Here is a 57,671-nt window from a genome sequence, read left to right on the forward strand (position 1 = left end):
ATCAATTTATAAAAGAAATATCTATCGATCATATAGTTTTAGAAACCGATTCACCCTACCTAAGCCCCAAACCATTCCGCGGAAAGCGAAATGAAAGTAGTTATTTAATTTATATTGCTCAAAAATTGGCCGATATTTACAATATTAGCTTAGAGAAAGTGGCAGAAAAAACTACCCAGAACGCTTTGTCTGTTTTTAAAAAATATAAGTAATGTATCAGAATTCAGCTAAAATACTTCTAATTTATACCGGAGGTACCATCGGAATGATCAAGGATTTTGAAACCGGAGCCCTCAAAGCATTTAACTTCGATGACTTGCTGGCCAATATACCAGAACTAAAGCTTCTAGAACATAAAATAGAAACCTATAGTTTTGAAAATCCGATTGATTCGTCAGATATGAATGTTGGCTATTACCGTAAATTGGCTGAGGTGATAGAGGAAGCCTACACTAATTATGATGGATTTGTAGTGTTACATGGCAGTGATACAATGTCTTATACGGCATCGGCACTTAGCTTTATGTTAGAAAATCTAAATAAGCCTATAATCTTTACAGGTTCTCAGTTGCCCATAGGAGATTTGCGAACTGATGCCAAAGAAAATTTGATTACCTCAATACAATTAGCTGGGTTAAGGAAGGCTAATAAAAGTGTGATTACAGAAGTTGGGCTATATTTTGAATACAAACTTTATAGAGCGAATAGAACCACTAAAATAAATGCCGAGCATTTTCAAGCTTTTGCATCCTTAAACTACCCAGCTTTAGCTGAATCTGGTGTTAATCTTACCATTAATAAACCCAAATTAAAACAAGCTAACTATAAAAAAGATCTTATAGTGCATAAAGAGCTTGATGAAAATGTGCTAGTGATTAAAATTTTTCCAGGTTTGCATCCAAAGACGCTAGCTTATTTGTTGGCCGCTCCACATATAAAAGCCGTTATTTTAGAAACCTATGGAGCAGGAAATGCTTTTAGCGAAGATTGGTTTATAAAGTTACTTAGCGACCATATTGCTAGGGGGTTAAAAATTATCAATGTAACCCAATGTATTGGGGGAGCTGTAAATATGGGATTGTATGCGACAAGCACCCGATTAGAAAAGATAGGTGTTATTTCAGGAAAAGATATCACTACCGAGGCAGCAGTAGCCAAAACCATGTATTTGTTAGGTAAAAACTTATCGCCTACTGTATTTAAAACTATTTTTGAAACCGCTATTCGAGGCGAAATGATGTAAAATTTGTTAAGTTTCTTTTTTGGCTTAATTTTTTTTTGTTATTTGCTGACCTTTAATGAAGAGTGTGAAGAGAGGTGGCCGAGTGGTCGAAGGCGCACGCCTGGAAAGTGTGTATACGTCAAAAGCGTATCGAGGGTTCGAATCCCTTCCTCTCTGCTTTTTTTTAAAAAATAATTTATATCTTTAAACTTTAATAATAATTAATTAAGACAACAAGTAATGAAAAGATTATTCTCAATCCTTGTCATCGCAGCCATTATGGTATTTGGAGGTTTAACTGCAAACGCGACAAGCAATGTAAATGCTTTTACAGCAAACGTAACGATTGTTCAAGAAGATGATGGCGCAAATGCTGGTGCAGCCGAAGAAAAAGAGTCTTTAGGGTTTCATCAAGAGCTTAAAAAACGATTTATAGAAGGTGGTGCCGGATTTATGGGTATCGTTCTTTTATGTTTGATTTTAGGTTTAGCCATAGCTATTGAAAGAATTATTTACTTAAATCTTTCAACCACAAACTCAAAGAAATTAGCTCAAAATGTTGAAGATGCTTTAAATAGCGGCGGCATTGAAGCAGCTAAAGAGGTTTGTAGAAACACAAAAGGCCCTGTAGCCTCTATTTATTACCAAGGTTTAGATCGTGCAGATGAAAGTACAGATGCAGCAGAGAAAGCCGTTGTAGCTTATGGAGGAGTACAAATGGGACAATTAGAGAAAAACGTATCTTGGGTTTCTTTATTTATCGCATTGGCACCGATGTTAGGTTTTATGGGTACTGTAATTGGTATGATTCAAGCTTTTGATAAAATTGAGGCAGCTGGAGATATGCAACCGTCTTTAGTAGCAGGAGGTATTAAAGTGGCCTTATTGACTACTGTATTTGGACTTATTGTGGCTATTATTCTTCAGATTTTTTATAACTACATTATCGCAAAAATTGATAGCATTGTTAATGATATGGAAGATGCGTCAATCACATTAATCGATATCCTTGTAGATTACAAGAGAAGAAAGTAATAACCCTATAAATCAATTGTAATGATTATACATAAAATATTAAAAATTGTATCACTAATACTAGGTGCTATTGCATTGGTAATGGGGATATGGTTGTTCTCAATAGGCGACGAGTCTCTTGTGCAACCATTGATGACCATTGCCTATGCTGTTTTTGGTATCATTTTGTTATTGGTGCTGGTCTTTGTTCTTAAAGACCTATTTACTGGAAATGTTAAAAGTACATTGATTGCTATTGGCTCATTTGCTGTTGTGGTACTTATTGCTTACTTTTTATCTGAAGGAACCGCTACCGAAATGAAAAACGGTGAAATGTTAACGGCCAGTCAATCACAATGGATTGGTGCAGGATTGAGAACTTTTTACATTTTAGCAGCAATTGCTATTGGAGCAATGATCTATTCAGGAATCAAAAAATTAATCAAGTAATCTAAACCTTATGGCAAAAAGAAGTGCACCAGAAGTGAATGCAGGATCAATGGCAGATATTGCCTTCTTGCTGCTTATCTTTTTCTTGGTAACTACAACCATCGAAACAGATACTGGTATCAATAGTAAATTGCCACCGATTGAAGAACAGCCTGAAGATCCGCCACCACGTAAAGAAAAAAATATCTTTATCGTGTTAATAAATCAAAATGAGGAATTGCTTGTCGAAGATGAGCGTATGGAACTTAAAGATTTAAGACAGGCGGCAATAGACTTTTTAGATAATGGTGGAGGCGATTGTAATTATTGCCAAGGAGCAAAAGACCCAGCATCATCAGACAATCCGCTTAAAGCGGTGATCTCTTTGCAGAACGATAGAGAGACTGAATATGGCGCTTATATCGCCGTGCAAAATGAGCTCGTTGCAGCTTTTAACTATTTGAGAAACCGAGAAGCCAATCGTTTGTTTGGTAAGTCTTTTATCCAGATGGAAAAAGATTTTAATGATTCTCAATATAGGGGAAATAAAGAAAAGTTAGAAGAACAGATTAAGCAAATACGTGAAATGTTTCCTTTAAACTTATCTGAAGCAGAGCCTAAAGAAAGAGAATAAAAGACCTAAAAATTAAATTATGTCTAAATTTAAAAAGAAAAAGAGCGGAGATTTACCAGCGATATCTACAGCATCTTTGCCTGATATTGTTTTTATGTTGCTTTTCTTCTTTATGGTGGCAACAGTTATGCGTCAAAATACACTTATGGTAGAAAATAGACTGCCGTTTGCTGACCAAACTGAGAAACTAGAAAAGAAAGATCTGGTAATGTATATTTATGCTGGTAAACCTAGTGAACGTTACCAGAAACAATTTGGTAAAGAAGCGCGGATACAGTTGAATGATAAATTTGCTGATGTGAACGATATACAACAGTTTATTATCGAGGAGCGTGAGTCTAAACGTGAAGAGCTACAAGGTTTATTAACAACTTCTCTAAAAATAGATGCAGAAACAGGAATGGGGCTAGTATCTGATATTAAATATGAGTTGAGAAAAGCAGAGGCTTATCGCGTAAATTACACCACCAAAAATGGTGAAGCTATAAAAAACATGCAATAATTTTTGTTGTTATTTTAATCAGTTTAAAAGACCGCTTTATTTTAGAAAGCGGTCTTTTTTAATTAAATTAAGTCTATGAAGACATATCTTGTTTTATTATTAGTTTTTCTTGGTTCTATTTTATCTTCAACGGGCCAGGAAGTTGAGGCCGTTATCGATACTATTAGTATAGACAGTCTATACCGAGAAGATCAGTTTTATTCGGGTCTTGGTTTTAACCTTTTATTAAACAGACCTAAAGGGATTAGGCAGTCGGGCTTTTCGGGTGGGTTAAACTTTGGGTTTATTCGCGATATGCCTATTAATAAACGAAGAAATGTCGCTTTGGGTGTGGGCTTGGGCTGGTCAGCGAATTCTTACGGATTTAATTTGTTGATTGATGAAACCCAACCCAATCCAGTTTATACCAAATTAGAGCGTTATAAAAGCAATAGACTTAGTTTATACCTTATAGAAATGCCCTTAGAATTCAGATGGCGTACTTCGACGCCTACGAGCTACAAATTTTGGAGAATATATGGTGGTTTACGGGTCGGTTATATTCATTATTCTAAAATAAAGAGTGAGTATGAAGACATTCGTTTGGCACAATATAACCTAGATGAGCTCGAACGATTACGATATGGCCTAACGTTTACTTTTGGGTATAATACCTTTAATTTTACGGTGTATTATAGCCTGAATAGTCTTTTTGACGGCAGCTTGAAAGATTCAAATGTTCCCGTCAAATTGAATCCACTTAAAGTGGGGCTGACTTTTTATATCCTTTAATTAAAGATAAAAAAATAGAAACGAGTAGGGGGCTAATCCGGCTAGAGTACCCCAAAGTAACTCGTTTGAAGTATGTGCTTTGAGATATAGTCTAGCAGTAGCGACTAAACCCGTTAAGACAATACAAACGCCGATAAGCCAATAAAAAGAACTTTGGTATAACAGGGAGGCGCTTATCACGAATCCTGTGTGCAGGCTGCATCCCATAAGATGTAAGCTGGCTTTTATTTTAAAATAGCATAAGCATAAAGCGATTAAACAGGCGTAAATCCAATTGGAGAAGTAAAAATATAATTCTGTTTGTGAAATATCTTGAATAACAAAATTTTTGATGCTCATAAATATAAGTATGTATAGCATCAAAGGTATTTTTCGTTCTGTGTAGGTTTTTAAGTGAACGCTACTGATTATTTTAAGGTTTTTGAGCAGAAAAAAAATACAAATGGGAATAAAAATACTCAATACCGAAATACCTAGCAATTTGGCCTTTATAATAGCTTTAGGTAAAAACCTGGGAGTCACCAAAAAATAAATTACACTACCTAAAAAGGGTAACCATAAAGGATGAAAAAGAGCACTTATAAATTTAAAAAAGAACTTCAAGATTAAATTTCTTTGCGTAATCGTGCTACAGGAATATCTAATTGTTCTCTGTATTTTGCTACGGTTCTTCTAGCAATAGGATAGCCTTTATCTTTTAATATTTTGGCTAATTTCTCATCGGTTAAAGGCTTTTTTTTGTCTTCTTTTTCAATGGTAATTTGTAGAATCTTTTTTATCTCTAAAGTAGAAACTTCTTCACCCTCTGAATTTGTCATAGATTCAGAAAAGAACTCTTTAATCAATTTTGTGCCGTAAGGCGTGTCAACATATTTTGAATTTGCCACCCGACTAACAGTAGAAACATCCATGCCAATCTTATCGGCAATGTCTTTTAAAATCATTGGTTTTAAGTCTCTCTCGTCTCCAGTCATAAAATATTCGTATTGGTGATGCATAATAGCATTCATCGTTACAAATAGCGTTTCTTGACGTTGCCTAATGGCCTCAATAAACCATTTTGCGGCATCTAACTTTTGTTTAATAAACATGACCGCATCTTTCTGCTTTTTTGTTTTTTTGTCGGTTTCCTTATAGCCCTTAAGCATATTACTATACTCTCTAGACACGTGCATGGTGGGTGCGTTCCTGCCGTTTAAGCTAAGTTGTAACTCACCATCTTTGATTTTGATTGTAAAATCGGGTACAACGTGTTCTACAATTCGATTATTCCCAGCATAGGAGCCGCCCGGTTTAGGGTTCAAATGAGAAACTTCATCAATAACATCCCTTAACTCATCTTCACTAATTGAAAACTTAGACAGAAGTTTCTGGTAATGTCTTTTGCTAAATTGCTCAAAAGCCTCCTCAATTATTGCTATAGATAAAGCAGTACTTTGGGTTGGGGTTTTTCTTTTTAATTGTATTAATAAACTTTCTTGTAAGCTACGTGCTCCTACGCCAGCAGGATCTAGTTTATGTACTATCTGAAAGATTTTTTCAACTGTTTGTTCATCGGTATAAATATTTTGAGTAAAAGCTAAATCGTCTACAATCTCGATTGTCTCCCGTCTAATGTAGCCGCTTTCATCTACACTGCCTACCAAAAATTCTGCGATTTGCTTTTCTTCTTCACTCAATCTAAAGCTTTGCAATTGAGTTTTAAGATACTGCGAAAAAGATACCCCAGAGGCATAAGGGATGGTTTTCTCATCATCATCCTTACTATAGTTGTTGGCTTGAGTACGATAATCTGGAATTTCATCATCACTCAAATATTCATCTACATCAATTTCTGATTCTGTTTCTATAATTTCTGAATCGCTTTCTACTTCTTCATTTTTAAATTCATCATCGAAACTATCCTGGTCCTCTTTTCCACTATCTAAAGCAGGATTGTCTTCTAATTCCTGTTTTACCCTTTGCTCAAAAGCTTGAGTAGGAAGTTGAATCAATTTCATAAGCTGAATCTGCTGTGGAGATAGCTTTTGAGATAATTTTAAATTTAATTGCTGCTTTAGCATAGAGAAAAGTTAATATAGGTTAATACAAAAATAACGAATTATTTAACAGATCTAGCGCTAAAATTATGTTAAGCTTAGCTTTTGAGATTAATTTGGCACGTTACATCTATTTATGAATTGGCGAAATCGTTTAGGCAAAACCCCTTCAATATTTAATTTATTATCTGTAATAGGGTGCGTAAATCTTAATCCGAATGAACATAACATCAATCCGTTTTTATGATTATCTTGTTGACATCCATAAGTTTTATCGCCAAGTATAGGGAAGTTTTGTCTAGAAAGATGTATTCTTAATTGATGAGTTCTACCTGTAATAGGGTTTAATTGTAAAAGACTGTAGATCTGTTCATTTTTTTGGAGTATTTGTTTTCTTAAAATTTCCGTTCGAGCCCATTTAGATTCTATTGCATCAAAGGAGCAAAGGCCCTTATAGTATTGGCCAGTAACAATGGCTTGATAAGTTTTTGAAATTTGTTTTCGTTCAAATGCTACAGAAAGCACCTGCTGCGCTTTTTTGGTTTTTGCTACTAGTAGCAATCCGCTTGTAGGGTTGTCTAGACGATGAACGGGTTGCGGCCAAGGGAGTGCATCTTTTTGCTGCGATTTAACCAAGTTATGGGGCAAAGCATTCTCAATGGTTTTAAAATAATTGCCATTGGTAGGATAACCCGCAGGCTTTTGAATTACGGCAAGGTAATCATCTTCAAAAGGTACTTGAAAATCTAACTTAAATATTTTTTTTGATTCTTCAAATTCTTTATATAGCTCTAACATCATTCCCTCTTCGATAAAATCGGCGGTGCTCGCTACCTTACCATTGATATGAATTAAGCCTTTCTTTATTGCCTTTTTCGCGGCACTTCGGCTATAAAGATATTCAAATGCTTCTGCCGCGTATTCTTGAATTCTATACGAATTGGTCAAAGCTGGAACAATATGTTTTTCTAAACTAATTTTTTTACCCATTGATTATTGTATGCTTATGCTTTACGGATTTAATTTTCTTAATTTATTTTACTATTAAAAAAATAAATTTTAAAGAGATTGAATCCGTAAATTAATTCTAAAAATAAGCCCTTAGCTGTACGTTTCCTGTATGAATGGCTGCATTGTTAGGACTCTTTCTTCCTTGATAGTTTAAATTTAAATCAAGGTAATTGGTGATTTTTTTTTGCGCGAGTAGTTTCCAAGTATAATTGGTTTTAGGTTGTAAACCAGATAACATTTGATACCCAACGGGGCTAAAAGCATCGCCTTTAAAGGCATTATAGATATAATTGAATTCTGTCGAAAAACTATAAATCTGACCTTTTGCCCATTGCAAAGATAAGCCTAATCGCTGTTTTTGTAAAGTTTCAAGGTTATTAATGACGTTTTCTTGTATGTCTAGCTCATAAAACAGTTCAAATCGTTTATTTTGATCTAAAAGATAGGTCACTTTGGGGAAAATACGCAGGCTATTGATGTTGAAATTACGTGAAGGGAAGTTTTGATAGCTATTTTCATTTTTTGAAAGCTGCTGCTCAAAGCCCAACAACCAAACCGCGGCAATTCGGTGCAGATAATTTATTTGGTGACTTCTAATTTTGCTTTCTTGAACTCCCGTTATTAAGAAATTTTTGTTAGTAGCATCTAAGTACGTATATGTGGTAGAGTGCTTTTGCTTACCCCGATTATAAAAAAGACTGTTTCTAAAGTTGATATTGGCTCCTAATTCTTCATGATCTTGTTGAAACGGATTTAGGTTAAACTTGCCAGACGCTCGTCGAATTTTGCGCTCTAGTAAATAACTGGTTTGATTATAAAAGTGATGCCAAAAGGCCGTTTTCTTTTGCTGATTTAATCGGGCACCATTCAAAACTAATACTTGACTGATTTTATTTTGATTGGTTTTAATAAAGATTTGATTTGGTAATAAAACCCGAACGTATTTTCCTTCGTTAGGAAAAGGGCTTATTTCAAACTCATCTAATTCTTGGGTGCCGTTTTGATTGTAGTCAATCCAAATAAATTGGCCTTCTCCTGGGTTTACTTCTACATAAGTAAATTCCTGCTGCGCTAAGGTCCCGCTGTTGGTTTGGTAAAGCGTGTTGCTTTGTATAAAACGGTTAGCAAAATTTTGTCTGTACCTTATTTGGGCATTCAAAGAATTTTCAGCCGGAATGCTATTGGTATATTTTAATTTTCTGTAATTTGCAAAGAAGCTTAGTTGACTGTTTTCTTGTTTTAACACATTACCCTTTAAGTAATAATTATAAGCGGTATTTACATGGCTTAAACGGTTATTTCTAATGCTGTCATTAGTTCGTAGTTTAAAACCAATTTCAGTAAAAACACCTGTACTGTCTCCAACTCCAACATAAACCGTACTGCTTTGAAAAGCCTGAGAGTTTAAGGCTAATTCATCACTTAACTTATTTTGCTCTTTCAAGTGTTCTGTGGCTATTCGAGTACCAGTATACCATTTGTTAATTTGTAAATTTAAATCTAAATAAGCTTTTAAAAACTTGGTTTTCTCATATTGAGATTGACTGTTTAAATAGCTAGCATTTCCTGTTATTTTAAAGCGATTAAATCGATTTTGCGTAGAAAAAACATGGCGGTTACCCGAGTAGTTATTCTTGTAATTAAGATGTTCAAACCAATATTCTGTTTCGTGAGAAGTGGAGTCAATGTACTTAAATCCGCTGCGATTAAAAATTTGGTTTCCTTTTTGATTTTCTAAATTCCAATCTCTATCAAATTCAATGGCATAAATACGCTCAATAGGAGAGAAGCTGTTTTCAATATAAGTAAGGTCTTGTTGTATAAAAAACTGCGCTTTATTTGCAAATGTTTTAAGCAGTTGCTTGCCTTCTGCTTTTAAAGCCAGACCGGCGTTATCTTGATCGTCTTGTGCAGAAAATAAATTTAAGTCTTTCTTACTGGCCGCAATTTCAACATTCATGGCTGTTTTTTTATCGCTGTATTGTGCTTTTGTCATGGCTAATTGTAGCCTTTCGGGCGCGTATAGGCGTATTATGGGTGCATAGTTACCTTGTTTTATGCCGTTTATGGGAGCCACATAGTTGTAAATTTTGCTTATAGCCGAATTACTTGCGAGAATGTAATCACCTTGGTTAGGACCTACAAGGGTAAATTTGACTTGAAACAAATCTTCTTCTGGATTATTGGAATACACAAAAACTTCTTTACCATTAATTTGAGTTTTGGTGTACAGCACTTTATTTTCAGAAAAGTTACTTTCTTGGGCACTAGCGATAAACATATTTTCTTGATTATCGCCTGCTTGCGCTAATTGATCTACCTGCTCTCGATTAAGATTTTGTTGGAGTGGCTGGTTTTTTAAATCGGTTTCGTGGTACACAAATCCGCTTATTTGCCATTTTTCACTTTGATAATCACCGCCAGCAGTAGCTATAATACGGCTATAGTTTTGCTCGGTGTATTGAAATTCTACGCGAATTCTCATTTCTGAGGTGATAGGAAAGGTGGGATTAAAAATAATTTCCCCAGCGGTGTAATCAATTGTATAATCTTCATTTTCTCCACGTGAAAGCAGATTTCCATTTACAAACACGCGTTCGCTTCCAGAAATGATTAAAACAAATACTTCGTTATTGGGTCCGGTTAATTTGTAGGGACCTTGATTACCTTCTTGAGCTATAAATTCATTTTGGGTGTACACCCCTTGCACCAGTGCAGCCGAAGCCTGCGCTCTAATTTGGTGGTCATTTTGCGAACTCAAATTTGCTTGAAGGTTAATACCTTGTACTTTTTTACGATAAGCGGCAAAAAAGCTCTGGTTTTCTATCAAGTCTACATCACCGGCTCTAACCTTCCAATTTTTACTTTCTAGCTCAATAAAAACTTGGTCAAATTCGCTTAAGTTTTGAGCATAACCCTGCTGTTGTAAGGGAATGTTAGCATCTTGTAATGAAGCCCTAAGACTCACTCCGGGAGCAATTTCTCCAACTATTTGTAAATCAAGTTCAGAATTTAGTACCGCGCTTTGATTGGTGCCAACAGTTATACCCCTTGAAATGCTTCCGGTGGTTGATAAGCCTTCGAAAGGATTGTAATTTTTAGCCGCTGCAGGGCTTTCTAATGTATAGGAAATTGCTCTTGTTTGACTTGAGTTTACAATAATGCTAGGATCAAATTGCTGGTACTTTTTAGTTAAAAAATCGGGGTATTTTTTATAGCTGATATAGATGCTGTCATTGTTTTTTTGGTAATCAGGCGTGAAATAAATCCGCGCCAAGCGAAAATCAACGCGATAGAAAGAAGTATCAATAGGTTGTTGTTGCTTATTTAATACTTCAAATTTAAAAGGGTTTATACTTACGCTATCTATTTGTACACTATCTTGTAATTTGAGTTTTTTTAACTGTATACCATTCTCAACCTGACCTCTAGTCAAAAAAGAAAGAAAAAGAAAGAGAAAGGTAAGCCGTGATTTCATCTGTATATAAAACTCAGTTTAGCATTCAATTATTACAATAGCCATAAAAAAAATACTACGGCAAAATTAGTAAGATGAACCTAATAAATTTGATTAGCTGGCGGGTATTTCTATTTTTGTAAAAACTATAGGAATGGTACTACTTTCTTACAATGTAAATGGTATACGCGCCGCTTTGCGTAAAAATTTAACCGATTGGCTTGCCAATACACAAGCAGATGTGGTTTGTTTTCAAGAAATAAAAGCCACGGCAGATCAATTTGATGAAACTGTTTTTAAAGAATTGGGTTATGAATATTGTTATTGGTACCCGGCTCAAAAAAAAGGGTATAGTGGGGTAGGAATTATTAGTAAAAAGAAACCATTAAACGTAACCTACGGTACAGGTATTGATTACATGGATGCCGAAGGAAGAAACTTACGCGTAGATTTTGAAAATTTTTCTGTTATGAGTCTCTACCTACCCTCTGGTACCAATATAGCGCGACTAGAGCATAAATTAGGCTACATGGATGATTTTTACACTTACGTGGATCAATTAAAACAAGAAATACCCAATTTGATAATATCGGGAGATTACAATATTTGTCACGAGCCTATTGATATTCACGATCCGGTACGTTTAAAAAAGGTATCAGGATTTTTACCTGTAGAAAGGGAGTGGTTATCAAAGTTTTTGAATAACGGCATGATAGACTCTTTTAGGTACTTGAACCCAGAACGGGTGGAGTATTCTTGGTGGAGTTATAGAGCCAATGCAAGAGCTAATAATAAGGGGTGGCGTTTAGATTATCATCTAGTGAGTGAGCCACTGCAACAAAATATTAAGCGTGCCGTTATATTACCAGAAGCCAAACACAGCGATCATTGCCCGGTTTTGGTTGAAATAGATAAATAATTATGAAGAAATTTTTATTTGCATATTCCATTGCCGTTGGAGCTTTGGTGAGTTGTGTTCCCGCTAAAAAGTTAGCCGATTTAGAAGAGCAACACCAAGAGCTTAAATTACATGCGCAAGAGCTAGAAGCAGAACTAGCCGATTGTGATAAAGCACAGAATAAATTACAAGAGACACTTGAAGCAGAAAAATCTGCTTTTACAGCATTGAAACAAGAAAAAATGCATTTGAAAGATGAGTTGAAGGGTAAAACCAAGGCTTTAAGTGAACTGCAAGATTCTTATGATGCTTTAGAATCAAATAGCGCAGCCAATTTGGAAGCAAATTCAAAAAGGAACAGAGAATTACTTCAAGAACTAGAAGAAAAAAGAAAAAGATTAAATGCCGAGCAGCAAAGACTAAGCGTGTTAGAACAAAAACTTAGTGAGCGCTCTGGCCGTATTGATGAACTAGAGCAATTGATTGGCGCAAAAGATGCAAAACTTAATGCCTTAAAGACAAGTTTGTCAAAAGCACTTACCAATTTTGAAGGTAAAGGTTTAAGTGTAGAGCAAAAGAATGGTAAGGTGTATGTGCTTATGGAGAATAAGCTGCTATTTGCTTCGGGAAGTTGGACAGTGGGTCAGCAAGGGATTCAAGCCGTTAATCAATTGGCCGAAGTATTATCTAAAAATAACGACATCAATGTTCTTATAGAAGGCCATACAGACAACGTTCCTTATTCTGGAAATGGTGTATTAAAAGACAATTGGGATTTATCTACCAAACGTGCTACCGCCATTGTGCATTTATTGCAGCGCAACAAAAAGATTAAGCCCAATCGTTTAACAGCTGCGGGAAGAGGAGAGTTTGCTCCTGTAGCTAGCAATACATCGCCAGAAGGACGCGCTAAAAATAGAAGAATTGAAGTTATTCTAGCACCCAATTGGGATGAGTTGAATTCGCTTTTGAGTATTGAAAATTAAGCTAGCTATAAATTAATAATCAGCTAGGGGTAACCAATAAAAATGATTTAGGATTTTAAAAGCAATTCTAAATCATTTTTATTTTTAAGCAAAAAGATGCTCTATTACCTCCTCAACTTTATTCACAAATAAGATTTTAATACCGTATTTTCCTTTACTTATTTTGTTCTGTCCAGATAGCATTATGCTAGCAAAGCCTAGTTTTTCTGCCTCTAAAATACGTTGTTCGATTTTAGGAACTGGTCTAACTTCTCCTGCAAGTCCAACCTCGGCGGCAAAACAAATATCTTTAGCAATAGCTATATCTTCATTAGAAGATAAAATGGCTGCGATCACGGCTAGGTCAATTGCAGTGTCATCAACATTAATGCCACCAGTGATATTTAAAAACACATCTTTGGCCCCTAATTTAAATCCTGCACGTTTTTCTAGAACTGCAAGCAACATATTCAGGCGTTTGGCATTATATCCTGTAGTCGAGCGTTGGGGGGTACCATAGACGGCAGTGCTTACCAATGCTTGTATTTCAATCATAAGCGGGCGTAATCCTTCAAGGGTAGCCGCTATAGCGGCACCACTTAAATCTTCTTGATTTTTTGAAATAAGAATTTCAGAAGGATTGTTTACTTCCCTTAAGCCTTCTCCTTGCATTTCATAGATACCTATTTCGTGTGTAGAGCCGAATCTGTTTTTGTGTGCTCTCAATATGCGGTAGAGGTGATTTCTATCACCTTCAAACTGCAGAACAGTATCTACCATGTGCTCTAATATCTTGGGGCCAGCAATACTTCCTTCTTTATTAATATGCCCAATTAAAAGTACTGGAGTATGGGTTTCTTTAGCAAATTTTATAAGCTCTGCAGTACATTCTCTAATTTGAGAAATACTCCCAGCAGAACTATCAATATAATCGGTTTGTAAGGTTTGAATAGAGTCAATAATTAAAATCTCGGGATTCAATTGCTCTATTTGTCTAAAAATATGTTGTGTTTTGGTCTCTGTAAGTATGTAACAATTATGGGTGTCACCGCCTATTCGTTGGGCGCGCATTTTTATCTGTTGTAAGCTTTCTTCTCCAGAAACATATAAGGTTTTATAGGGTAATTGAAGCGATACTTGTAACAACAAAGTACTCTTCCCTATACCCGGTTCGCCGCCCAATAAGGTTAAAGAGCCGGGTACCAAACCACCACCAAGCACACGATCTAGTTCTGTATTGTTGGTTTTGAATCTTTTTTGCTTTTCGTATTCAATTTCTTCAATCAAATGGGGCTTTGATAAGCGTTTATGAGAGGCGGTTATATCTTTACTTTTCCAATCTTTAGTCTCATTTTTTTCAATGATCTCTTCAACTAGGGTATTCCATTGTTTGCAAGATGAGCACTGCCCTTGCCATTTTGCATGCTGTGTGCCGCAATTCTGGCAGTAAAAAGTAGTTTTTATTTTAGCCATTATTTTTGGTAACGTTTACAACCCAAAATCTTTCTTCAAGGTATTTATTTTTTCTAAAATTAGGTCTTTATTAATGAAAGCGACCTCTTCTTTCCCAAAAGCGACTTGATATTTCCGTAAGGCTTTTTTTGGCTTTCCATTTGTTTCATAATAGCGAGCCTCAAAATAATCACCCAGCATGGTTTTTTCGTGTGCTTTTATAGCTAACTTGCTTAATTCTTTATATTCATCATATTTTTCATTTACTTCAATAGCTTTGGCAATCATTACAAAATCGCTTACGCGGATTTTTATCGCTAAACCATATTGATTTTCTATGGTCTTATATTTCTCGATTAAATGATCAACCAGTGCATTCGTTTCAAGAAGTATTTCATAATCTTTTGCAGAATAAGCTCTAAAGACCGAAAATATCTGTTCTAAAGCACTGGGGATAGCTTTTCCTACTAGGGTGTAATGTGTAGCGTTCTCGATGTTGTCAAAATAATAAAACAACTTTTGGTTTTCTAGTGTTCGTAAACGCTTGTCGGTGGCTAGAATTGTTTCGTGAAGGGCAGGGATGTCATTGCTACCCGTGGCTATGTAATACCATATTTTTTGGTCAATAGCTTTTAATTGATTAGCAAGATTGCTATGAACAGGTTTTAGGTAATCTGGACTCAAGTTGATGTAGGCATCAAATATCGATTTGTCTTTAAAAAGATAGTAATTCATGAAATTAGCCGTTCTATTTTGGCCAATAATCATTTTGAAGGGAGCAATTCTATAATTCTTTTCGAGTAACGGAAGTAATTCCATACCTAGAAATTCAAAAAACAGTGCCCCCTCATCGGCTGGTAAAAGGGTTTCAAAATCTACTTTTGTATCGCTTTCTCTACTGCCTATTTGATTTACGCCCACCACTATCGCCTCAGGGATATCCTCCCAATAGCTGTAATAATCTATGTTGCCTGCAACTGGTTCAAAAAGATAGTCGCCATCAAGTACCACCACAAGGGGGTATTTTTTGCCTGTATTCTTATTATAATTCCGGGGGAGTTGAATTTTGAGTTCTCGTTCTGCTTGTAGTTTTTCAGATTTTACAACCTTGTAAGTAACTTGTGCTGATATAAAAAATGGAGAAATAAGGATTGATAAGATAACGATAAAATGCATCCTTTTCATCTGGGCGGTTTCTAATTGATTTATTCTTGGAAGATAAGTAAATTAATCCTTTTTATGAAATATAGGAAGTAAAAATAAAGAAAGGCTTCCTAAAATGATATTTATTAGAGTTTGAGAGCCCCATAGCACCCAACCAAAGGCTTCGCCGGTTTCTCTAGGTATGCCATATAAAAACATCGCGCTACCAATAGCAATGGGATATATACCAATTCCGCCGTTCGAGAGCGTAATAGCAAAACTACCCACTACAAAGGCTAGCATAATTACATTGGTAGGAATATCTTCGGCACCATAAATGGCATATTTCATTACAAAAAACATGCTTATATACATAGCCCATATAAAAACAGTATGAAAAAGAAACCACCATCGTTTTTCCATTTTTAAGATGCTTTTCATTCCTAGCAAAATACCCTGACCGAAATCCCGTAATTTACTTAGCCACTTGTTTTTGGTTCGTTTAATAATCCGTAAAAACAAGATACCTCCACCTATTAAAATACCTAGAGCCAATAAACCTATAAAAGGGTTAATTTCAAATCGGTTAAAAAGGAATATAAGTTGCTCGCTCTGCAAAAAGAAGGTGAAACTTACCACTAAAAAAAGCATAATTAAATCGGCTACTCGCTCAGAAATAATGGTGCCTAGACTGGTTTCAAAAGGTATTCTTTTATAACTGGCAACGGTAGCGGCTCTTAATACTTCTCCCGAACGAGGAACGCCAAGATTTGCCAAGTAACCACTCATAACAGCAGGGAAGCTAAGTTTAAAAGGCAATTGGTAGCCAAGAGGTTCTATTAAAAATTTCCAACGATAGGCACGAGAAGCGTGTGAAAGCACACCAAAACTAACCGATAATAAAACATAGCCTATTTTCGCCTCAAGAATATTCTCATACAAAGCTTGGCGTTCTTGAGGGGTGGAGTGTAAATAAGATAAATAAACAAAAAATACTCCCAAAAATAATGGGAGTATTGTCTTAAGGTATTTTATATATTTCTTGCGAGGCATCTGTTTTATTCCAGTAAATTATTCTCCTCGTTAGGGAATAATATAGCGGGTTTAAAATTTTTAGCCTCATCGATATCCATTATGGCATAGGTGATTAAGATAAGTACATCTCCTTTGGCCACTTTTCTTGCGGCCGCGCCGTTAAGGCATATTTCACCTGAATTTCTTGGGCCTGGAATTGCATAGGTCTCAAGGCGTTCACCATTGTTATTATTGACTATTTGCACCTTCTCACCCTCTACAATATTTGCAGCGTCCATTAGGTCTTCATCTATAGTAATACTGCCTATATAATTTAAGTCGGCCCCCGTAACCTTTACGCGGTGAATTTTTGATTTTACAACGTGAATTTGCATCTTTATGTTGATTTAATTTAATGCCATATTATCGATTAAACGTACCTCTCCAGCATAGGCGGCAATAAATGCTCGGTATTTGGTGCCGGTTTCTATTTTTTTTGCAGGCTCGAGTGTTTCTGCATTTGCAATAATAAAATACTCTAATTTCAAAATAGCTGAGTTTTTAAACTTTTTTTCAATTTCGCCACTTAATTCTATTACAGATTTTGTGCCAAACTCTTGCTTTACATCTTGTAAACTTTGAAAAATAAGACTTGCTCTTTCGCGTTGCTCGGTTGTAAGCAATTCATTTCGAGAACTTCTAGCTAAGCCGTTTTTTTCACGGCTTATAGAGCAAGGGATAATAGTGACCGGTAATTTTTCAATTTCGACCAATTTTTTGATGATCAAGAGTTGTTGGTAGTCTTTCTCGCCAAAAAAAGCAAAGTCTGGCTTTACTAACCTTAGCAGTTTATTTACAATAGTACCTACACCATCAAAATGACCTTGTCTAAATTGTCCTTCCATATAGTTGGCTAATGGGCCAAATTCATATGTGTTGGCTTGTAATTGGTCGCTATACATCGTTTGTTCAGACGGCGCAAATATTATGCAGTCTGGATAATGATGGGCCAGTAGCTCGCTGTCTTTTTCTAAGGTACGCGGATAGTTAGCTAAATCATTTTGATTATTAAACTGCGTAGGATTTACAAAAATACTAATCACCACGACGTCGGCTGTGGTGTTTGCTTTCTCCACCAGTGATAGATGCCCCGTGTGTAAAGCTCCCATAGTGGGTACTAAGCCTATCTTTTTACCTGCTTTACGCTTGGCAGAAAGCAGGTTTTCTAAAATTTCTTTCTCGTGTATTATATGCACGTTAATATTTTTAACTCGTGCAAAATTAATATATTACTGGTAAACTGCATAAAATTTTGTAATTTTGCCTGTTTTTTGTCGTTAACAGTAATTTCCAATTCTAAATTATTTATGAAAGATAAACGAATTTTGTATGTGTCTTCAGAGGTAATCCCATACCTTCCAGAAACAGAAATATCATCAATGTCTTTTGAAGTTCCCCGCATGGTGAATAACCAGGGAGGGCAAATACGTATTTTTATGCCAAGATTTGGTAATATAAATGAGAGAAGACATCAGTTGCACGAGGTTATTCGCTTATCGGGAATGAATCTTGTGATAAATGATTTAGATATGCCGCTTATTATAAAAGTAGCTTCTGTACCTAAAGAAAGGATGCAAGTTTACTTTATAGATAATGAGGATTATTTTAAACGTAAAGCCACTTTAACCGATGAAGACGGTCAGTTATATGATGATAACGATGAGCGCGCTATTTTCTTTGCAAAGGGAGTGATAGAAACCGTTAAAAAACTAAATTGGGCGCCAGATATTATTCATGTACACGGATGGCTAGCCTCGCTTTTACCCCTTTATTTAAGAAATTATTACGGAAATGAACCTTTATTTGCCGAATCAAAAATTGTAACTTCTATTTACAATAAAGGTTTTGAAGGTGAGTTAGATAGTGAAATGCAAACCAAGGTGCTTTTTGATGGACTTGAAGATGATGTAGTATCTCCATTGCAGCAACCAGATTATGCTGCATTAATGAAAGTGGCAATAGATAATTCAGACGCTTTAATTAAAGGGAGTGCAGAACTGCCCGGTGGAGTTTTGCAACATATAGAAAATGCTGACGTACCTGTGTTAGAATACAAGTCGAAAGAAGAATTCTCTCAAGCTTATCAAGATTTTTATCTGCACGAGGTCTTGGGAGAGGAAAAAGAAGATTAATTTATGAATTTTATTCGAATAGTTTTAAGTGTAATTGTAATATGTCTAGTCTTTGTTTCTTGCGAAGATGATTTGACTCAAACAGGAAGCGGTCTAGTTGGTGAGACCAATTTTAATGCACAGAAGTACAACTTAGTCTCGCTGGCGGCAAAAACTGAACCTATTGTAAGAGTTCAAACCAATGCCTTATCTAGTTACGCACTAGGATTTAATCAAGATCCTGTTTATGGTGAAACCTCCGCAAATATTTTAAGTCAGCTTCGTTTGAGTTTTCCAAATCCTCAATTCAATGGCAACCCTGTTGTTGATAGTGTGGTAATGTTGGTGCCTTATTTTAGCCGAATTGAGTCAAGAGAAGGAGAGAATGTTACCTATGCATTAGATTCTCTTTACGGAAATGATTCATACACACTTGAGATTTATCGTTCGAATTATTTTTTGAGAGATTTAGATCCAACAGAAAACTATGAAGCTCAGAAATACTATAGTGACCAGAAAAGTTTATTTGAGAGCAATTTAGAAAGTACACCTATTCATATTGAAAATAATTTTAGACCTACGGCAAGCGCTGTAAATGTAGTTGACTTTGATTCGGGTAAACTAGATACGCTATCTAAAAGCCCTAGAATGAAATTAAGGTTGCCTGCTGCTTATTTTCAACAGCACGTAATTAATAAAGCAGGCAGCGATGCATTGCTAAGTAATGAAAATTTTAAAAATCATTTTAGAGGGCTTTACTTTAAAGTTAAAAATAATTCGGGTACCCCCTCACAAGCATACTCTTTATTAAACTTGAGGTCTGATGAGGCCGAGATTTTAATTTATTATCATATACCAGCTACTGGCGTAGATGAAGAAGATGAAACCGGAATTTACCGTTTGAAATTTGGTGGTCAAATGGTAAATGTTTTTGGTACGCAAAATCAAAACATCCCAACTGGGCAAGACCTTTATCTTAAAAGTGGTGCTGGTTCAATGGCGGTTATAGATTTATTTACCGAAGAGGGCGAATTAGAAGATTTGAGAGCAAACAATTGGTTAATAAATGAGGCTAATCTTACTTTTTACGTGAATGAATCGGTTTTAGCTGGAGGGGAAAAGCAACCCAATCGCTTATTTATATATGATTTAACCAATGGGACCACCTTAGCGGATTACACTTTAGATATAACCGCTAATGATAATAATCCGAATATATCAAGACTGAATCATTTACAACCGCTTACTACCGAAGATGGTGTTTCTTTTTATAAACTTAGAATTACCAATTATATAGGAGATTTGTTAAACCCGGAAAGCGAGCGTACTAGTTCTAAATTAGGAGTAGTATTATCTAATAATGTTAATGTATTTAATCCGGTTACGGTAGATTTGCCTAATGAGTCTGAACTTAAGCGGATTCCCTCGCCAATGGTATTGAACCCTTATAGCACTGTATTGTATGGTGTTCAAGCGCCGGAAGGCAAAGAGTTAAAATTAGAAATTTTTTATACACAACCAGATTAATTATGTGTGGAATTGTAGGTTATATAGGTCATAGAGACGCGTATCCAATTGTTTTAAAAGGATTGCAGCGTTTAGAGTATAGAGGATATGATAGTGCTGGAATTGCATTGTATGATGGTGAATCGCTGAAGGTTTGTAAAACCCAAGGGAAGGTACAAGATCTAAAAGAGAAGTTTGAAAAAACAACCGACACCAGTGGCACCATAGGAATAGGCCATACCAGGTGGGCGACGCATGGAGTGCCAAATGATGTAAACTCTCATCCGCACTACTCGAACTCTGGAGATTTGGTGATTATTCATAACGGAATTATCGAAAACTACGATGCTTTAAGAAAAGAATTAATTTCTAGAGGATACACTTTTCAATCTGATACAGATACAGAAGTGTTGGTTAACCTTATTGAGGAGATAAAAAAGCAAGAGAATATAAAGTTAGGTAAAGCCGTTCAAATCGCACTTAATCAAACAATTGGCGCCTATGCAATAGCTGTTTTTGATCGTAATAAACCCGATGAAATTGTAGTAGCTCGTCTAGGAAGTCCTTTGGCTATTGGAGTAGGCGAGGATGAATTTTTTATTGCTTCAGATGCTTCACCTTTTATAGAATTTACCAACAATGCTATTTATCTAGAAGATGGCGAAATGGCAATTGTAAGAAGGGGTAGAGACGTTAAAATCCGTAAAATAAAAAATGATAATCTCGTTGATCCTTATATTCAAGAGTTACAACTTAATCTTGAACAAATTGAGAAAGGAGGATATGAGCATTTTATGCTTAAAGAGATTTACGAGCAACCTGATGCAGTAACAGATACTTACAGAGGTCGTATGCTGGTTGAGCAAAGCCTGATTAGAATGGCGGGTGTTGATGATAATCTAGAGCGTTTTTTAAATGCTGACCGAATAATAATTGTGGCTTGTGGTACTTCATGGCATGCCGGTCTAGTTGCTGAGTATATTTTTGAGGATATAGCACGTATACCTGTTGAGGTGGAATATGCTTCGGAATTTAGATACAGGAACCCTATTATCGGTTCAAAAGACGTCGTAATTGCTATTTCTCAGTCTGGAGAAACAGCCGATACTATGGCGGCTATTAAACTCGCCAAAGAAAAAGGTGCTTTTGTGTTTGGGGTATGTAATGTTGTAGGTTCATCGATCTCGCGAGAGACCCATGCTGGAGCTTACACCCATGCCGGACCTGAAATAGGGGTAGCCTCAACCAAAGCCTTTACCACCCAGATAACGGTTTTAAGTTTGATTGCTTTAAAACTTGCTAAAGCCAAAGGAGCGATTTCGAATTCAGATTTTCAATACCATTTAGAAGAATTAGATTTAATTCCAGAAAAAATAAAACAAGCCTTGGCTTCTAACGAGCATATTAAAAAAGTGGCTCATAAATATATGAATGCGGCTAATTTCCTATACTTAGGTAGAGGTTTTAATTTTCCTGTAGCACTTGAAGGGGCTTTAAAATTAAAAGAGATATCTTATATTCACGCAGAAGGTTACCCTGCCGCCGAGATGAAACACGGCCCTATTGCCTTGATTGATGAAAAAATGCCAGTGGTGGTAATTGCAACCAAGAAAGGGCACTACGAAAAAGTAGTTAGCAATATTCAAGAGATAAAATCCCGAAAAGGGAAAATTATTGCAGTAGTTACAGAAGGCGACCAAGATGTAAGATCTATGGCCGATTATGTGATAGAGGTTCCCGATACGGTTGAAGCCCTCACGCCATTGCTTACAACCATACCTCTACAATTACTCTCTTATCATATTGCGGTAATGTTGGGTAAAAATGTAGATCAGCCCAGAAATTTAGCAAAATCTGTAACGGTAGAGTAAGTAATTTAAAATTTATGAAAGCGTGCTAGAAAATTTATAAAAAAAATCTATCTTTGCAGCCAGAAAAAGCAATACCATTTTTGGTGATTACAAACTATAAATAAAACCATTAGATAATGTCTAAAGTTACAGGTAAAGTTGTACAAATTATAGGTCCTGTTGTTGATGTTGAGTTTAACACAGAGAACGCCGAGTTACCCAAGATTTATGATTCTCTTGAAATCGTAAGAGAAAACGGAGCAAAACTCGTACTTGAAGTGCAAACACATATTGGAGAAAATATGGTAAGAACCATCGCAATGGATTCTGCCGATGGATTAAGTAGAGGGGCCGAAGTGGTAGCTACTGGTAATCCTATTCAAATGCCAATAGGCGATGATGTTTATGGACGTCTATTCAATGTAACTGGTGACGCTATTGACGGTTTAGGTGATTTACCAAAAACAGGTAAAGATGGTTTGTCAATACACCGTGAGGCCCCAAAGTTTGAAGACTTATCTGTATCTACAGAAGTTCTATTTACAGGTATTAAGGTGATTGATTTGATTGAGCCTTATGCTAAAGGTGGTAAAATTGGCCTTTTTGGAGGAGCAGGAGTAGGTAAAACCGTTCTTATTCAGGAATTAATTAACAACATCGCCAAAGGACACGGTGGACTTTCTGTGTTTGCTGGAGTAGGTGAGCGTACACGTGAGGGTAATGACTTATTGCGTGAAATGTTAGAATCTGGAATTATTAAGTACGGAGATGATTTTATGCACTCAATGGAAGACGGTGGATGGGATCTTAAGAAAGTAGATAAATCTGCTATGAAAGAGTCTAAGGCAACTTTCGTATTTGGGCAAATGAATGAGCCACCAGGAGCACGTGCTCGTGTTGCTTTGTCTGGTCTAACCATTGCGGAATATTTTAGAGATGGAGCAGGAGACGGTCAAGGTAAGGATGTACTTTTCTTTGTAGATAATATATTTAGATTTACCCAAGCAGGTTCTGAGGTTTCTGCATTGTTAGGGCGTATGCCTTCTGCGGTAGGTTATCAACCTACCTTAGCTACAGAAATGGGAGCTATGCAAGAGCGTATTACTTCAACTAAGAAAGGTTCTATTACATCTGTACAAGCAGTATATGTGCCAGCAGATGATTTAACCGATCCAGCGCCAGCAACAACCTTTGCTCACTTAGATGCTACTACTGTATTGTCACGTAAAATTGCGGAATTAGGTATATATCCTGCGGTAGATCCATTAGATTCTACCTCGAGAATTCTTACCCCTGATATTCTTGGTGATGATCATTATAATTGTGCACAACGTGTAAAAGAGTTATTGCAGCGATATAAAGAACTACAAGATATTATTGCCATCTTAGGTATGGAAGAATTATCTGAGGAAGATAAACTTGCTGTATCAAGAGCAAGACGTGTACAACGTTTCTTATCACAGCCATTCCACGTAGCAGAACAGTTTACTGGTTTAAAAGGAGTGTTAGTAGATATTAAAGATACCATTAAAGGGTTTAACATGATTATGGATGGTGAGTTAGATCACATACCAGAAGCAGCCTTCAACTTGAAAGGGACTATCGAAGAAGCTATCGAGGCTGGAGAAAAAATGTTAGCTGAAGCTTAATCACAAAGAATGCTTTAAAGCTGTAAAATTTAAAAGTATGCACGTAGAAATTGTAACCCCAGAGAAAGTATTGTTAAGTGCCGAAGTTGATTCGGTGGCAGTACCGGGTATTAATGGTGAATTTCAAATGCTTAATAATCACGAAGCTATTGTATCTGTTCTGGTAGCAGGGAAGGTTAAAATAGACGGGAAAATTGAGTTAGACGAATCCATCGCTAAAGAATTTGCAACTGGAGAAGACGGTAGATTAGAGTACCACATTAAAGGCGGCGTGCTTGAATTTAATAATAATAAAGCTATAGTATTAGCCGATTAAGTTTGCAAATGCATAATTTTTAAAAGCTCAGATGAAAATCTGAGCTTTTTCTTTTTATTGATTTTTTTAAAGCTATATAGGAAAAAATGGCTGTTTAAAAGAAAATATTTTAAGGAAAGGTTTTCAAGAAATCTAATGCTATAGTTGTAGACCTTTTTCTTGCTATTCACGTAGTGTGTAGCTTTTTAGAATAATGTTCACAGCTTTAAAAGAACAGATTCAATTATTGCTTAGGCGCATAGGTTAAAATGTCCCCAGGTTGGCAATCTAATGCTTCACAAATAGCTTCAAGCGTGGTAAAACGAATTGCTTTGGCTTTCCCGGTTTTTAAAATAGATAAATTAGCTGTTGTGATACCAACTCGTTGGGCTAATTCTTTAGATTTCATCCCTTTTTCCTCTAAAACTTCATCCAGCCTAATAATAATGGGCATAGCGTTCTTACCTTAAATTGTTAAATCATTTTCGTTTTTCACCTCTTGATGCTCTTTTAAAAGTTGGCTTACAATTAGCATAAAAACACCAATACAGCCCGTAAACAAAACGTAATGGCTATTATATATCCCAAAATTAGCTCCGCTAAGGAAATCTTCAAAAACAAAATATTTTAAAACACCTAATGCAATCTCAGTTAAACAAGCTAAGATTAACATAAGGCCTATTCGCTTGATTAAGCTAACATGTTTTTGGTTGTAAAATCCATTACGGAGGAAATTCTTTGCTACTTTTCTAAAGTTTAGAATGGCATAGAAAAATGTACCTGAACTCAAAAAAGCGAGTAGTAAGAAAGTTGTTTTTATTATAGAGTTTAATTCTGTTTTTAAAGGTGCTTCAGGTGCCAATAACTTGATCCCGAAAAACCAACTAAGAATATGGTTAATAAAAGCGAACCCGACGATAAAAGCCAAAATGTCTAATAAGGTGAAGAAAATAACTTTCTTGGTCATATGGTCAATTTTATTTCGTTTTTATGTTGTTGGGCAATTTTAAAAATTTTGGATAAAAACAGGAAAAATAATCCTAAAACTAAATGAAATAGGGTGCCAGTAAAATCATAATTAATATGCAAGCCAAATTCTATTGTACCTTGGGTTAATAAGGTGGAAATAAAGCTTGCTAGAAGCTGTACAGCTTTTATGGATAAAATTAAAATTCCAATGCTTTTTAGTCTATTGATCTGATGGATGCTGAAAAAGTCCTTTCGGTAAAAATGCGAAACAAGATCTTTAAAAAGTTTAAGGGTAAATATATAGAGCATACCAGTTATGATCCAATTATAAACAATTAAGCTGTGAGTTGCTGGTGCGTTTATCGACAGCCAATGTAAGTTTTCTATTGCGGCTAAATCTTGACTAAAAAGTTTCATATAAATCAATAGCCCCACTATAATTATATAAAATAATACCGATAGATAAAATAAAGTTCCTATGAAGGTGCGTAAAATTTTTAAGCTGTTCATGATATTATTGTTTATCGATAACAAATTTAAATAAAATTATCGAATAACAATAATTTTAATCGCGTATTATGTTATTAACGTGTTAAACCTGTAGAATATAACTTTCGCTGCTAAGGGTTTAACTTTTAGTTTTTATATTTGTGAGTTCAATACTTTTATCTATGCTTTTAGCCATATTGATTGGATTTTTTGCGGCATTTTCTCAATTGTTGTTTGGTAAATTTATGAAAGGTAAACTTTCTATTTTACTGAGTTTTGTTCCGTTAGCATTATTTATTTTCTTCACTCAATACATCCCAGTCATTGCCGCTGGTGAAATTGTAACAGCTAAGCATTCCTGGGTGCCTTCATTTGGAGTAGATTTAGATTTAAAGCTCGATGGCTTGGCTCTTCTTTTTAGTCTGATGATTACAGGAATAGGAACTCTGGTTTTTGTTTATACCTCGGCTTATTTAAGGAATCATCCTATGCTAGATCGGTTTTATGGCTATTTATTTATCTTCATGGCTTCGATGCTTGGGCTGGTGCTATCAGATAATTTCCTAGCCATGTTTATCTTCTGGGAGCTTACTAGTATTAGTTCATTCTTCTTAATCGGATTTAATAATACCAATCCAGACTCTCGAAAATCTGCCTTAACCGCTTTGTCTATAACAGGTATTGGCGGACTGCTATTTCTAGCAGGAGGATTGCTGCTTGGAGAGGTTACTGGCACCTACCAGATTTCTCAAATGCTAAGTCAAAACGAACTTTTAGTAAATCATAGTTTGTATATATTAATTGTTGCCCTAATTTTTGGGGCAGCTTTCACCAAATCGGCTCAGTTCCCATTTCATTTTTGGTTACCTGGGGCTATGAAGGCCCCAACTCCGGTTTCAACTTACTTACATTCTGCCACAATGGTAAAGGCCGGAATATATTTATTGTTTAGGCTTTCGCCGGTTTTAGGAAATAGCGATTTTTGGAACAATACCCTGCTAATCGTTGGGGGTATTACCATGCTTTATGCCGCATTTCACACTTTATTCAGAACAGATTTAAAGGGCATTTTAGCTTACTCTACCATTGCCGCTTTAGGTATTCTTACTTTTTTAATAGGCTTAGGTACCAAAGAGTCTTTTATTGCTGCTGCCGTATTTATTTTGGTGCACGCGCTTTATAAAGCAACACTGTTTTTAATGACCGGAGCGATAGATTTATATACAGGCACAAGAGATGTTACCAAGCTTTCAGGTTTGCACAAAGTGATGTTACCCATTGCTATAGCTGGAGGTTTAGCTGCAATTTCAAATGCGGGAATTCCACCTAGTGTTGGATTTTTAGGTAAGGATCTTATTTATGAAAGCACTTTACATTTTAGACACAATGCCGTTTTACTTACAACTCTAGCTATACTTACTAATATATTAATTGGTTATGCTGGCTATGTAGCCGGGATTAAACCATTTATAGGAAGAACGCCAACAGGATTAGAAAATGTGACCTTCCCACATCCGGCTATTTGGATACCTCCAATAATACTGGGGGTTCTAGGATTTATTTTTGGTTTGTTCCCAAGTCTAATTGAAGCTTCTCTTATAAAACCAATTGTAGCTACCACGGGCGTAAGTACAAGTGACATACATCTTAAATTATGGCACGGGTTTAATACTGTTTTAGGCTTGAGTGCCATAACAATATTCTCAGGAATCGCTTTGTATTTTATTTGGAAACCCAATTCAAGTAAACAATACTTTATTCAACGTTTTGATATACTTTCTCCAAAATTCATAATCGAAACCTTAACGAATTGGTTCCAATCTTTTTCTGATTTATGGACCAGAATTTTTCAAAACGGATACTTGCGCAACTACATCACCGTAATAGTAGTATTTTTAATTTCACTAGTAGCCTTTACACTGCTTAACAATACCACCTATCAAATTGACTATAGTTCTTTTTCTAAACTAACAATTTATGAAGTGGTTTCTTTATGTATTATGATCTTAGCTATTGGTTTTGCGGTATTCACAAAATCGAGATTAGCAGCCGTTGCGGCTACAGGGGTAATGGGGTATAGCATCTGTCTATTCTTCGTATTTTATAGTGCTCCAGATTTAGCGATGACACAATTTGCCATTGATACTTTAACCGTAATCTTATTCGTTTTGGTTTTATATAAACTTCCACGTTATTTAAATTTATCAGATTACAAAACACGAATTAAAGATGGTATTATTGCTATAGCCTTTGGTGGATTGGTCAGCATACTAGCTTTAGAAGTCCTGGCACAGCCGCAAAATAATGAGATAAGCAGCTATTATGCAGAAAATGCGTATGTGTTGGCGCATGGTAAAAACGTAGTAAATGTTATTTTAGTTGATTTTAGAGGTATAGATACTATGGTTGAAATCTCTGTTTTAGCTATTGCGGCTATAGGGGTTTTTGGATTGTTAAAACTCAGATTGAAGTCAGAAGAAAGAAAACAACAATAATTTAAAAGAGATGAGAACCTTAATTTTAAAAACAGCTTCAGATTACCTTTTGCCTATCTTGTTGCTTTTTTCAATATTTATCCTTCTTAGAGGGCATTATTTGCCTGGAGGCGGATTTGTGGGCGGACTAATGGCATCTATTGCTTTTGTTTTACACGCGTTTGCCAACGGACTCAAAGACACAAAAAAATTATTAAAGTTTCATCCAGGATTTTTGATGCCTGCAGGTTTGCTCTTGTCTTTTTTGAGCGGATTGTTACCGGTAATTCTTCAAGATGCAGCTTTTATGACAGGCTTATGGCTGAAGAATCCTATACCAGTTATAGGCAGTATAGGTACAGCGCTCTTTTTTGATGTAGGCGTTTACATTGTTGTTCTAGGAGTTACTTTAACCATAATATTCACCATTTCAGAATCAGCTTAATATGGAGTTTCTTTTAGCTATAATGACAGGAGTTTTATATGCAGCGGGTTTGTATATGATGCTACGAAGAAGTTTAGTAAAACTTATAATTGGGCTTATTATTATTGGTAACGGGGCAAATCTACTTATTTTTTTATTAGGTAGAATCACTAAAGGCGCTCCGCCTATTATTCCAGGAGATACTAAGTTCTTTGCCGATATTTATGCAGATCCTGTTCCGCAAGCCCTTATTTTGACAGCCATTGTTATCAGTTTTGGTTTGCAGTCTTTTGCTATTATATTGGTAAAACGAGCTTACCAAGTAGTTAAAACAGATGATTTAGACGAAATGAATACCATAGAAGAAGAAGTATGACGCAACAATTTTTACTATATCCATTACTTTGGCAATTGTTTTTAAGCATCGTGTTGATGTTTGCTTGGCGCCATATCCAAATACAAAAAATTATAAGTATTGTAGGAAGTGCAATTGGGGTGGGTCTTTCTGTAGCTCTCTTTTATGAGGTTTGGCAAAATGGCACCTTGGTAGTTCAAGCTGCCAGTTGGAAAGCTCCATTTGGAATAAGTTTCGTGGGCGATATGTTAGCGGCTACACTCGTATTGTTAACATCAATAGCTGGGCTCGCGGTATCTAGCTATTCGGCGGCATCACTCATTCCAGCAAGATTGAGATTTGGCTATTTTTCTATTTTCCATTTTTTAATTTTAGGCCTTACAGGAGCATTTTTAACCGGCGATATTTTTAACCTATATGTTTGGTTCGAAATTATTATAATAAGCTCATTTGTTTTAATAACTCTTGGTGGCGAAAAAGCACAAATAGAAGGTGCAGTTAAATATTTTACATTGAACTTTCTGGCTTCGATTATTTTTTTAACCGCAATTGCTGTGCTTTACGGATTAGCAGGATCATTAAACATGGCAGATTTAGCCATATTAATTCCGCAAATTGAGAACAGGGGTCTTGTAGAAGTGGCTGCGATTCTATTTTTGGTGGCTTTCGGAATCAAATCGGCTGTTTTTCCACTGTATTTTTGGCTTCCAGCTTCTTACCATACGCCTCCATCTGCTATTGCTGCTATTTTTGGAGGTTTACTCACAAAAGTGGGCGTTTATGCACTGATTCGCTTTTTTAGCCTAATGTTTGTAGAAGATGTACTGCTTGATCAAATTTTAATGGTAATCGCTATACTTACACTAATAAGCGGAGGTCTAGGCGCTATGGTGCAAACTAACGTACGAAAGGTATTTTCTTACTTGATTATTTGCCATATAGGATTTATGATCGCCGGTTTGGGAATGTTTACAGAATTGGCTATAGCGGGGGCCGTGTTTTACCTAATTCACGATATCGTGGTTAAAACCAATCTGTTTATGATTAGCGGTTTAATTTACCGAATCAAAGGGAGCAATAAGTTTAAAGAGTTAGGCGGTATTTATAAAGAATATCCAAAATTAAGCTTAATGATGATAATTCCCATGTTTTCGCTTATCGGAATTCCTCCTTTGTCTGGTTTTTGGCCAAAGGTAAGCTTGATTATTGCTAGTTTTGATACTAAGAGTTACTTTATTTTGGGCGCAGTTATTTTTGCAAGCTTTATAACCTTGGTGGTGGTTGCTAAGTTGTGGGCTGAAGTGTTTTGGAAAGAACCCGATAAATTTCCCAAAAAGAAACATTTTTTGTATTTTAAAAAAATGACCCTTACTAAGAGGTTACAAATGATTTTGCCGATACTCATGTTAACAGGAGTTTCTTTATATTTAGGTTTTGGAGCTGAAAACATACAGCAATTATCCATTCGTATTACGGGTGAATTAATGAATACAGAGCATTACATCAAAGCGGTTTTGCCAAATAATTAATTATGAAAAATAGATTCTTATCTAACATATTACTTACCTTTATTTGGGTAGCCATTACTGGAGATTTTAATTTCGCTAATTACGTATTTGGTTTTGTTCTAAGCTTTGTGGTGTTATATGTAATTACCCGAGGTAAAGGTGATGCCAAGTATTTTAAAATCATCCCGAAATTAATATCATTTATATTCTTTTTTTTATACGAATTGCTAAAAGCTAATTTACAGGTCGCTTATGATGTGGTTACTCCAACTTTTTATATGCAACCCGCAATTGTTCAAGTACCCTTAGATGCCGAAACAGAGTTAGAAATAGCCCTATTGGCTAATTTGATTACTCTAACACCGGGCACGTTGAGTTTAGATGTGAGTGATGACCGAAAAGTTTTGTACGTGCACGCCATGTACATGGAAAACAAAGAAGATTTTGTAAGAGATATTAAAAATGGTTTTGAAAGACGTTTATTAGAGATTTTAAGATGACAGTAGAAGAATATTTATATTATATCATATTGCCCATTCTGGCCATTTCGGTACTATTGGTTTTTATTCGCTTTGTTATGGGGCCAAGAATAGTAGATCGGGTAGTAGCATTAGATTTATTAATTACAATTGGTATAACCATTATTGCTGTTTACAGTATTGTTTACGACCAATCTACGTTTTTAGATATCGCAATGATATTAGGGCTTATCGCGTTTTTAAGTACTGTGGCTTTTTCGTATTATCTAGAAAAAAGCAATAAAGCAAACCTGAATAAAGCTCAGAAAAATAAATAAATATGACAGATGCACTCATAATCGGTTTTTCAACATTAGGCGCAGTATTTATTTTCTTGGCTGCAGTAGGGTTCTTACGTATGCCAGATACTTACCTTCGTATATCGGTAACCACAAAAGCTGTTACGCTTGGGGTAGGATTAATACTTGTCGCTGCTGCCATTTATTTTGATAACTTATCGGTTACTTCACGGGTTCTGGCTATTATTCTATTTATTATCTTAACAGCACCGGTAGGAGCTCACTTAATTGGTAGAGCAAGTTATTTACTAGAAATGCCTTTATGGAAAAAAACAAAGAAAGACGAGCTTAAGGGGAAATACAAGCGTATTACACACCACTTAAGTAGTGAAGAAGAATGCCTAGAGCCCCAAAATGAAGAGGAAAATTGATTTTTTAGTCGAAAAAAGTTCAAACAAACCGATAAAAAGTGGAAGAATTTTGTATTTTTGATTTAGCTAATTAATTTAGTTTTTGTAAATTAGGATATTGGGGTAACCTGATTTAACATGTAAGCCTTGGTTCTACCAAGGCTTTTTATTTTAAAGCTACACCTTATGCAAAAACTGAATTTACAATCTATTGAGCGGGTTCAAGATATTAGCCCAAAATCTTTTAAAGAAAACTACCTGAAGCCACAGAAACCCGTTGTCATAGAAAAAGGAATCACCGATTGGCCAGCCTACCAAAAATGGAATTTAGATTATATGGTAGAGCAGGCTGGAGAAAAAGTTGTCCCGCTATATGATGATCGACCAGTACGCCATGATGAAGGCTTTAATGAGCCGCACGCTCGTATGAAGCTAAATGAATATGTAGATTTATTAAAAAATGAGCCTACCAAATACAGGATCTTTTTATGGAATATTCTTAAAGAAGCTCCAAGTCTTCAAAATGATTTTAAGTATCCAAATTTTGGGATTAGATTTCTTAAAACATTACCGATGTTATTTTTTGGAGGAAAAGATTCTTACACCTTTATGCATTATGATATCGATTTGGCCAATATTTTTCACTTTCATTTTCATGGAGAGAAGGAAGTGATTTTGTTTGACCAAAAACAAAATGATTATTTATATAAGATTCCTCATTCTCTAATAGTAAGAGAAGATATCGATTTTAGTAATCCAGATTTTGAAAAATGGCCTGCATTAGCTAAAGCAAGGGGTTTTAAAGCTAGTTTAAAGCATGGGGAGATGCTTTATATGCCAGAAGGATATTGGCACTATATGCGTTATGTTACTCCTGGTTTTTCTATGAGTCTAAGATCAATTCCGCGAAAGCCTAAAAACCTAGCAAAGGCAATTTACAATATTTTTATTATGCGTAATTACGATAATTTTATGCGCAAATGGAAAGGCCAAGATTGGATTAACTATAAAAATAGGGAGGCCAAAAAAAGAACAGAACTTAAATTGAAAACTACTTGATATCACCCTGATTTTGAATTTGCTCATACACCAGATGGGTCTCCCAACCTCTATAAAGAAAGTAATTCATTACTTTTTTCTTTTTATTTGCTAGATTAGATTCTGCGGTAGCATTCCATTTTTTTTCAACAAGACGGCTTAACTTTGCTAAATACTCAGATTCGTCGATTTGATTTAAGCTTGTTTTAATATTTATAGCACTAATCTCTCTACGTTTCAGCTCATTAATAATTCTTTTTTTGCCCCAGTTTTTTTGATTGAACTTGCTAATGGTAAATATTTTAGCAAAGCGTTCTTCATTTAAAAAGTCTTGTTGAATCAATTCGACTATAATGTGCTCTTTTGCCAGTGGAATTATATGGAGTTCATCTAATTTTTTATTAACTTCTTGATGACATCGCTCTTGGTAAGCGCAATAACGCATGAGTTTAATCTTTGCTTCCTCAACGGTAAATGATTTCTTTTTCACGATTCTATTTTCTTTGCGTTATAAAAATAAAAAAAGCCCGAGAAAATAAAACTCGGGCTTTAATTTTAGGAAATAATTTCACCATTTTTGTCGTGAAAATGATATTCCAGATACGTGTAAGCGTCTCTAGGTAATATTTTAACCCATCGCTTGTGATCAAAAAACCACTTGCTTCTGGGTGATGGAATACCTTTAGTTAAAAAGGCGGCAATAAAAGGGTGTGCGCTTAAAGATAAGTTTTTGTGCCCTTTTTTAATATGTTTTTGAAGGTCGGCATTTATTTTATTAATAACCACAATAGGAGCTTCTATTTCTCCATTTCCGTTAGGATTTTCTTCGCGGGTTTTAATATTCATTTCCGGCCTTACCCGTTGTCTTGTAATTTGTACCAGTCCAAATTTTGTTGGGGGTAAAATTTTGTGTTTTGCCCGATCATCGCTCATCTCATCACGCATGTGATTGTAGAGCGTTTTACGATTTTCGGCGTTACTCATGTCAATAAAATCTACCACTATAATACCTCCCATATCGCGTAATCTTAATTGGCGAGCTACTTCTGTAGCGCTTATAAGATTTACCTCTAGTGCGGTATCTTCTTGGGTTTTTGCTTTGTTGCTTCGGTTACCGCTGTTCACGTCTATAACGTGCATGGCCTCTGTATGCTCTATTACAAGATAAGCTCCTTTACTCATAGAAACAGTTTTACCAAAAGCAGATTTTATTTGTCTTTCAATACCATATTTTTCAAAAATAGGAACGTTAGACTGGTATAACTTAACAATAGACTCTTTTTGTGGGGAGATTTTTCCCACGTAATTTTTTAATTGTGTATAAAGGGTTTCTTCATCGGTAACAATAGCGGTAAAGGAGTCGTTGAACATATCTCTTAAAATGGAAGAAGCTCTACTTAACTCGCCTAATACTTTTGTAGGATGCTGGGCTTTATACAATTTTTTACACATGCCAGTCCATCGATTTACTAAATTTTGCAAATCGCGGTCTAGTTCTGCTACTTTTTTGCCTTCTGCTACAGTTCGTACAATTACCCCAAAGCCTTTTGGTCTTATACTTTTTACCAATCGCTTTAAGCGATCTCTCTCCTCTTTATCTTCAATCTTTTGTGAGATAGAGATGCGATTTGAGAAAGGTACTAGTACAATGTACCTTCCTGCGAAAGAAAGTTCACTGCTTATCCTAGGACCTTTGGTAGAAATGGGTTCTTTAACTATTTGTACCAGTATAGACTGATTTGATTTAAGAACATCAGTAATACTGCCGTCTTTATCAATATCTTTCTCAAAAGGATAATCCTTTAAAGAAAAGTCTTTTTGTTTACCTGTGCTTACACGTTTTACGAATTTTAATAAAGTAGATACTTGTGGGCCAAGGTCATGATAGTGTAAAAAACCATCTTTCTCATAGCCTACATTAACGAAGGCTGCGTTTAAACCTGGCACAGCTTTTCTAATCTTAGCAATAAATATATCACCTACAGAAAAGTTGCTGTCATCTTTTTCTTTATGTAATTCAATTAGTTTTCCATCTTTTAGTAAGGCAAAATCAACAGCATCGGAATTTGATCTGATAATTAATTCTCTATCCATAATTCCAGCTTAATAGATTTATTATCCGTATATAAATATACAGATGGATTAAACAATTTTACTCACAGGTTATGTAAATAAATAAATTGAAACCTTTTTTTAAAGGCTTCTTTGTCAATGAACGTTTGAACAAAAAGAAGTAGTACTAAACTACTTCTTTTTCTTATGACGGTTAGCTCTTCTTCTCTTCTTACGCTTGTGCGTCGCTACCTTATGTCTTTTTCTTTTTTTACCACTTGGCATAAAAATATGTTTTTAGATTAATAAATGATTTTCGTTACTTTACTTCTACATTGGTTTTTACACCTTCTACAAATACTTTTGCAGGTTTAAATGCAGGTATATTGTGTGCAGGAATTTTTATAGTTGTATTCTTAGATATATTTCTCCCTGTCTTTTCTGCTCTTGTTTTTATGATAAAGCTACCAAAGCCTCTTAGATATACATTGTCACCGTTCTCTAAAGATTCTTTTACCTCTTGCATAAAAGTTTCAATAGTCGCTTGTACGTCCGCCTTTTCCATACCTAATTTATCTGAAATATTCGCTACAAGATCTGCTTTCGTCATCGTTAAGTTATTTTAAAATATGGGTTAATATTTTCGAGGATGCAAATATACTAATTTAATTATCAATAAGTCAAGCATTAAATCGTTATTTAGTATTCAATCTATTCTATTAAATTTGCGAATTCAAATTTTGTCTATGCAGTTTTCTGAAAAATTAATTGACTGGTATTCAATTAATCTACGTGACCTCCCCTGGAGAGCTACTCAAGATCCTTATAAAATATGGTTAAGCGAAATCGTGTTGCAGCAAACCCGTGTAGTGCAAGGTTTGCCTTATTACCTTCGATTTTTAAAGCATTTCCCTACAGTTTTTGACTTGGCATCAGCGAAAGAAGACGAGGTTTTAAAGCTTTGGCAAGGCTTGGGATATTATTCTCGCGCTAGAAACCTTCATGCAACGGCAAAATTCATTGCTAAAGAAAAAAACGGAATTTTTCCGCAAACGGCTAAAGCATTAAAAAAACTTAAAGGCGTGGGAGAGTATACGGCTCATGCTATAGCTTCATTTTGCTTTCATGAGCCTGTCGCCGTTCTAGACGGAAATGTCTTTAGAGTGCTGAGCAGGGTTTTTGGAGTAAATGACGAAATTGATACTCCCGCCGGGAAAAGGATTTTCAATGATTTGGCTCAAAAATTACTCGATAAAGAAAAACCAGATTTGTATAATCAAGCCATTATGGAGTTTGGTGCATTGCAGTGTACACCTAAGAATCCAGATTGTACTATCTGTCCATTTTCCAAGAATTGTGTAGCATATCAAAATCAATTAATAGCAGACTTACCTCGTAAAAAGAAAAAGGTAAAGGTTAAACAAGAACATATAAACTATTTGGTATTGGTAGATCAAAAGGGAAATACTTTTATGAAGCAAAGAACTCAGAAGGGTATTTGGCGTAATTTATTTGAGTTTCCTAGACTAGAAAGTGAATTTGTTAATGGCGTTTCTGAGGGACTAAATGAAACTATTAAGTTGAAATCTCTCGAAAGCCATAAGGTAGAAATAATACCGTTTTATCCTCAACCGGTAAAGCATTTATTATCGCATCGTAAGTTATTTATTCAATTTTACATTGGTAAAGTTACAGACTATTCTGCATTTCCATCGCTATCAAAAAAGTACCATATTGTCCAAAACATTCATACCTTTGCGGTTCCAGTAGTAATTGAAAGATTTATTGAGGCAAGCGATTTTTTCAACTCGTAGTTTTTTTTTACATTTACTACTATAATCAATAAGTAAAACCATGTCAGGAACCTTAAATAAAGTAATGCTTATAGGGCATACAGGAGATGAAGTTAAGATGCACTATTTTGAAGGGGGTGGCTGCATAGGTAGATTTCCTTTGGCTACCAATGAAGAATACCTAAATAAGTCAACTGGAGAGCGAGTAAGCAATACAGAGTGGCATAATATCGTGGTGCGTAATAAAGGAGCCGAAATTTGTGAGAAATACCTTAAAAAAGGAGATAAAGTTTATATAGAAGGTAGAATTAAAACCCGAAAATGGGTAGATGATAAGAACCAAGAGCGGTACAGTACAGAGGTACAATGCACAGATTTTACTTTTCTTACACCTAAATCGGCGAGTAATCAAAACCAAGATGCTAGTTTAGGTGCGGCAAATGAGGCTAAACCGCAGACGCCAAACCCCAACACAAGCCACGCTGGATCGGTAGATACCGAAGACCACGATGACTTGCCTTTTTAATTCTTGTTTAATTAATCTTTTAAGACTTGGACCCCGACCCTTCCAGTTTGTTGCTTTTTTATAGTTTAGGATATTTTGAAGCCTTGGGTATTTTTGGGCTTTTTGTTCTGTTAATTTTTTCGGCCTTAATATCTGGTTCCGAAGTTGCTTTGTTTTCTTTAAAGCCTTCAGATTTTGAGGTAGATCAGGGATCAATTCCGGCAAAACAGCAAATATTAATACGATTATTAGACAGACCCAAGCGTTTATTAGCTACTATTTTGGTTGCTAATAATTTTGTAAATATTGCTATTGTACTGCTTTTTGATCAACTGGGAGAGCAATTATTACATCAGTTAAACACAAGTATACTAGGACTTAATTTACGTTTTCTGGTTGAAGTGGTAGTGGTAACTTTTTTAATTCTATTGTTTGGTGAAATCCTTCCTAAAATATATGCTAATCGTAATCGTTTACAGTTTTCATTGTTTATGGCCTATCCTTTAGCGTTCCTAGATAAGCTCTTTTTGGTGTTTAGTATGCCCATGCGTTTTGTTACTTTACGGATTCATGAACGTTTAGGGAAGCAAAAGTCTAGCTTAAGCGTAGATCAATTGTCTCAAGCTTTAGAGTTAACCAATGCAGAGGATACTACCCAAGAGGAGCAAAAAATCTTACAAGGTATTGTCTCATTCGGTAATACCGTAGCCAAACAGGTAATGAAAAATAGGATGGATGTTTTTGCGCTTAATAAAGAGCAATCTTTCAAAGAGGTGGTTGATGAGATTATCGAAAATGGCTACTCGAGGATACCGGTATACGAAGATAATATAGACCAAATTTTAGGTATTCTTTACATTAAGGACTTGTTACCTTTTTTAGAAGAGCGAGACTTTAAATGGCAAAACCTAATCCGCGAAGCTTTTTTTGTTCCAGAAAATAAAAAACTAGATGATTTATTGAATGATTTTAAGCAGAAGAAAAATCACCTCGCCATTGTTGTAGACGAATATGGAGGGACGAGTGGAATTATATCTCTTGAAGATATCATTGAGGAAATTGTGGGCGATATTAGCGATGAATTTGATGATGAAGATTTAATTTATTCTAAATTAGACGAAAATACTTATGTTTTTGAAGGTAAAACTACCCTAAAAGATTTTTATAAAATAATTGACCTTGATGAGGTAGAGCTAATTGAACAAAAAAAGGGGGAGGCAGAAACTTTAGCTGGTTTTTTACTTGAAATATCGGGAGAGTTTCCCAAGCGCAACACCAAAATAGAAATTGGGCACCTTACTTTTATTGTTGAAATTGTAGATAAAAAAAGAATTAAACAGGTGAAATTATGTATAGGAGCATAAAAATTTTAAAATACTTATTGGTGGTTGTATTGCTTTTATTTTCTTGTGAAGAAACAAACACTCCTAAACCCGGTGGTTACTTGGCACTTACTTACCCAGAACCAACCTATAGTATGCGTGAATTTTTAGCTTGCCCTTATGCTTTTGAAATTAATCAAATAGCCAAGATTCAACCAGCAAAAGCAAAGCAAAACTGTTGGTACAATATAGAATACCCTACTTTAAACGCTACTTTATTTTTAAGTTACAGGCCAGTAAATAAGGACAATTTAAGAGATTTGTTAGTCGATGCTCAGCGTCTTCCTTTAGAGCATACAATTAAGGCAGATGAAATTGAGGGCGATACCTATGTAAATAATAAAAGAAAAGTATATGGTACTTTTTATGAAGTAAAGGGAGATGCCGCCTCTCAAGCTCAATTTTATGTAACCGATAGTGTAAATCACTTCCTAACTGGTTCACTTTACTTTAAAACAAAACCTAATTTTGATAGCATTCAACCAGCAGCCGCTTATCTTAAAAAAGATATGAAGCGTTTGCTTGAGTCATTACAATGGCGTTAATTTATCTCTGATGTAATTTTTTTTGCTTTCTTTTGCAAAAAAAAGAAATGCAGCAATCGGTGCTTAAATGGGTTTACTTATTCGCCCTTTCCTTGGTATGGGGAAGTTCTTTCATACTTATAAAAAAAGGTTTGGTTGGTTTAACTCCCTTGCAATTGGGGTCTTTACGTATTTGTTTGGCCGCTTTATTTTTAATGATTATCGGCGCTAGAAGTCTTAAAAAAATTCCGAAGGCTTCCTGGCGTTATATTATTCTATCGTCATTTCTTGGAAGTTTTTTTCCTGCTTATTTATTCGCTTTTGCCGAATTAGAGGTAGATAGTGCTGTGGTATCTATTCTTAACTCAACGGTTCCTATTTTAGCAATAATTGTAGGAAGTTTATTCTTTTCTCAAAAAGCCAGTAAAAAGCAGACGATAGGGGTGATAATTGGCTTAATAGGTAGTATTACACTCATAGGGAGTGGCGCAACAACTAATCAAGATCAGAATTATTGGTTCGCTTTGTTGCCTTTGATTGCCACGACGATGTATGCTTTTAATGTTCATATTATCAAAACCTATCTTCAGGATATATCCGCTTTAAGCATCACAGTGGGTTGTTTTATAGTTTTGTTTTTTCCGGCGCTTTTTTATTTGCTTTTCAGCGGATTTTTTACAACTAGATTGCTTAATGATCCCATTGTATATGAATCTATGGGTTATATAGCGATTTTAGCGATTGTAGGCACTGGTGTTGCTAAAATATTATTCAATAGATTGGTGCAGCTTTCTAGCCCGGTTTTTACCACATCGGTTACTTATTTAATTCCTGTAGTGGCTTTATTCTGGGGTTTTTTAGATGGTGAAAAGTTTGGTTGGATGCAAGCTTTTGGCGGTTTTGTGGTGCTTATTGGAGTTTTTTACGCTAACAAAAGAAAAGCAAGAAAATCTTACAAGCAAGTCAATCAAATCAATACATAAAAAAAGGTCTGATTCTTCTTTGAAAACCAGACCTTTTAAAGATTTATCGCATTTAGATTATTCGAAATCTTTGCTGCTTACTCCTTTATTAATAGTAACATTGTTCATGTTAATATCTAAATTTTGAGGTCCCATGCTCATTGTCATGGAGTGTGGAATTTTAACTCCATTTACCTCTTTGTAGTTCCCGTAACCAACTGTATTGCTAACGGTTTGTCCCATTTGTTCTGCGGTTGTAACCGACTGGATTTTAAGACCAGTTTCTACACTGTAAAAATCTTGCGTGTTTTCGGTAGTTTGAACCACGTAAGCTTTTTTACCATCAACCATTTCAATACCTGTTAATTTGGCATCGGCAGGTACGTTTAATTCAGGGAATAATCCTCCAGATTTTTTGGCATCCTTGATTTGTTCTGGGGTAAAGTCGATTTTTTGACCCTGAGCCATCACGTATCCAGTTTCACCATCAAAAACTTCTTTACTCATTGTCATTCCATTCATACTTACCACTCTAGCATATTCACCTTTCTGGGTGCTTTTGATGTTAAAGTTAAGTGTCATCCCTTGAATTTTTCCTTCGCCTTCCATGGCTAGGCTTTTAACATCCTTAAGTTTTTCTTTTCCACCAATAGCTTTTAGATAGTCGTTGTAAACAGTTTCAACGTTTACACCTTCTGGAAGCGCTATTTTGTAAACAGGGCGATCTACCTTATTACCTTCTTTGTCGAAATAAAAGACTGGAACTTTTTTACCATTTAAGTGGATGTTTTCTAAACTTTCTAAAATTTCTGAACCTTTACCTGCTACTACAATTTGCATCTTATCAGTTTTGTAGTATTTATTAGCAACACGTAAAATATCTTCTGGGGTTACTGCATTGATTTTTTCTAAAAAAGTCACGTAGAAATCCTCAGGTAAATCATTGGTTTCGATATTTAGTGCATAATTAGCAACGGTTGAAGGACTTTCTAAGCGCATTACAAAATCTCCTGCAAATTGACTTTTAGCATTATTTAAATCCCCAAAAGAAACCGGTTCTGTTTTTATACGGTTAAATTCTTTAAACGATTCTACAATAGCACTATCGGTAACTGCATTTCTTACGCTGGTTGATGCTACAAAACGGCTTGCATACTTGTCTGAACCTGTACTTGTTCTGGCTCCGTATGTCCAACCGTGTTCTTCACGTAAGTTCATGTTCAAGTAACTTCCAAATGCACCTCCTAAAATTTGGTTGGCTAATAAGACAGGGAAATAATCTTCATCTGCCATTTTTAAGTCAATAGCATTCTGTATACGCAACTCGCTTTGTACGGCATTGGGTACATCTATAAAGTTAACTTGAGTGTATTGTACTGTAGGTAAATTAGGAAGCGCTGCCGCTGGAGGCGTGTCTGCCTGCCAAGATTTGAAATTCTTCTTAACTAATTTCTTAACTTCTTTGGTTTTGATATCACCTACAACCACCAAGTATGCATTTTTCGGTGATATGTAATTTTGGTAATATTTCTTTACATCGTTTAAAGTTACATTTTCTACAGACTCCTCTGTGGCAAATTCCCCGTAAGGGTGATTTTTACCATATACTAAAGCAGAAGAAACGTTGCTAGCAATAGCTCCAGCGCTTTTGGCACTAGATTTTATACCTTCGATTAATTTTGCTTTTTCAGCATCAAATTCTTCTTGGGTGAATTTTGGCATTAGTAAGCCTTCTGCCATAAGCCCAAATACTTCTGGGAAGAATTTAGATAATGAGGCTGCGCTAGCGCTAGAAGTTCCGTATCCTACTCTAGCTCCTAAAAAGTCAATACGCTCATTGAACGCGTCTTTGCTTGTGTTTTGCGTTCCAGTACCCATAAGTGCACTAAATAGAGCTTTAACGCCTTCTTTGTTACCTTCTGAATGTGGTTTGTTATCAATGATTAATGTGGCGCTTACCCTTGGTAACTTGTGATTTTCAACCACCAATACCTTTAGGCCATTTTTAAGCGTAAAAGTATCTGGTTGTCCTAAGTTGATTTTTGGGGCTGGCCCGGGCTGAGGTTGTTTAGATCGATCTATTTGTGCGTGTGCTCCAAAGAGAGAAACACATAAAAATAGAATGGTAAATATTTTAAATTTATTCATGTTGTTTTTATTTAGCGTCTTCTGGTGTTGGTAAATAATCTAAATCAAGTCTTTGATTTTTGTTCAAGTACTTTTTAGCTACTTCTCTTATTTCTTCGCGTGTTATACTTCTATAGATGTCAATTTCTTCATTGATTAGATCTACGTCGCCGTATAACGTATGATAGGTAGCTAAAGAAGAGGCAATACCCTGAATGTTGCTGTTAGAGTTTACAAATCTATTTTCAAATTTATTTTGAAGTTTTTGATACTCCTTTTCGCTGATCAATTCGTTTTGTAGCTTCTCAATTTCCTCATCTATCGATTTTCCTAGCTGCTCAAGTGGCGTGTCACCCATTGCTAGAGCACCCATCACATAAGTTCCATAATCTTCTTGCGACCTAGGAAAGGCTAATACCTGTAATGCTTCTTTATTTTCGTCAACCATTTTCTTATACATTCTAGAACTTTTACCATCGGTTAAAATAGAAGATATCATGTCTAAAACATAGGCGTCTCTATCTTTCATTGAAGGTGTTCTGTACACATAAAGCTTGGCAGGAATCTGAATGTTATCATCATATTCGGTTGCTTTAATAGTTGAAGTAATAGGATCTTCTTTGACATTTACTCGTTCAACCTCTGGCTTAGCTTCAATTGGGCCAAAATATTGCTCGATTAACTTTTTAGTGTTAGCTTCTTCAAAATCACCGGCTACCACTAAAGTCGCATTATTGGGACCGTAATACTTTTCAAAAAATGCTTTAAACTCATCTAATTGAGCAGCATCTAAATCCTCCATCGTTCCGATAACAGAATTTTTGTACGGATGTTTTTCAAACATATAAGGTGAGATTCCAGTGTTATAAAGAATCTTACCGTAAGGAGCGTTATCTATTCGTGATCTTTTCTCCTCTTTAACTACTTCGTTTTGAGTGTCTACGCCGATTTGGTTGATAACTGGGTGTAACATACGCTCTGACTCCATCCATAACCCGAGTTCTAAATTGTTTGAAGGGAAGGTCTCGTAGTAATAAGTTCTATCTTGCGTGGTGTTTGCGTTGTTTCGACCACCGTTGGCTGCTACAATATTAAACCATTCGCCACGTGGAATATTTTCGGTACCTTCAAAAAGTAGGTGTTCAAAAAAGTGTGCAAATCCCGAGCGTCCTTCTTCTTCATCCTTAGCTCCTACGTGATACATCACTGCCACAGTAACAACAGGAGCAGTATTATCTTGATGTAAAATTACATCAAGACCGTTGTCTAGGGTGTACTTGCTAAATTCAACTTGTTGAGCAAAAGCTCCAAAAGTCAAAAGTAACGAACACACCGTTAAGCTGATTTTTTTAATCATGTTTTATTTGTTTAGTTATTTATTAAATAAGACTCCAAAAATACAAATTTGTTACAAAAATAGGTTGTAATTTTCAATTAGCTGAAAATTACCGGATTAAGTTAAATTTAACAAGAACTTAATTAATAACTTATTCCTTTTTAATTAAATTTAGTGAAACAAAAATTATGATTATGAGAAAACAAAATATTCCTATAATTTACGGCTTTGGGATAGCTGTAATGCTAAGTGCTTATTTTCTAATCCTAGCTCTTTTCGGGTTGCATGTTTACCCGGCTTTTAGTTTTTTTAATGCGGTGATTACTAGTGCTGGTATTTTTCTTTGTATTCGAGCTTACAAGCGCAATATCGAATCTGAATTTAATTATCAAGATGGTTTTACTGCAGGTATAACTTCGGGATTCATCGCCAGTATTCTGTTTACTTTATTTTTTGGTGTGTATGCTACGCATTTGCAGCCTGACTTTTTAGAACTAATGGATATAAAATTGATTAATAATTTTGCACTGCTTTTATTCATTGTAGCGATAATGGGTTTTGCTACGACTTTAGTAGTTACCTTAACTTTTATGCAGTTGTTTAAAAACTCATGGAATGCGAAGAAACATCCTGTAAACGAGTATAAAAAAAATCATGAGCATATTGTGAATTAGAAAAATAGACGTATATTTGCATCCGTTTTAATTAAATAAATTTACGCTATGTACGCAATTGTAGAGATAGCAGGGCAGCAATTTAAGGTTGCAAAAGACCAAAAAGTGTTTGTTCACCGTATAGCAGGAGAAGAGGGAGACGAGATCTCTTTCGATAAAGTTCTTTTAGCTGGTAATGGTGATGATATTACTGTTGGCGCCCCGGCTATAGAAGGAGCTCTTGTTGGAGCCAAGATTACTAGACATCTTAAAGGAGATAAAGTAATTGTATTCAAAAAGAAGCGAAGAAAAGGTTATCGTGTGAAAAATGGTCACCGTCAGGCATTGACAGAGATCGTTATTAACGATATTTCGCTTAAAGGAGGTAAAAAGGCAGAGGCTAAAGCCGAATCAAAATCTAAAGAAGATAAAGATTTAAGTAGTTACACAGTAGCTGAGCTTAAAGAAATGGCCAAAGAAAAAGGTCTTGAAGGTTACTCTTCTTTAAAGAAAGCTGAGCTTATTGAAGCTTTAAGCAAATAAGTATTAATTTTAAAATTTACGTAAAATGGCACATAAAAAAGGAGTAGGTAGTTCGAAGAACGGTAGAGAGTCAGAATCGAAACGTCTTGGAGTTAAAATCTTTGGAGGGCAGGCAGCTGTTGCTGGTAATATTATCGTTAGACAACGCGGTACGGCACACAATCCTGGTGAAAACGTTTATGCAGGTAAAGATCATACTTTACATGCAAAAATTGATGGTATTGTTAAATTTACGAAGAAGAAAAACAATAAATCATATGTTTCTATAGAGCCTTTTGAAGCTTAGAAATATATCGTGAATAAATTTAGAAAACCTCTAACCTAGTGTTAGAGGTTTTTTTTGTTATATTTTTTTTAAAATGCCTAGAGGTAGCGTAATTTCCAATTAACTTAGAATTCTAAATAAAATATTTGATTATGAAAAGAGTTTATGTAAGCATGGCACTAGCTGCCGCAATTTTAAGTACGAGTTGTTTAGGGTCCTTCAGCGCTTTTAATGGGTTGAAAGATTGGAATCAACAAGCCACAAATAATAAATATGTTAATAATGTTATTTTTTGGGGACTAAATATTATTCCTGTTTATGGTTTGTTCTTTTTAGGGGATGCAATTATTTTTAATGTAATAGAATTCTGGTCAGGTTCAAATCCGATAGCCATGAAACCTGGTGAAATGGAATCGCAAATCATAACTCACGAAGGAGTAACGTATGAATTAATTGCAACTACCAACACTATGAAAGTTAATGTTCTTGACGGAAAGGATGAAGGTCGTAGTGCCACTTTCTTTTATTCACCAGAAGAACAATCTTGGAATTTAAAGCAAGAAGATGAAGAGGCGATTAAACTCGCAGCTATTGAAGAAGGGAGTTATGTAGTTTATTTGCCAGAAGGCGAAATCGTTAAAATGAACGCTGCGACGACCACAGAAAACGGATTGGCCATTCTTAATAGCAAAATGGTTCAATATAATGAAGCTTTGGTTTCTAATCAGTAAAAGAAAAGTTTTTCAAATAAAAAAGCCGCGCTCATTTGCGCGGCTTTTTTGTTAAAATGATTTTTTGTATTAATAGCGGTAGTATTCAGGTTTAAACGGTCCTTTCACTTCAACTCCTATGTATTTTGCTTGATCTTCAGAAAGATCAGTTAGCTCAACACCAATTTTTTCTAAGTGTAGCGCGGCTACTTTCTCGTCCAAGTGTTTAGGAAGCATATAAACTTCATTTTTATATTTATCGCTATGATTCCACAATTCAATTTGAGCTAAAGTTTGGTTGGTAAACGAATTACTCATTACAAAACTAGGGTGTCCGGTTGCGCAACCTAGATTTACCAATCTACCTTCTGCCAGAAGTATGATATCATTTCCATTCACCGTGTATTTGTCAACTTGCGGTTTAATCTCGGTTTTAGATTCTCCATGATTTTCATTTAACCAAGCCACATCTATTTCATTATCAAAATGACCAATATTACATACAATAGTTTTATCTTTCATGGCTTCAAAATGCTCACCTCGAACAATATCCTTGTTGCCTGTTGTTGTGATTACAATATCGGCTTTCGGTAACACCGTTTCAAGGCGTTTTACTTCGAAACCATCCATAGCTGCTTGTAACGCACAAATAGGGTCAATTTCGGTTACCGTTACTATCGATCCGGCTCCTCTAAATGAAGCGGCCGTACCTTTTCCTACATCTCCATATCCGCATACCACTACACGTTTTCCGGCAAGCATAACGTCTGTAGCTCTTCGAATAGCATCTACGGCACTTTCTCTACAGCCGTATTTATTATCAAACTTAGATTTTGTTACCGAGTCATTTACATTAATGGCTGGCATGGGCAGGGTGCCGTTTTTCATACGTTCGTATAAACGATGCACTCCTGTGGTAGTTTCTTCAGAAAGACCTTTAATGTCCTTGGCCAATTCTGGGTAACGATCTAAAACCATATTGGTTAAATCACCGCCATCATCCAAAATCATATTTAACGGCTTGCGATCTTCTCCAAAAAACAATGTTTGTTCAATACACCAGTCAAACTCTTCCTCGTTCATGCCTTTCCAAGCATATACAGGAATCCCAGCTTGAGCAATTGCTGCTGCGGCTTGATCTTGGGTAGAAAAAATATTACAAGAACTCCAAGTAACTTCCGCGCCAAGCGCCACTAATGTCTCAATTAAGACTGCGGTTTGTATAGTCATATGCAGGCAACCTGCTATTCTTGCACCTTTAAGAGGTTGTTGGTCTTTGTACTCCTCGCGTAATGCCATTAATCCTGGCATTTCGGCCTCAGCCAACTCGATTTCTTTGCGCCCCCAATCGGCTAAGCTAATATCTTTTACTTTATATGGTACATAACCTACTGTTTTCGTGCTCATATCCTTATATTTGTATTTATCAATTCATTTGCAAAAATACATAATAATCAAAGAACAGGATGCCTCTTTATAAAAATATAACAATTGATGAGCGCACTAAAGTGCTCATTTGGAAGATAGAAGAGTCCTTAGCATTTTTGAGTGAATCAATTAAGCTTACGCCTCATTGCCAAAAACGTTTAGACTCGATGAAGTCTGAAATTCATCAACGTGGTTTTATGAGTATTCGTCATCTGTTAGCATTAGAAGGCTACGAAGATTGTGATTTGTATTATGATGAATTTGGGAAGCCACACCTAAAAGATGGTAAGTATATTTCAATAACTCATTCATTTACCTTTACAGGGATAATTATTAGTGACAGGCCAGTTGGTATAGATATTGAAAAGCAGCGAGAAAAAATATTGCGAATAGCACACAAGTTTACCCCTATACAAGAGTATCATACCTTGGCTAACGATGAAGCCAAAATTAGAAAACTTACAATTGTTTGGGGGATTAAAGAATCGGTATATAAAGTTTTAAGCATACCCGGGTTAAGATTTTTAGAGCATATCTATGTAGAGGACTTCGACTTTGATACGGGATCAACAACGGCTAGGGTGAGTCATCTTGCGCAGAGTACCTTTGAGGCTGCTTTTTTGGAATTTGAAGGTTTTACTTGTGCATATATATTACCCAGCATCTAATGCAAAATTCAATTGACAACCAAAAAATTTTAAAGTTTTTAAATACATCTACTGCGGGTTTGGCAATTCTTATTGATCCAGACAAAGAGGAGGTGGATGATATACCTAAATTAATAAAAAGCTTACCGGTAGAAACAACTTGTATATTAGTAGGAGGCAGCCGGGTGGAGCCAGGAAAAAGCGACTTGATTTGTAAAAATATAAAGCTATTTACTTCTTTACCCGTAATATTATTTCCTGGTGATGAAAAACAATTAAGCTCTAATGTAGATGCAGTTTTATTTCTTTCTTTGGTTTCAGGAAGAAATCCAGAGTTTTTAATTAACCAACATGTAAAGGCTGTACCGTTTTTAAGAAAACATGCTCTCGAAGTCATTCCTACAGCCTATTTGTTAATTGACGGGGAAACTAGAACCGCCGTTAGAGAAGTGACGCAAACCCAACCTATACCACAAGATTCGATTCAATTGATTGTAGATACTTGTTTAGCGGCAAAATTTTTAGGAATGCAATTGATTTATCTCGAAGCAGGTAGTGGAGCGCAAAGACCAGTTGATTTTAATATTATTAAAAGACTTAAACAAGAAATAGATCTGCCAATAATGGTTGGGGGCGGTATTAAGAGTCTTAGCTTGGCGAATGAATATTATAAAGCTGGTGCCCGAATGGTTGTAGTAGGAACCGCATTTGAACAAAGAATTTTAAAATAGAGTCGATGAATTGGTTGGAGTGGTTTTTTGAGCCTTATATTGGTGTTTCTTGGCATCTAATATTACTTGAATTTGTGGCCGTAGTGTTCGGGTTTTTATCGGTTTGGTACTCTAAAGAAAATCATATTTGGGTGTATCCAACAGGAATCATCAACACCAGTATTTTTGTATACATCTTGTGGCATTACGGTTTACTAGGTGATATGCTAATTAATGGATATTACTTTAGCATGAGTATCTTTGGCTGGTATCTTTGGTCAAGAAAAAAAAATGGAGAAACTTTACATAAAATAAAACATGCCAATTTTAAAGAGCATTTCTACGGTATACTCCTATTTATTGCTACAGCTATATTTGTTATAGGCGTGTACACTGTATTTGAAAAGTGGGACGGCTGGATTTCTTATATGGATGTTTTTACCACGGCAATATTTTTTGTTGGCATGTGGCTTATGGCCAAACGCAAAATTGAAAATTGGATATTTTGGATTATTGGTGATTTGGTTTCGATACCCTTGTATTTTTTTAAAGGATTGAATATAGCTGCAGTACAGTACATATTATTTACTATCATTGCGATTTACGGATATTATTCATGGATAAAGATTTACAACAACAACCAAGTAATTGTATCAAAATAGTGTTTTTTGGTCCAGAGTCAACAGGTAAAACCACCTTAGCAAAGCAATTGGCAGAGCACTACCAAACGCAATGGGTGCCTGAGTTTGCACGTGACTATTTGCAAAGAAAATATGATGATTCTGGTATTATTTGTGAGGAAAAGGATCTTATACCCATTGCCATTGGGCAAATAGATTTAGAAAATAAACTTGCAGTATTAGCGAACAAAGTGTTATTTTGTGACACCAATGTATTGCAAACTTACTGCTATGCTCAAGTGTATTACAACAACTTTAAAAATGAACGCTTAGAGCAAGCGGTGCAAAAACATCAATACACTTATTATTTTCTTACAGATATTGATGTGCCTTGGGAAGCAGATGATTTAAGAGATAAACCCAATGAACGCCAAGCTATGTTCAGTCATTTTGAGCGGGCTTTGCAAAAAAATAATTTGCCTTATACACAACTTTCTGGCAGTTTAAACACACGCTTAGAGTTGGCAAAAAAGCAAATTGATAAACTATTAAGCAATGATCAATAATTTTGATTTTTCTCAGAAAGATATAGCCCAACTAGAAAAACATGGTTTAAACCAAAACCTTATAGCCAACCAGATGCGTTTGTTTAAGAATGGTGTTGAGCCTGTCAAGTTGGTCGAACCTGCAAATGTAAATAATGGTATTAAATCTCTTCCTCCAGAGAAAATAGCCGGCTTGCAGAATAGCTTTCATAATTATCAAGGAAAAAGTCTAAGTTTTATTCCTGCTAGCGGCGCAGCTTCCCGTATGTTTAAAGACTTATATAGGTTGCATGAACTATCTAGTAGCTCTGAAACGCTAGCCAATACCCTTCAAGAATCATCTTGGAGTTCGTGGTGTGATTTCTTTGAAAATAAAAACAAACTGGCCATATATCAGCAACTAAGGCCCTTTTTAAAAAATGACAATGCAGATTACGAGAACCAAAATGAGAATCAACAGAATTACTTGTTTTTAAAGGCCTTGTTTCAACCCCTTATTCAAGAAAATGCTGTTGTAGACTTACCTAAGGCTCTTGTGCCTTTCCATTTAGAGCAAGAAAATGTTGTAACCGCTTTTGAAGCGCAATTGGTCGAAGCCTGCTACACCCAACCTCTTGAAAAAGTAGCTTTACATTTTACCATTTCAGAAAACAAAGCTTCTTTATTTCAAAAAATGGTAGAAGAAAAACTTAAAGTTTTGGAGGAGGCATATCAGAAAAAACTTAAAATTGATTTTTCATATCAGAAAAGACATACCGATACTTTAGCGGTAGATCATGAAAATAAGCCAGTAAGAGATAGAGAAGGTCAGCTTATTTTAAGACCTGGTGGGCACGGGGCTTTATTAGATAATCTTAATGATGTAGATGCCGATATTGTTTTTATTAAAAACATAGATAATGTAAGTTCAAAACGCATTCTTGAAGAGAATGTTACTTATAAACAGGCTTTGGCCGGATTGCTGATTGAAGTACAAGACAAAATTTTCTCCTTATTAAATGAGTTAGAAAAAAAGGGTTTTAACGAAGCTTTAGCAACGGAGGCTGATAGCATTGCCGAAACCTACTTTTTTAGAAAAATTAATTTTGATAGTGCTCAGGCAATTTTTAATTTTTATAATCGGCCTTTACGGATTTGTGGTATGGTTAAAAATCAAGGAGAGCCAGGTGGAGGTCCGTATTGGGTGCAACACGACAACCAACAACCTAGTTTACAAATTGTAGAGTCTTCACAAATAGATAAAAAAGATAAAAACCAATTGGCTATATTAAAAAAATCAACACATTTTAATCCGGTTGACTTAGTTTGTGGTCTTAAAAATTATAAGGGTAACGCCTTTGAATTAACTCATTTTAGAAATGAAAACGAATGTTTTATTTCCATCAAATCTAAAAATGGGAAAGAATTTAAAGCACTGGAGTTACCAGGGCTATGGAATGGTGCTATGGCTTATTGGAATACAATTATGGTTGAGGTACCAGTGAATACCTTTAATCCTGTAAAAACAATTTTGGACCTATTAAAGCCAAATCATCAATAGGTTTGCAAGAAGATAAAATAATAGCCGAAACACAATTTAAGGCTACCCTTAGTGGTGGCCCTGGGGGGCAGCATGCTAATAAAACACATTCGCAAATCATTTTATACTGGGATCTTTCAAATTCGGAGTGTTTTACAGCTGAAGAAAAACAACGGCTATCGCAAAAATTAAGTTCTTATTTAAATAAAGATGGGGTTTTACAAATGCGATGCGCAGAGAGCCGAAGCCAGTTTAAAAATAAACAATTAGTGATACGGCAGTTCCTTCAAACGCTTAAAAAGAGCTTAAAAGTTCCGCGAAAGCGAAAGAAAACACTTCCCACAAAGGCAGCCCGATTAAAAAGACTTCAAAATAAACGCCTGCATTCAGAAAAGAAACGAAACAGGAAACCTCCTTTGTAGAATTTTTCATTTAGGGGAGTGTAGAAAAATTACACACTTGTGTGTGGAATTCTACACACTGTGATCATCTTAAAGGATTATATTTCGGTATTATAATTAGATATTCGGCGAAAGCTGACTTTTTAAGTGAATGGTATACTTTTTTCTATAGTATTAGTAAAGTAAACCGTTACATGAAGAAAATACTAATATTGCTTACTTTTTGCCTAGGTTCTATCAGTTTAGGGTTTTCACAAAATGATAAAGTTGAGACCATTAATAAGAGTGAAAGCGTTTCAAGCGATGGTTTTGTTTATTTGCATAAGAGTAAAGTAAAAAAAACAATTTTACATTCAATTACCGAACGATTCGCAAAGAGTAAATCGGTTAAGATTTATGTAAATAAGCAGAATGATTATAAGGTAGAACTATTAAATGCTAAAGACGAGAAACAAGTAGTTTATTTAGATGAAAAAGGAAATTGGATTTATCCGAAAAAAGAAAATTGATAGCGAAAGCTAAGATTGGTTAGTTTTGTACAGTTAGTGAAGACCGCCTAGATAGGCGGTCTTATTTTATGATAAATTTGAGAATGGGTTGGTGTTGTTTGGGCTAAATTTGTAAAAAACTACGTGTTGTGAACCGAATTTTAATCGTTGAAGATGATCTTGCATTTTGCCAAATGTTGGCCACCTTCTTAACCAAAAAAGGTTTTGAAGTAACTACCTGTACAAGTGCAGAACAGGCCCACAAAGAACTAGATCAAAATAGATTTGATGTTTTACTTACCGATGTGCGTTTACCCGAAAAGCAAGGAACGGTATTGCTTGATCGTGTACAACAGAATAATTGGTCAACCAAAGTGATTTTAATGACGGGGTATGCAGAAGTGAGTAAAGCGGTTGAAGTGATGAAAAGTGGCGCCTTTGATTATATTGCTAAGCCTGTTAACCCCGAGAAACTACTTGCTAGCATAAAGAACGCGCTCAAGGAGTTGCAAGGATTTGAGAAAAGTGCTATAAAACAAACAACTAAAGCCCATAAGAAATCGGATGCTTTAATTTCAGAGTCTCAAAAGCAGAAATACGTACAAGGGGTGAGTAAAGAGGCAAAGACTTTGGCAGATTATATAGATTTAGTGGCTCCCACAGATTTCTCAGTGCTTATTGTAGGCCAAAGCGGTACAGGTAAAGAGTATGTAGCAAAAAAAATACATCATAAAAGCAAACGTGGTAAAAAGGCTTTTGTTGCAGTAGATTGCGGTGCTATACCCAAAGAATTAGCTGTTAGCGAATTTTTTGGGCACGTGAAAGGTTCTTTTACCGGAGCTATTCAAGATAAGGTAGGGCATTTTGAAGCTGCCAATGGCGGAACCTTATTCTTAGATGAAATAGGTAACTTGTCTTATGAACTACAAATTCATTTACTTAGAGCTTTACAAGAAAGAGTAATAAAACCTATAGGAAGTCATACTGAAATCCCAGTGGATATTCGGGTGATAGCCGCTACAAATGAAAATTTAGATAAAGCTGTTGCGGCCGGTGACTTTAGAGAAGATTTGTATCACCGCCTAAACGAATTTAGTATTCAAATTCCTGCTTTAGCGGAACGAAAAGAAGATTTAGTGCTCTTTGCAAACCACTTTTTAAGCCAAGCCAACCAAATTTTAAATAAACAAATTTTGGGTTTTACCGATGAAGCAATGAGTAAAATGGAGGGCTATTCTTGGCCGGGAAATTTACGCGAATTACAAAATTGTGTAAAGCGAGCCAGCTTAATAGCACAAAACGACTATATAGAGGAAACAGATTTGCCAAAAGAAATTCTAGTAAAGCCAGAACCCCAAGAATCTTATTCGTTATTCAAGAATAAAAATGAGGTTCAGTTAATTAAAGATACGCTAGCTAAAACGGGCGGAAATAAGAGTAAAACCGCAAGGCTGTTACAAATAGATCGCAAAACGCTCTATAATAAATTAAAGCAGTACAATATTGAATATTAATGGGGCGTATTTAAATAATTTTGCAACGCTTTAATTAATAGGCTTAGTTCTTCAATAGCCTTAATCAAGTTCTCTTCATCTAGTTGGCTTGGATTTTTGAGTCCTTGTTTTTCTAATAACTCAAATGATTCAATGCATTTACTGGCTTGTAATTGTTTTAGCATTGGTAGTAGCCTGTGAGCCGTTTTTCCTGCAGCTTGAAAATCCTTGGTTTTTACACTTTGGTTTAACTCTTTTACCCCTTGCTGGCAACTTGCTAAGAAACTTTTAATAATATTTTTTGTGGCATGATTATCACCCAAAGTGAAATTTTGTATTTCGGATATCGTAAACAATTTATCTTTACTTATCGGTGTGGATATTCTGCTTTGCTTTTGGAGCGTTTCTAGTTTTAAGACGTGAGCTATCTCTAGTAGTAATTCTTGGAATTTATAAGGTTTAATAAGCATAGCCGAAAACCCCTTTATAAGATAATCCTCTTCTTTGAGCTGTGTATTACCCGTAAGAGCAATTATGGGAATGCTTTTTAAAATTGCATCAGTTTTCATTTTTTTAAGCAAATCAAATCCGCTCGCGACGGGCATTTGAATATCTGTAATTACCAAGTCAAACTTTCTATTTTGAAGCAAATTATAAGCGGTTTTACCGTTGTTGGCTGTGAAACATTTAAAGTTGGAGTTTTCTAACATCGCCTTTAAATATTCGAGTTGCCCGGGCTCATCATCAACCAGTAAAATCTTTTTTTCTTTAGCATTGTGTACCTTAATGTCTTTACGGATTTTTACTCGGTCTTCATTTAGATGAACCGGTATTTCAATCTTAAAAACACTTCCAGCACCGGGCTCACTTGTTAAGGTAATATTCCCGTTTAAGAGTTTTATAATTTTTTTTGTAATGGCTAATCCTAATCCTGAACCACCGTACTGGCTTTCAATTTTATTGTTCGCTTGTGTAAATTCTTCAAAAATTTCTGCCTGTTGGCTCTTGGCTATGCCAATTCCTGTGTCACTTACCTCTATAAAAAGATTGAATTTTTTACGCGTGACCGGTTGTAATTTAGTCTTTATTTCTATTTTACCTTTATGAGTAAATTTGTAAGCGTTGTTGATGAGATTGGTTAACACTTGTTGTATTCTAAAGGGGTCACTTAAGAAAGATAGCTCGGTGTGTTCGCCAAAAGAAATTTCAAGTTCAACAGCATTTTTGGCTGGCGCAGGTATCGCAGCGCTAATGCAGTTTTCTACCAAATTTTTAGGCACGAAAGGTAAAATTTCTAAACCGATTTTTCCCGCTTCAAGCTTTGAGAGGTCAAGTAACCTGTTGACCATTTGTAAAATATAGTCTGATGATTTTTGCAATTGCCCCAATTGGTGTTTTTGCCTCGCAGTTAACGGTTCTTGATTAATCAAATCAGAATAACCCAAAATAGTATTTAGTGGAGACCTTAAATCATGTGTAACAGTGGCTAAAATCTGCTTATAGCGTTTCAATAAAAACTCGGCATATCGTTTGCTTTTTTCGAGTTCTTCTCGGTAACGAGAACTGCTTCTGGTGTCTCTTGAAATTAAAATCACAAATAACAAAATAGTAAAAACACAGGCCACCCCTAATACTCCTATAATTAAAGTGGTTTTACTAATGGCTTGTTGCGAATTTTGAAGTTGTTGTACAGATTGTTGTAGTTCTTCTCGTTCAATCTCATTCCTAATTTTCTGAAGTTGCGCCGATAATTTTTGATCGTTTTTTATAAGGGCATTCTCTTTAGCAATTACTTCGGTTTGGTAGCGTCTTTCTTCGCGCTCTAAAGAACTCAATACCTTTTTAACCGAAGTTATGAGCGAATCGGCTGTTTGCTGGGTTAGCCGCTGGGCGTTGTCTTCTTTTGCATATTCCAACCACTTTATAAGAGCCCTACGCGCATGCGGACTATGATCTTTAAAAAGCTTGTCATAATTGTCTTCCTCAAATAAATAATTTACCTTTTTTAAATTATTGAGCACTCTGTCATAGTAATTTACACTTGAGTTTTGAGATCGTAATTTTAGCAGTTCTAGGAGATTCTCTTGTTTAAGAATGAGTAGTTTGTTGAGACTGTCTAATTCAATTTTTATTTCTCGATCGGGGTATACCTGTTTTAATTGGTCAATTAACGAGTGTATAGAATCATGCTGTCTTTCTAAAGAGTCGACCTTGTCTGCCTCTTGATTTTGAATAATAGCCCGACTGATTCCTTCGGTATTATAAATTTTTGTCACCATTTTGTTCATTAACAATAGGCGCTCTTGATTTTTGGTGTTTTCTTTCCCTGCCTGATTTAATTCGACTACCTGAGTGTAAATTATGTAAATAGATGCCGCTGTAAAAACAGTAAGTAACAGATAGCCAAGGCTAACTTTAAGGGTAATTCTTTTCTTTGTAGATTCAGGCATAATCAAAAATAAAATGCAAATTTTTAAAAGTGCCTTAAAGTTATGGTAAAATCAAAAAAAGAATTAATTTCGCAGCATCTCTAAGGGGTGCCTTGAAGAAGGCTGAGATCATACCCAATGAACCTGGGCAAGTAATGTTGCCAAGGGAAAATGCGGCTAGCAGCATTTTGTTGTAGGTGTACTCCTGTTTTTCTTTTGACGAAAAGAATTGCAGGTTTTTTTATGTTTAATAATTTACCAAGAATAATCGCCCCTTTTATTCGTATTTAAAAAAAATTACGAATGAGAATTGTATTATTTTTAGTTGGTTTAATTTCTGCCAGTATAGTCTCTGCCCAAGAGGCAACTTATTTTTTAGCTGGCGAAATCTCAAGAAATGAAAAACCGGTGCCTTACGCTCAAATTAGTATAGAAGGCACAAAAATGGGAACCCTAAGCGATCAAAACGGTAAATACCGATTAAAATTAAAGAAGGGAAACTACAATTTAGTGGTAACATCGGGCAATACCAAAAAAGTTGAGGTGTTTTTGAATAAAGATACCCGGCTCAATATAAGCTTAGATGGGGTAGAAGAGAACTTAGAGGAGGTATTTATTCAGGCCCTAAGAGCAACCAATAAAACGCCCATTGCTTACACCAATTTGGAGGAGGATGAAATAGATGAGCGAAATCTAGGACAAGATATACCAGTGTTAATGGGTTATATGCCAGGAGTGGTTATGACATCAGATGCGGGGGCTGGTATTGGTTATACCTCTTTACGGGTTAGAGGTAGCGATGCGTCAAGAACCAATGTGACCATTAACGGTATTCCTTATAACGATGCCGAAAGCCAAGGGAGCTTTTGGGTAAACTTAAGCGATATGGCCAGTTCTATCGAGAGTTTGCAATTACAACGTGGTGTAGGAACCTCAACAAATGGCGCAGGTGCCTTTGGTGCGAGTATAAATATCGCTACAAAAGACTTTTCTGAAAAAGCCTATGCCGAGCTATCAAATAGTTATGGGTCTTTCAATACCCATAAACATACCCTTAATTTTAGCACCGGTTTATTTAATCAACACTGGGAAATATCTGGTAGAGCCTCGGTCCTTGAGAGCGATGGTTACATTGATAGAGCCAGTAGCTCGATGCGCTCTTATTTCTTGCAAGCCGCTTTTATTGATGAGAATACCAAGATTAAAGCGATAACTTTTGGTAATAAAGAAAAGACCTACCAAGCATGGTATGGCATAGATGCCAATCAGTTAAAAGAGGATAGACGATATAACCCCGCAGGAGAATACACTACAGATGAAGGAGTGGTAAAGTATTATGATAACCAAACCGATAATTACTGGCAAGACCATTACCAACTGTTGTGGAACCAGACTTATGATAGTAGATGGTCATCAAATTTTGCGCTACACTACACGCGCGGTAAAGGTTATTATGAGGAATTTCAAGAAGATGCAAGTTTAAACGACTATAATCTACCAAGCTTTACAGCTAATGGCGAACTGGTTGAAACTTCAGATCTTATTAATACCAAATGGTTAGATAATCATTTTTACGGTACAACCTTTAGTGTACAATACAATTTTAAAAGGATTAATGCTCTTATAGGTGGAGGGGCAAACCGTTACGAAGGAGATCATTTTGGAGAAGTTATTTATACCCGATTTGCACAAAATAAAGAACCTTATGCGCCTTATTATGATAATGATGCGGTTAAAACCGATGCAAATCTTTACACCAAAATCTCATACGCTCTAAGCAATAAGCTTAATACTTATATCGATTTACAAGGGCGATGGATCGGATATGAAACAAATGGAGCAATCGAAGAGGGTATTCCTTTAGGTGTTGATGAGCAATATAGTTTCTTTAACCCTAAATTCGGACTTACCTATCAACCTGCTGAAGACCATCAACTTTACTTTTCATATGCTAAAGCGCATAGAGAACCAAGCCGTTCAGATTTTGAAAATGCGTTATTCAACAATGCAGATGTTGAGCCAGAAAGCTTAGACGATTTTGAATGGGGATGGCGTTGGCAAACACCAAAACTTGTTTTAAATGCTAATTTCTA

The 57,671-nt window shown here is 35.6% G+C and carries 58 protein-coding genes and 1 tRNA gene (2 of these 59 only partly in view); 41 read left to right on the forward strand and 18 right to left on the reverse strand.

Features of this window, described 5'->3' with window-relative positions; genetic code table 11:
* The 8 genes from ACFSQ0_RS10040 to ACFSQ0_RS10075 form a co-directional block, all read left to right on the forward strand.
* A protein-coding gene (locus ACFSQ0_RS10040; RefSeq protein WP_379047723.1) for a TatD family hydrolase crosses the window boundary here: on the forward strand, positions 1–212 show its end. 565 nt of this gene lie to the left of the window's left edge; only the last 212 of its 777 coding nucleotides appear in the window; its start codon lies beyond the left edge, outside the window; it ends in the stop codon at positions 210–212.
* Positions 212–1,243 carry an asparaginase gene (locus ACFSQ0_RS10045; protein WP_379047726.1) on the forward strand — a complete coding sequence of 344 codons (1,032 nt, stop codon included), beginning with the start codon at positions 212–214 and terminating at the stop codon, positions 1,241–1,243. The genes ACFSQ0_RS10040 and ACFSQ0_RS10045 overlap by 1 nt, the downstream gene beginning before the upstream one ends.
* A 68-nt stretch (positions 1,244–1,311) precedes the next feature.
* Positions 1,312–1,399, forward strand: a tRNA-Ser gene (locus tag ACFSQ0_RS10050).
* 63 nt (positions 1,400–1,462) lie between these two features.
* Positions 1,463–2,257, forward strand: coding sequence for a MotA/TolQ/ExbB proton channel family protein (locus tag ACFSQ0_RS10055; RefSeq protein ID WP_379047729.1), 795 nt, complete (start codon positions 1,463–1,465; stop codon positions 2,255–2,257).
* Positions 2,258–2,278: 21 nt separating this feature from the next.
* Complete coding sequence (locus tag ACFSQ0_RS10060; RefSeq protein ID WP_379047732.1) at positions 2,279–2,686, forward strand: hypothetical protein; 408 nt, start codon at positions 2,279–2,281, stop codon at positions 2,684–2,686.
* 10 nt (positions 2,687–2,696) lie between these two features.
* Positions 2,697–3,299 (forward strand): ExbD/TolR family protein, encoded by a 603-nt coding sequence (locus tag ACFSQ0_RS10065; RefSeq protein ID WP_379047735.1) that lies wholly within the window; start codon positions 2,697–2,699, stop codon positions 3,297–3,299.
* Between the two features lie 19 nt (positions 3,300–3,318).
* Positions 3,319–3,801 (forward strand): ExbD/TolR family protein, encoded by a 483-nt coding sequence (locus ACFSQ0_RS10070; RefSeq protein WP_379047738.1) that lies wholly within the window; start codon positions 3,319–3,321, stop codon positions 3,799–3,801.
* A gap of 75 nt (positions 3,802–3,876) precedes the next feature.
* The gene (locus ACFSQ0_RS10075) at positions 3,877–4,572 is read left to right on the forward strand and encodes a porin family protein (protein WP_379047741.1); all 696 of its coding nucleotides are present in this window, start codon (positions 3,877–3,879) and stop codon (positions 4,570–4,572) included.
* A 605-nt stretch (positions 4,573–5,177) separates the two neighbouring features.
* Here the strand turns inward: ACFSQ0_RS10075 and rpoN are convergent.
* From rpoN to ACFSQ0_RS10090, 3 genes are all read right to left on the reverse strand, one after another.
* Complete coding sequence (gene rpoN / locus ACFSQ0_RS10080) at positions 5,178–6,635, reverse strand: RNA polymerase factor sigma-54 (RefSeq protein ID WP_379047744.1); 1,458 nt, start codon at positions 6,633–6,635, stop codon at positions 5,178–5,180.
* An 87-nt stretch (positions 6,636–6,722) separates the two neighbouring features.
* Positions 6,723–7,601 (reverse strand): RluA family pseudouridine synthase, encoded by an 879-nt coding sequence (locus ACFSQ0_RS10085; RefSeq protein WP_379047746.1) that lies wholly within the window; start codon positions 7,599–7,601, stop codon positions 6,723–6,725.
* Positions 7,602–7,698: 97 nt separating this feature from the next.
* Positions 7,699–11,100, reverse strand: a complete 3,402-nt coding sequence (locus tag ACFSQ0_RS10090; protein WP_379047749.1) for a hypothetical protein — start codon at positions 11,098–11,100, stop codon at positions 7,699–7,701.
* A 133-nt stretch (positions 11,101–11,233) separates the two neighbouring features.
* Between ACFSQ0_RS10090 and ACFSQ0_RS10095 the strand changes: the two genes are divergently transcribed.
* Both ACFSQ0_RS10095 and ACFSQ0_RS10100 read left to right on the forward strand, forming a co-directional pair.
* Entirely contained in the window at positions 11,234–11,998 is a 765-nt protein-coding gene (locus ACFSQ0_RS10095; protein ID WP_379047752.1) for an exodeoxyribonuclease III, read from the forward strand.
* A 2-nt stretch (positions 11,999–12,000) separates the two neighbouring features.
* Positions 12,001–12,963 (forward strand): OmpA family protein, encoded by a 963-nt coding sequence (locus ACFSQ0_RS10100; protein ID WP_379047755.1) that lies wholly within the window; start codon positions 12,001–12,003, stop codon positions 12,961–12,963.
* 84 nt (positions 12,964–13,047) lie between these two features.
* On the opposite strand, the gene radA is transcribed toward ACFSQ0_RS10100, so the two are convergent.
* From radA to panC, 5 genes are read right to left on the reverse strand one after another with little or no spacing between them, the layout of a single operon-like run.
* Positions 13,048–14,415 (reverse strand): DNA repair protein RadA, encoded by a 1,368-nt coding sequence (gene radA / locus ACFSQ0_RS10105; RefSeq protein ID WP_379047758.1) that lies wholly within the window; start codon positions 14,413–14,415, stop codon positions 13,048–13,050.
* Between the two features lie 15 nt (positions 14,416–14,430).
* On the reverse strand, positions 14,431–15,579 hold the full coding sequence (locus ACFSQ0_RS10110; protein WP_379047761.1) for an alpha/beta hydrolase: 1,149 nt from the start codon (positions 15,577–15,579) through the stop codon (positions 14,431–14,433).
* A 42-nt stretch (positions 15,580–15,621) separates the two neighbouring features.
* Positions 15,622–16,590 carry a lysylphosphatidylglycerol synthase transmembrane domain-containing protein gene (locus tag ACFSQ0_RS10115; protein WP_379047764.1) on the reverse strand — a complete coding sequence of 323 codons (969 nt, stop codon included), beginning with the start codon at positions 16,588–16,590 and terminating at the stop codon, positions 15,622–15,624.
* A 5-nt stretch (positions 16,591–16,595) separates the two neighbouring features.
* Positions 16,596–16,946, reverse strand: a complete 351-nt coding sequence (gene panD, locus ACFSQ0_RS10120; protein ID WP_379047767.1) for an aspartate 1-decarboxylase — start codon at positions 16,944–16,946, stop codon at positions 16,596–16,598.
* A gap of 12 nt (positions 16,947–16,958) precedes the next feature.
* Entirely contained in the window at positions 16,959–17,807 is an 849-nt protein-coding gene (panC, locus tag ACFSQ0_RS10125; RefSeq protein ID WP_379047770.1) for a pantoate--beta-alanine ligase, read from the reverse strand.
* 111 nt (positions 17,808–17,918) lie between these two features.
* On the opposite strand from panC, the gene ACFSQ0_RS10130 reads away from it, so the two are divergent.
* From ACFSQ0_RS10130 to ACFSQ0_RS10150, 5 genes are all read left to right on the forward strand, one after another.
* On the forward strand, positions 17,919–18,743 hold the full coding sequence (locus tag ACFSQ0_RS10130) for a glycogen/starch synthase (RefSeq protein ID WP_379047773.1): 825 nt from the start codon (positions 17,919–17,921) through the stop codon (positions 18,741–18,743).
* Positions 18,744–18,746: 3 nt separating this feature from the next.
* Positions 18,747–20,249 (forward strand): DUF4270 domain-containing protein, encoded by a 1,503-nt coding sequence (locus ACFSQ0_RS10135; RefSeq protein WP_379047776.1) that lies wholly within the window; start codon positions 18,747–18,749, stop codon positions 20,247–20,249.
* Between the two features lie 2 nt (positions 20,250–20,251).
* On the forward strand, positions 20,252–22,099 hold the full coding sequence (gene glmS, locus ACFSQ0_RS10140) for a glutamine--fructose-6-phosphate transaminase (isomerizing) (protein WP_379047779.1): 1,848 nt from the start codon (positions 20,252–20,254) through the stop codon (positions 22,097–22,099).
* A gap of 116 nt (positions 22,100–22,215) precedes the next feature.
* Complete coding sequence (gene atpD, locus ACFSQ0_RS10145; RefSeq protein ID WP_379047782.1) at positions 22,216–23,727, forward strand: F0F1 ATP synthase subunit beta; 1,512 nt, start codon at positions 22,216–22,218, stop codon at positions 23,725–23,727.
* Between the two features lie 37 nt (positions 23,728–23,764).
* Positions 23,765–24,043, forward strand: a complete 279-nt coding sequence (locus ACFSQ0_RS10150; RefSeq protein WP_147862222.1) for a FoF1 ATP synthase subunit delta/epsilon — start codon at positions 23,765–23,767, stop codon at positions 24,041–24,043.
* A gap of 223 nt (positions 24,044–24,266) precedes the next feature.
* Here the strand turns inward: ACFSQ0_RS10150 and ACFSQ0_RS10155 are convergent, their stop codons facing one another.
* From ACFSQ0_RS10155 to ACFSQ0_RS10165, 3 genes are read right to left on the reverse strand one after another with little or no spacing between them, the layout of a single operon-like run.
* Entirely contained in the window at positions 24,267–24,476 is a 210-nt protein-coding gene (locus ACFSQ0_RS10155) for a helix-turn-helix domain-containing protein (protein ID WP_379047785.1), read from the reverse strand.
* A gap of 12 nt (positions 24,477–24,488) precedes the next feature.
* On the reverse strand, positions 24,489–24,989 hold the full coding sequence (locus ACFSQ0_RS10160; RefSeq protein WP_379047788.1) for a DUF2975 domain-containing protein: 501 nt from the start codon (positions 24,987–24,989) through the stop codon (positions 24,489–24,491).
* Positions 24,986–25,501: a DUF2975 domain-containing protein gene (locus tag ACFSQ0_RS10165; RefSeq protein ID WP_379047790.1), complete on the reverse strand. Its 516-nt coding sequence runs from the start codon at positions 25,499–25,501 to the stop codon at positions 24,986–24,988. Before ACFSQ0_RS10165 ends, ACFSQ0_RS10160 begins: the two co-directional genes overlap by 4 nt.
* Positions 25,502–25,662: 161 nt before the next feature.
* Between ACFSQ0_RS10165 and ACFSQ0_RS10170 the strand changes: the two genes are divergently transcribed.
* From ACFSQ0_RS10170 to ACFSQ0_RS10205, 8 genes are all read left to right on the forward strand, one after another.
* Positions 25,663–27,975: a putative monovalent cation/H+ antiporter subunit A gene (locus ACFSQ0_RS10170; protein ID WP_379048823.1), complete on the forward strand. Its 2,313-nt coding sequence runs from the start codon at positions 25,663–25,665 to the stop codon at positions 27,973–27,975.
* Between the two features lie 10 nt (positions 27,976–27,985).
* Entirely contained in the window at positions 27,986–28,399 is a 414-nt protein-coding gene (locus ACFSQ0_RS10175) for a Na+/H+ antiporter subunit B (RefSeq protein WP_379047793.1), read from the forward strand.
* Position 28,400: 1 nt separating this feature from the next.
* Complete coding sequence (locus ACFSQ0_RS10180) at positions 28,401–28,754, forward strand: Na+/H+ antiporter subunit C (protein WP_379047796.1); 354 nt, start codon at positions 28,401–28,403, stop codon at positions 28,752–28,754.
* Positions 28,751–30,262, forward strand: a complete 1,512-nt coding sequence (locus ACFSQ0_RS10185; protein WP_379047799.1) for a proton-conducting transporter transmembrane domain-containing protein — start codon at positions 28,751–28,753, stop codon at positions 30,260–30,262. The genes ACFSQ0_RS10180 and ACFSQ0_RS10185 overlap by 4 nt, the downstream gene beginning before the upstream one ends.
* Before the next feature lie 2 nt (positions 30,263–30,264).
* Positions 30,265–30,741, forward strand: a complete 477-nt coding sequence (locus ACFSQ0_RS10190; protein ID WP_379047802.1) for a Na+/H+ antiporter subunit E — start codon at positions 30,265–30,267, stop codon at positions 30,739–30,741.
* Positions 30,738–31,037: a cation:proton antiporter gene (locus tag ACFSQ0_RS10195; RefSeq protein WP_147862232.1), complete on the forward strand. Its 300-nt coding sequence runs from the start codon at positions 30,738–30,740 to the stop codon at positions 31,035–31,037. Before ACFSQ0_RS10190 ends, ACFSQ0_RS10195 begins: the two co-directional genes overlap by 4 nt.
* 2 nt (positions 31,038–31,039) lie before the next feature.
* Positions 31,040–31,429, forward strand: a complete 390-nt coding sequence (mnhG, locus tag ACFSQ0_RS10200) for a monovalent cation/H(+) antiporter subunit G (protein WP_379047806.1) — start codon at positions 31,040–31,042, stop codon at positions 31,427–31,429.
* Between the two features lie 165 nt (positions 31,430–31,594).
* Positions 31,595–32,467 carry a cupin-like domain-containing protein gene (locus tag ACFSQ0_RS10205; protein WP_379047809.1) on the forward strand — a complete coding sequence of 291 codons (873 nt, stop codon included), beginning with the start codon at positions 31,595–31,597 and terminating at the stop codon, positions 32,465–32,467.
* On the opposite strand, the gene ACFSQ0_RS10210 is transcribed toward ACFSQ0_RS10205, so the two are convergent.
* The 3 genes from ACFSQ0_RS10210 to ACFSQ0_RS10220 all read right to left on the reverse strand — a co-directional run bounded on the left by ACFSQ0_RS10210 (position 32,460) and on the right by ACFSQ0_RS10220 (position 35,108).
* Positions 32,460–32,936, reverse strand: a complete 477-nt coding sequence (locus ACFSQ0_RS10210; protein ID WP_370450891.1) for a regulatory protein RecX — start codon at positions 32,934–32,936, stop codon at positions 32,460–32,462. The two genes, ACFSQ0_RS10205 and ACFSQ0_RS10210, sit on opposite strands and share 8 nt — an antisense overlap.
* 65 nt (positions 32,937–33,001) lie before the next feature.
* Positions 33,002–34,540, reverse strand: a complete 1,539-nt coding sequence (locus tag ACFSQ0_RS10215) for an Rne/Rng family ribonuclease (protein ID WP_379047811.1) — start codon at positions 34,538–34,540, stop codon at positions 33,002–33,004.
* 277 nt (positions 34,541–34,817) lie between these two features.
* Positions 34,818–35,108, reverse strand: a complete 291-nt coding sequence (locus ACFSQ0_RS10220; RefSeq protein WP_147862236.1) for an HU family DNA-binding protein — start codon at positions 35,106–35,108, stop codon at positions 34,818–34,820.
* 136 nt (positions 35,109–35,244) lie between these two features.
* Here ACFSQ0_RS10220 and mutY point away from each other — a divergent pair, with 136 nt between their 5' ends.
* The 5 genes from mutY to ACFSQ0_RS10245 are packed head-to-tail and all read left to right on the forward strand — an operon-like array spanning position 35,245 to position 39,685.
* Positions 35,245–36,312, forward strand: a complete 1,068-nt coding sequence (gene mutY / locus ACFSQ0_RS10225) for an A/G-specific adenine glycosylase (RefSeq protein ID WP_379047814.1) — start codon at positions 35,245–35,247, stop codon at positions 36,310–36,312.
* Between the two features lie 40 nt (positions 36,313–36,352).
* On the forward strand, positions 36,353–36,817 hold the full coding sequence (locus ACFSQ0_RS10230; RefSeq protein WP_379047817.1) for a single-stranded DNA-binding protein: 465 nt from the start codon (positions 36,353–36,355) through the stop codon (positions 36,815–36,817).
* 26 nt (positions 36,818–36,843) lie between these two features.
* Complete coding sequence (locus ACFSQ0_RS10235; protein ID WP_379047820.1) at positions 36,844–38,160, forward strand: gliding motility-associated protein GldE; 1,317 nt, start codon at positions 36,844–36,846, stop codon at positions 38,158–38,160.
* A complete protein-coding gene (gene gldD / locus ACFSQ0_RS10240) occupies positions 38,145–38,723 on the forward strand; it encodes a gliding motility lipoprotein GldD (RefSeq protein ID WP_379047823.1) in 579 nt (192 codons plus the stop codon). Before ACFSQ0_RS10235 ends, gldD begins: the two co-directional genes overlap by 16 nt.
* Before the next feature lie 47 nt (positions 38,724–38,770).
* The gene (locus ACFSQ0_RS10245) at positions 38,771–39,685 is read left to right on the forward strand and encodes a DMT family transporter (protein ID WP_379047826.1); all 915 of its coding nucleotides are present in this window, start codon (positions 38,771–38,773) and stop codon (positions 39,683–39,685) included.
* Positions 39,686–39,742: 57 nt separating this feature from the next.
* On the opposite strand, the gene ACFSQ0_RS10250 is transcribed toward ACFSQ0_RS10245, so the two are convergent.
* Together ACFSQ0_RS10250 and ACFSQ0_RS10255 are read right to left on the reverse strand one after the other, a co-directional pair.
* The gene (locus tag ACFSQ0_RS10250) at positions 39,743–41,812 is read right to left on the reverse strand and encodes a M16 family metallopeptidase (protein ID WP_379047829.1); all 2,070 of its coding nucleotides are present in this window, start codon (positions 41,810–41,812) and stop codon (positions 39,743–39,745) included.
* Positions 41,813–41,819: 7 nt separating this feature from the next.
* On the reverse strand, positions 41,820–43,148 hold the full coding sequence (locus ACFSQ0_RS10255; RefSeq protein ID WP_147862242.1) for a M16 family metallopeptidase: 1,329 nt from the start codon (positions 43,146–43,148) through the stop codon (positions 41,820–41,822).
* A gap of 173 nt (positions 43,149–43,321) precedes the next feature.
* Here ACFSQ0_RS10255 and ACFSQ0_RS10260 point away from each other — a divergent pair, with 173 nt between their 5' ends.
* The 4 genes from ACFSQ0_RS10260 (at position 43,322) to ACFSQ0_RS10275 (ending at position 45,319) form a co-directional block, all read left to right on the forward strand.
* Positions 43,322–43,801: a DUF4199 domain-containing protein gene (locus ACFSQ0_RS10260; protein ID WP_379047832.1), complete on the forward strand. Its 480-nt coding sequence runs from the start codon at positions 43,322–43,324 to the stop codon at positions 43,799–43,801.
* 48 nt (positions 43,802–43,849) lie between these two features.
* Positions 43,850–44,323, forward strand: coding sequence for a 50S ribosomal protein L21 (gene rplU / locus ACFSQ0_RS10265; protein WP_379047835.1), 474 nt, complete (start codon positions 43,850–43,852; stop codon positions 44,321–44,323).
* A 25-nt stretch (positions 44,324–44,348) separates the two neighbouring features.
* Positions 44,349–44,609, forward strand: a complete 261-nt coding sequence (gene rpmA, locus ACFSQ0_RS10270) for a 50S ribosomal protein L27 (RefSeq protein ID WP_379047838.1) — start codon at positions 44,349–44,351, stop codon at positions 44,607–44,609.
* Between the two features lie 131 nt (positions 44,610–44,740).
* On the forward strand, positions 44,741–45,319 hold the full coding sequence (locus ACFSQ0_RS10275) for a DUF3332 domain-containing protein (protein ID WP_379047839.1): 579 nt from the start codon (positions 44,741–44,743) through the stop codon (positions 45,317–45,319).
* 69 nt (positions 45,320–45,388) lie between these two features.
* Here the strand turns inward: ACFSQ0_RS10275 and ahcY are convergent, their stop codons facing one another.
* Complete coding sequence (gene ahcY / locus ACFSQ0_RS10280; protein ID WP_379047842.1) at positions 45,389–46,705, reverse strand: adenosylhomocysteinase; 1,317 nt, start codon at positions 46,703–46,705, stop codon at positions 45,389–45,391.
* Positions 46,706–46,764: 59 nt separating this feature from the next.
* On the opposite strand from ahcY, the gene ACFSQ0_RS10285 reads away from it, so the two are divergent.
* From ACFSQ0_RS10285 to ACFSQ0_RS10320, 8 genes are all read left to right on the forward strand, one after another.
* Complete coding sequence (locus tag ACFSQ0_RS10285) at positions 46,765–47,394, forward strand: 4'-phosphopantetheinyl transferase superfamily protein (RefSeq protein ID WP_379047845.1); 630 nt, start codon at positions 46,765–46,767, stop codon at positions 47,392–47,394.
* Positions 47,394–48,104, forward strand: coding sequence for a geranylgeranylglyceryl/heptaprenylglyceryl phosphate synthase (locus ACFSQ0_RS10290; protein WP_379047847.1), 711 nt, complete (start codon positions 47,394–47,396; stop codon positions 48,102–48,104). Before ACFSQ0_RS10285 ends, ACFSQ0_RS10290 begins: the two co-directional genes overlap by 1 nt.
* A 5-nt stretch (positions 48,105–48,109) precedes the next feature.
* Complete coding sequence (gene pnuC / locus ACFSQ0_RS10295; RefSeq protein WP_379047850.1) at positions 48,110–48,745, forward strand: nicotinamide riboside transporter PnuC; 636 nt, start codon at positions 48,110–48,112, stop codon at positions 48,743–48,745.
* A complete protein-coding gene (locus ACFSQ0_RS10300; protein WP_379047853.1) occupies positions 48,700–49,269 on the forward strand; it encodes an AAA family ATPase in 570 nt (189 codons plus the stop codon). Before pnuC ends, ACFSQ0_RS10300 begins: the two co-directional genes overlap by 46 nt.
* Complete coding sequence (locus tag ACFSQ0_RS10305) at positions 49,259–50,788, forward strand: DUF4301 family protein (protein ID WP_379047856.1); 1,530 nt, start codon at positions 49,259–49,261, stop codon at positions 50,786–50,788. The genes ACFSQ0_RS10300 and ACFSQ0_RS10305 overlap by 11 nt, the downstream gene beginning before the upstream one ends.
* A 2-nt stretch (positions 50,789–50,790) precedes the next feature.
* A complete protein-coding gene (locus ACFSQ0_RS10310) occupies positions 50,791–51,189 on the forward strand; it encodes an aminoacyl-tRNA hydrolase (RefSeq protein WP_379047859.1) in 399 nt (132 codons plus the stop codon).
* A 173-nt stretch (positions 51,190–51,362) separates the two neighbouring features.
* Entirely contained in the window at positions 51,363–51,677 is a 315-nt protein-coding gene (locus ACFSQ0_RS10315; protein WP_379047862.1) for a hypothetical protein, read from the forward strand.
* A 128-nt stretch (positions 51,678–51,805) separates the two neighbouring features.
* Entirely contained in the window at positions 51,806–53,170 is a 1,365-nt protein-coding gene (locus tag ACFSQ0_RS10320) for a sigma-54-dependent transcriptional regulator (RefSeq protein WP_379047865.1), read from the forward strand.
* Here ACFSQ0_RS10320 and ACFSQ0_RS10325 read toward each other — a convergent pair.
* Positions 53,167–55,599 (reverse strand): hybrid sensor histidine kinase/response regulator, encoded by a 2,433-nt coding sequence (locus ACFSQ0_RS10325; RefSeq protein WP_379047869.1) that lies wholly within the window; start codon positions 55,597–55,599, stop codon positions 53,167–53,169. The genes ACFSQ0_RS10320 and ACFSQ0_RS10325 overlap by 4 nt on opposite strands.
* 282 nt (positions 55,600–55,881) lie before the next feature.
* Between ACFSQ0_RS10325 and ACFSQ0_RS10330 the strand changes: the two genes are divergently transcribed.
* Positions 55,882–57,671: the 5' portion of a TonB-dependent receptor gene (locus tag ACFSQ0_RS10330; RefSeq protein ID WP_379047871.1), read on the forward strand. 610 nt of this gene lie beyond the right edge of the window; 1,790 of the gene's 2,400 nt are visible here — the first part of the coding sequence; the start codon lies at positions 55,882–55,884; the stop codon falls past the right edge of the window.

This window comes from Mesonia sediminis (genome assembly GCF_042684705.1).
Lineage (GTDB): Bacteria > Bacteroidota > Bacteroidia > Flavobacteriales > Flavobacteriaceae > Mesonia > Mesonia sediminis.

Coding starts and splice junctions, on each gene's coding strand:
- ACFSQ0_RS10045 (WP_379047726.1), top strand. CDS start 212: ATGTATCAGAATTCAGCTAAAATACTTCTAATTTATACCGGAGGTACC.
- ACFSQ0_RS10055 (WP_379047729.1), top strand. CDS start 1,463: ATGAAAAGATTATTCTCAATCCTTGTCATCGCAGCCATTATGGTATTT.
- ACFSQ0_RS10060 (WP_379047732.1), top strand. CDS start 2,279: ATGATTATACATAAAATATTAAAAATTGTATCACTAATACTAGGTGCT.
- ACFSQ0_RS10065 (WP_379047735.1), top strand. CDS start 2,697: ATGGCAAAAAGAAGTGCACCAGAAGTGAATGCAGGATCAATGGCAGAT.
- ACFSQ0_RS10070 (WP_379047738.1), top strand. CDS start 3,319: ATGTCTAAATTTAAAAAGAAAAAGAGCGGAGATTTACCAGCGATATCT.
- ACFSQ0_RS10075 (WP_379047741.1), top strand. CDS start 3,877: ATGAAGACATATCTTGTTTTATTATTAGTTTTTCTTGGTTCTATTTTA.
- rpoN (WP_379047744.1), bottom strand. CDS start 6,635: ATGCTAAAGCAGCAATTAAATTTAAAATTATCTCAAAAGCTATCTCCA.
- ACFSQ0_RS10085 (WP_379047746.1), bottom strand. CDS start 7,601: ATGGGTAAAAAAATTAGTTTAGAAAAACATATTGTTCCAGCTTTGACC.
- ACFSQ0_RS10090 (WP_379047749.1), bottom strand. CDS start 11,100: ATGAAATCACGGCTTACCTTTCTCTTTCTTTTTCTTTCTTTTTTGACT.
- ACFSQ0_RS10095 (WP_379047752.1), top strand. CDS start 11,234: ATGGTACTACTTTCTTACAATGTAAATGGTATACGCGCCGCTTTGCGT.
- ACFSQ0_RS10100 (WP_379047755.1), top strand. CDS start 12,001: ATGAAGAAATTTTTATTTGCATATTCCATTGCCGTTGGAGCTTTGGTG.
- radA (WP_379047758.1), bottom strand. CDS start 14,415: ATGGCTAAAATAAAAACTACTTTTTACTGCCAGAATTGCGGCACACAG.
- ACFSQ0_RS10110 (WP_379047761.1), bottom strand. CDS start 15,579: ATGAAAAGGATGCATTTTATCGTTATCTTATCAATCCTTATTTCTCCA.
- ACFSQ0_RS10115 (WP_379047764.1), bottom strand. CDS start 16,590: ATGCCTCGCAAGAAATATATAAAATACCTTAAGACAATACTCCCATTA.
- panD (WP_379047767.1), bottom strand. CDS start 16,946: ATGCAAATTCACGTTGTAAAATCAAAAATTCACCGCGTAAAGGTTACG.
- ACFSQ0_RS10130 (WP_379047773.1), top strand. CDS start 17,919: ATGAAAGATAAACGAATTTTGTATGTGTCTTCAGAGGTAATCCCATAC.
- ACFSQ0_RS10135 (WP_379047776.1), top strand. CDS start 18,747: ATGAATTTTATTCGAATAGTTTTAAGTGTAATTGTAATATGTCTAGTC.
- glmS (WP_379047779.1), top strand. CDS start 20,252: ATGTGTGGAATTGTAGGTTATATAGGTCATAGAGACGCGTATCCAATT.
- atpD (WP_379047782.1), top strand. CDS start 22,216: ATGTCTAAAGTTACAGGTAAAGTTGTACAAATTATAGGTCCTGTTGTT.
- ACFSQ0_RS10150 (WP_147862222.1), top strand. CDS start 23,765: ATGCACGTAGAAATTGTAACCCCAGAGAAAGTATTGTTAAGTGCCGAA.
- ACFSQ0_RS10155 (WP_379047785.1), bottom strand. CDS start 24,476: ATGCCCATTATTATTAGGCTGGATGAAGTTTTAGAGGAAAAAGGGATG.
- ACFSQ0_RS10160 (WP_379047788.1), bottom strand. CDS start 24,989: ATGACCAAGAAAGTTATTTTCTTCACCTTATTAGACATTTTGGCTTTT.
- ACFSQ0_RS10165 (WP_379047790.1), bottom strand. CDS start 25,501: ATGAACAGCTTAAAAATTTTACGCACCTTCATAGGAACTTTATTTTAT.
- ACFSQ0_RS10170 (WP_379048823.1), top strand. CDS start 25,663: ATGCTTTTAGCCATATTGATTGGATTTTTTGCGGCATTTTCTCAATTG.
- ACFSQ0_RS10175 (WP_379047793.1), top strand. CDS start 27,986: ATGAGAACCTTAATTTTAAAAACAGCTTCAGATTACCTTTTGCCTATC.
- ACFSQ0_RS10180 (WP_379047796.1), top strand. CDS start 28,401: ATGGAGTTTCTTTTAGCTATAATGACAGGAGTTTTATATGCAGCGGGT.
- ACFSQ0_RS10185 (WP_379047799.1), top strand. CDS start 28,751: ATGACGCAACAATTTTTACTATATCCATTACTTTGGCAATTGTTTTTA.
- ACFSQ0_RS10190 (WP_379047802.1), top strand. CDS start 30,265: ATGAAAAATAGATTCTTATCTAACATATTACTTACCTTTATTTGGGTA.
- ACFSQ0_RS10195 (WP_147862232.1), top strand. CDS start 30,738: ATGACAGTAGAAGAATATTTATATTATATCATATTGCCCATTCTGGCC.
- mnhG (WP_379047806.1), top strand. CDS start 31,040: ATGACAGATGCACTCATAATCGGTTTTTCAACATTAGGCGCAGTATTT.
- ACFSQ0_RS10205 (WP_379047809.1), top strand. CDS start 31,595: ATGCAAAAACTGAATTTACAATCTATTGAGCGGGTTCAAGATATTAGC.
- ACFSQ0_RS10215 (WP_379047811.1), bottom strand. CDS start 34,540: ATGGATAGAGAATTAATTATCAGATCAAATTCCGATGCTGTTGATTTT.
- ACFSQ0_RS10220 (WP_147862236.1), bottom strand. CDS start 35,108: ATGACGAAAGCAGATCTTGTAGCGAATATTTCAGATAAATTAGGTATG.
- mutY (WP_379047814.1), top strand. CDS start 35,245: ATGCAGTTTTCTGAAAAATTAATTGACTGGTATTCAATTAATCTACGT.
- ACFSQ0_RS10230 (WP_379047817.1), top strand. CDS start 36,353: ATGTCAGGAACCTTAAATAAAGTAATGCTTATAGGGCATACAGGAGAT.
- gldD (WP_379047823.1), top strand. CDS start 38,145: ATGTATAGGAGCATAAAAATTTTAAAATACTTATTGGTGGTTGTATTG.
- ACFSQ0_RS10245 (WP_379047826.1), top strand. CDS start 38,771: ATGCAGCAATCGGTGCTTAAATGGGTTTACTTATTCGCCCTTTCCTTG.
- ACFSQ0_RS10250 (WP_379047829.1), bottom strand. CDS start 41,812: ATGAATAAATTTAAAATATTTACCATTCTATTTTTATGTGTTTCTCTC.
- ACFSQ0_RS10255 (WP_147862242.1), bottom strand. CDS start 43,148: ATGATTAAAAAAATCAGCTTAACGGTGTGTTCGTTACTTTTGACTTTT.
- ACFSQ0_RS10260 (WP_379047832.1), top strand. CDS start 43,322: ATGAGAAAACAAAATATTCCTATAATTTACGGCTTTGGGATAGCTGTA.
- rplU (WP_379047835.1), top strand. CDS start 43,850: ATGTACGCAATTGTAGAGATAGCAGGGCAGCAATTTAAGGTTGCAAAA.
- rpmA (WP_379047838.1), top strand. CDS start 44,349: ATGGCACATAAAAAAGGAGTAGGTAGTTCGAAGAACGGTAGAGAGTCA.
- ACFSQ0_RS10275 (WP_379047839.1), top strand. CDS start 44,741: ATGAAAAGAGTTTATGTAAGCATGGCACTAGCTGCCGCAATTTTAAGT.
- ahcY (WP_379047842.1), bottom strand. CDS start 46,705: ATGAGCACGAAAACAGTAGGTTATGTACCATATAAAGTAAAAGATATT.
- ACFSQ0_RS10285 (WP_379047845.1), top strand. CDS start 46,765: ATGCCTCTTTATAAAAATATAACAATTGATGAGCGCACTAAAGTGCTC.
- ACFSQ0_RS10290 (WP_379047847.1), top strand. CDS start 47,394: ATGCAAAATTCAATTGACAACCAAAAAATTTTAAAGTTTTTAAATACA.
- pnuC (WP_379047850.1), top strand. CDS start 48,110: ATGAATTGGTTGGAGTGGTTTTTTGAGCCTTATATTGGTGTTTCTTGG.
- ACFSQ0_RS10300 (WP_379047853.1), top strand. CDS start 48,700: ATGGATAAAGATTTACAACAACAACCAAGTAATTGTATCAAAATAGTG.
- ACFSQ0_RS10305 (WP_379047856.1), top strand. CDS start 49,259: ATGATCAATAATTTTGATTTTTCTCAGAAAGATATAGCCCAACTAGAA.
- ACFSQ0_RS10315 (WP_379047862.1), top strand. CDS start 51,363: ATGAAGAAAATACTAATATTGCTTACTTTTTGCCTAGGTTCTATCAGT.
- ACFSQ0_RS10325 (WP_379047869.1), bottom strand. CDS start 55,599: ATGCCTGAATCTACAAAGAAAAGAATTACCCTTAAAGTTAGCCTTGGC.